The following is a 54,438-nucleotide window of genomic DNA, read 5'->3' as shown; positions in this document are numbered from 1 at the left end:
GACGATCAGGCGGCGGAAGGGCTGACGGACAGCCTGCTGTTCTAGGATCCGCATGATCATTGACAATGAAGGTGTTTCATTGACATCGGATTGGCAAATCCGCGGTTCCTTTGACAATGGCTACGTTCAGTAGCGGTCCTCTCTGGGCCTCTTTCGATCTCCGCTGAGTCTGCAACGCCCGCTCTCCGTACCGTCTCAAGCATGGCAGTACGGAGAGCGGGCGGTACCCGTCGTACACGAAAAGTCCCTTCGACCTCGATCCGGTACGTCGATGGATCGGTACGCGAAGTCCCGATCCGACAACTCAGGTTGACCGATTTTGCGGAGTCCCAGCCGTGGCGGGCTGTTCGCTCCGTCCACGGGATGGCCCACTACTCGGGCAAGTACTCGTCTGCAACGACGGGTGGGCACGTGGTGTACGAAAGCCGCCTGGAGCTCGCCCGATTGCTGCTGGCGGACTTCGATCCGGAAGTGCGGGGGATCTTTGCTCAGCCGTGCCGCCTGGCGGCCCGGGTCGGCGACCGGACTCGCCACCACGTGCCGGACTTTCTGCTGGTCATGCGTTCGGGGACCGTGCGGGTGGTGAATGTCAAGCCAGCGAGCCGCTTGAAGGATCCGAAGATCGTGGAGGCTCTTGCGTGGCCTGGCGAGCTGTTCCGGCAGCATGGCTGGGACTACGAAATCTGGTCCGGAGCGGATCGGGTGCTGCTGGAGAACGTGCGGTTCCTCGCTGCCTACCGGCGTCCCGGTGTGGTGTCCGCAACGGAAACAGAGCAGGCATGGCAGCAGGTGACCGACGGCGAAAAACTGGCCTTGGCTGAGCGCCAGTTGGCCAATGGGCGGCCCGCCGAGGAGGCGAGGCCAGCGTTCATGGCTCTGTTGTGGTCGGGACGGTTGACGACGGACCTGTCGCGTCCGTTGTCGGGTGAGTCGGTGCTGCGCAGGTGCGTATGAGCACGTGGACGACGCCCTTGAGGCCAGGGTTGCCGATCAGCTTCGACGGTGAACAATTCACGGTCGCCGAAATTGAGGGTCGCCGGATTCTTCTCCAGCCGGCAGTCTCTGTCGTCGGTGTCCCGCAGTGGCGGCAGGTTGATATCTCTGTGCTGTTGGCGCATCCCACCACCGAGATCCTCACTCCGGCCCCGCAAGGTGAATCAGCTGATGCGGCTGCCCTGAGCGGTCTCAGCGACAAAGAGGACGATGAGCTGACCCGGCAGTTTCGCCATGTCCAGGAGGTCCGCACCGGCTATCAACTCGGCAGCGAGGAACTGGCTCTGGCGGGCGAGCCACGACCCGACTACGCGCCCGGAACACCGAAAATGCACCGGTACGCGGCCAAGGCGGCAGAACTGGGAGTTTCCGAAACCACGATCCGCAACTGGGTACGGCAAGTGAATAGCTCCGGCCCGGCCGGCCTGGTTCGCGACCGCCCTCAAAAGAGCGTGCTTGACAAGGTCGACCCTCGGTGGCTGGAGATGACCCGGTCAGTTTTGAAAGGCCACGAGAAGTCATCCCGGCCGGTGCGGAGTCTGATCCTGATCGAGATCGAAGAGCGTCTGGCCAAGAAGTATGGGGATGGCACGGTCCCGTTTCCGGCCCGCACGACGGGCTATGAGGCACTTCGAGTGCTTACCAAGGGAACGAACGCCTTCGAGGGCAGCACGAAGGGGAAGAGGTCGATCGCGGACGCCCCGAAGGGGACCTACGGTCGGCTGCGCGCGACACGACCGGGCGAGTATGTGGTGCTGGACACCAACTGCCTGGACGTCTTCGCGATGGAACCGGTGACCTGCCGGTGGGTGCGGTGTGAGCTCACGGTCGCGATGGATCTCTATAGCCGGTGCATCACCGGGCTCCGCCTCACCCCGGTGTCGACGAAGTCAACGGACGTGGCTGGGGTGTTGTTCGAGACGGTCCGGCCACAAGACGTTCCGGGGGACGGGAGCGAGCCGCTGCCGTATTGCGGAGTGCCGTCCACCGTCGTGGTCGATGCGGACAAGCTCGTCGACCGGGACGGGCAGCCGCTGCTGCCCACGGTCGCGGCCGAGACGATCATCTATGACCACGGCAAGGTCTACCTGTCGAACCACATCGAGAGCGTCTGCGCGAAGCTGGACATCTCTCTGCAGCCGGCCCGGCCGAAGACACCGACCGACAAGCCGGTCGAACGCTGGTTCCGAACCCTCAACCAGGGAGTGCTGGCCGCGCTGCCCGGCTACAAGGGCTCGGACGTGCACAGCCGCGGCGAGAAGGTCGAGGACGAGGCATTCTTCTTCATCGACGAACTCGAAGCGATCATCCGTGAATGGATCACTCTGATCTATCACCGGCGCCGCCACCGCGGCCTGCGGATTCCGGAGGTCCCTGGGCTTCAGCTCAGTCCGCTGGACATGTTCGAGCACGGAGTCACCCGGGCGGGACCACTGCGGATCCCGGCCCGCCCCAATATGGCTCTGGAGTTCCTGGAGGAGGAACGCGTCCCGATCCACCACTACGGCGTCGAGATCGAAGGGATGCGCTACAACGGGGATGCGCTGAACAACTACCGCAACCAGCCCAGCCCCTATCGCGGAGTGGACGCGGGCAAGTGGCCGATCGCGGTGGACCGCGGCGATATGCGCAAGGTGTATTTCCAGGACCCAGACCTTCGGACATGGCATACGCTCGACTGGGAACACGCGGCCGCCCTGAATGGACCGTTCAGCAGAGAGGCGCTGGTCTACGCTCGCCGGATTGCGAAGAAGACGCACCGGTTCCCCGACACCAAACGCGCGTTGGTCGAACTCCTCGAACGGTGGGGCGCCGGATTGGCCGCGGATCGCACTGAGCGACGCATGGCCCTCCGTCTCTCCCAGGAACGGCTACAGCTGGTGGGAGAGGCCGACGAACCACGGGAGGCAGAGGACGAGGTCGCCTCGCTGCCATCGGTCCGACGCATTGCCGCCCTGAGTCCATCCGAACAAGACCCAGCAGAAGCCGAGCCCGCCGAGCCCGGCCTTGTCATCGTCGGAACTGAGGACAACGAACTCGGCGGGGACGACGACGAGGATGAGGAATGCGAGGCAGCCTTCCCGGGCGACGAATCCGCTCTCATCGATGAGGACGACTACTACGCCGATATCTGGGACAGCCGTTGAAAGCGCCGGACGGCGTCGAGCCGTTCGAAGGCGACGACCGCCAGTACAGTCCCACCCGGCTTCCGGGCTGGCTTCAGGAGGTCAACGGGCCGGACCGGATCCGACCGGAACAGCACACCAGAGCGCAACTGGCTGACCTCTCGCCGCGAGCGCTCTTAATGCATAACGACAGCCGGGCGGTCTGGCATGCCAACATCGGCCCGATTGAAACCCCGCAACTCCTCCAACTACACGATGAGCTGGACGAGATTGTCGATTCGAACCGGCAGGACGGGGATAAGACGAAACCGGCAGCACTGCTGGATTCCTACCCAGGACTCGGAAAGAGCACCGCAGTCCGCGCCTACGGCCGGAAGCTATTCCGTGAACAGATCACCTTGCGCGGGGAAACCACCCCTAGCGGAGACCGCAGGGTCCCCATCATCTACATCGCACTGAGTGGGAACACACAGATCCGCGGCCTGAACGCCGCGATCTGCCGCTTCTACGGACTGCCGGTCACGGGGGACGCCGACACCCTGGCCGAGCGGGCTGTGGACGCGGTGTTGTCCATGAGAACCGCCGTTTTCATCATCGACGACATCCACTTCCTGGCCGGAGCGAAAACCAACTCGGTTCGCATGTCCAACCAGTTGAAGTACCTGGCAAACGTCTTCCCTGTCACCCTCATCTATGTCGGCGTCGGGGTCCAGCAGCGCGGCATCCTCAGCGAGGGATTCTCCGGCAAGAAGAACGAACTCGCCCAGTTCGGACGCCGCACCACTCCACTGACATTGCTCCCTTTCCAGATCGAGAACGAGGAGGGACGTCGGCAGTGGCAGGTCCTGCTGAAGACGATCGAGAAGAAGCTCGTCCTGGCGGAGAAATACCCAGGGATGCTCGCCCAGGAACTTTCCGACTATCTCTACTCTCGCTCCACCGGCCACTTTGCCTCCCTCATGGCACTGATCAACCGCGGCTGCCTCCGCGCCATCCGCTGCGGCCATGAGCGCCTCGACAAGGACCTCATGGACCAGGTGAAGAACGACGTCGCTGCCGAGGAAGCCCGTGAGGAACTCGAAGCCGCCATCGAGGCCGGCCTGCTGACCAGTCATCCCGCATCACCCGGCAGGAAATCGGCATGACGGAATGGACGGATGACCGCATTCCTCTCTGGGTTCCCCCGGTTGAGGGGGAGTCCCTCGACAGCTGGCTGGCGGCATACGCCCGCCGCCTGCGGACGGGCGTGCCGCAGTTCCTGAGCTTCATTGGTCTGCACAGAGCCCGTCCCAACCACATGGTCCGGTATCTGACAGACCGCGAACGGCAGGTACTTTCCGAACGCACGGGGCTCGCCTCGGAGGAACTGACGCCGATGACGCTCGAACCCTGGGACGGAGTGGCGGTGAACATCGACCGTCCGACGCGCCGTCTGAGCCGCCCACCGAACTGGCGGCACACCGGCAATACCAGCCGCTTCTGCCCCGGTTGTCTCGACGAAAGCGCCGGACGTTGGCAGATTTCATGGCGACTGCCGTGGTCATTTGCCTGCACCCGGCACGGAATGCTGTTGCTCGATTGCTGCCCAGAATGCGGACAACCGCCCGTGGTTCATGGGCGACAGCACCTGCGGAACTCTCCTGCGGGAGTCTGCCTCTACGGAACGGGCACTGCCGGCGCCGCCCCCTGCGAGTTCTTCCTGCCGCACGCGGCTACCCCTGTCCTCTCTGCAGACTCATTGGTCCTCAATGCCCAGCAAGACGCCACCTCCAAATTCTTGCAAATCGGTGATTCTCTGGACGACTCCTTGCTGCATGGTCGCGAACTGGCCGTCCTCGGCCGGTCGGCATTGCGCGGGATCAACGACAGGCTGTCCACAGCGCCTTCCGTTGTCCATGAAGTCCTCGCGGAACTCGGTGGTGATCTGCCTAAACTAGCGAATCGAGAGAGCGGAGTGAACGCTCACGGCGTGGCAGTTGGCACCACCATCGCCAGGATTGCAGTGCTCCAGGACCGGGATGACAGTGATGCAGTCTTTGCTTGGTTGATGGAGGCCCAACGTTCGAGGCGGAAGAATACTTATCCGACATCCTGGCTCGTTGACTGGGTTCCAGCCGGACCCCGCGTGATGTCTCGTGCTCTGACCGCCGTGTCCAACGAACTGACCTGGACTGCGCGCCTGCGTTTCGGCACGACCACGAGTGGTCCGACCTGGCCGACCCTCGCCGACGAAGACGTACGACGTCGAGCGGCCCGACTGCCGGCGATGCTCTGGCCCTCTTGGACAATCCGGATGTTGCCTCGCCTGCCCGAACCCCTATTCAGGTTGTCCGGACTCCGCCGAGCATGCGCGACTCTGCTCCTTACGCCTGGAACATTCTGGGACTATCCTAGAGCCGCTGAACTTCTGGGCAATCCGCACACATCCGACAACAGGAATGCTCTCGACGCAGCACTCGAAAAGCAGCGCCCCGATGAACTTGCCGCACTCTTGGCCGAGTTAGCTCGCGCTATTGACGCTCATCCAGTTCCCATCGACTATCGCCGTCGGCGGACCATCTTCTCCGAGGCCACTATCAGATTCGACCTGGACGCCTTCCATGGGTACTGCCGCCGTCGCGGCCTTCGGAGCGGACCGACGCAGATCAAGAGACTCCGGTGGCACCTTCTCAAGATTCTCCTCGGAGCAGACCCTGGCAGCTCATCCCGGACCCCGACCTGGAACACGAACCTCTCGCACCAGATCACCACAGAGCTCAAAGGATTCCTCTTCCAGCAGGCAGTAAAGAACCTCCAGGCTCACCAAATTGAAGAACCCGTGCTTTGGCAACCGCCGGCCACCTGGCTCGAAAGAATTGCATGGCCCGGAGAAGATCCCGAAAAGATCGACCACTCCGCACTCGCCGAGATGCTGATCGCGGGCCGCCCGCTGGCGGAGGTTGCGAGACACCTGGACATCAGCGAGGACCACGTCCTCTTGCACCTTGAAATGGCTGATATCGGTGGGACAGCGCCCGATCCCCCGCCGCGTCCCAGCGTTCCGGGCCGCAACATTCCGCGCCAAGACGTTCTCTCGCCACGAGAACTGCAACGGCTCTACCAGGAACAGCGACTCTCTGTCGTCGATATCGCGCAGCTCGCGGGGTGCAGCTCTCGCACCGTTCGTCGAGCACTCGTCGAGGCCAAGATCCCTAGCTCAGGGCGCGGAGTTCCTCCCCTCCTGCCGGGCATGGTTACCAGAGATTGGCTGGAAGGGGAGTACGCCATGAAAGGACGCGGCTGTCTTGATATCGCGCACGAACTCGGCCTCCATCAAGACACCGTGTCGCGCTTCCTGCGGATTTGGGACATCCCGCGACGTTCCAACGGACTCGGTTCGAACCCCTTCGCCCACCTCGGTGTCGCGCTCTCGCCAGAAATGCGACGCCTCAGTAATAGGAGGAGCTGCCTGCCGTGGCTACGCAACCTCCTCCAAATACCCGGACACCCCGGCCTGTCGGCTGCCGCACCGGCAATCAGCGTCCCCGAGGTCACCCTCCGCCGGCAGCTCAGGATCATTGAAAGCGTCGTGGGGTTCAGCGTGATCGAGCGAACCGACCCGCTGTCTCCCACTCCGACGGGCGTGAGATTCCTGACCGAAGCTCGCGATCTCCTTGATCGTTTCGACAGCGCCGCAACGCTGGTCGCAACCGGCTCGAGCAGGACCTCAGACCACTCACGGTGATTGCCGGAGCGGTGCTCAACGCCAAGATTGAGAAGCCTGGGCTGACAACGGCGTTGCCAATCTGACCCGGATTTCGGCGTTTCTGCAGGAAACAGTGTCAATGATCATGAGGAACCTACAGCTGTTCCGGCTGGGGCTCTACGGCCCTACCCCTGAACGGCTGGACGATCTGTGTGGGGCGATGTTCTTCGACGCTGATCCGGAGGACGGCGGCTGGGTGCAGTGCGGCAAGACGCCGGGGCACATCCGCCGTGGCGACCCGCTGCACGAGGGCCGCTGGAGCGGACGGCGTTGGCGCGACGACCACCGGCAGGCCGTGGTCGCTAACGGCGAGGAGAGCTGACGCGGCGGCGGCCGGAACAGTCGGCTCCGGCCGCCGCGCCAGCGCTGTGCCAGCACCGTGCCGACGGCTCACCGGCGGCTGTGCTGATCTCGCTCCGCCGACGTTCCCTGGCTGCGCTGCGGTGCTCGCCGACGGGCTTCGGCAAGGGGCACAGACAGGCTTTTCGGCCCCATGACACAGCAATGAAACAGCGTCTCCCTCGTGTCTCAGAGGTGCCCCATCGGGACACGCACGAGACGTGACTGGGACACACATAGGACGCCGACCGATGCCGATATACCTCTTGGATTTCTGCGCACGTCCTCACGGTGTCTCGCACGTGCCCCGACAGTGCCGCACTGGCGTCGCACACAGAGCCTTCGGAGGACTCACCTGTGCAGGGATGCCGGGTGGTGTCTCTCAGGAGACACGACCGGGACACCAATGGGGCCTCATCCGTACTCCAATGCGGCTCCTCGGGATCAGTGCTGTGACCGCGGGTGTCTCGCAGGTGCCCCGCGTGAGCACTTGCCGCGTCGCAGGTGGGACACAAAGGCGCACGGTGCCCGCGGCCTGCGTGCGGTCGCCCCTGTTGGAGGCAGGGGGTGTTTCACAAGCGTCCCCGCCGGTACTCGATAGGGGCTCGAACAGCGTCTCTCTTGCGTATCGAATGGGACTTGCATGGGACTCAATAGGGGCACTAGAGTGAGCTCGCTTTGATTCGCATTCGAGAGGAAACGTGAAGGGCGGTGAGTCCATATGGCAGAGCGAGAGGCATCCGGCGAACGACCAGATGAAGCGCAGGTGCGAGTGGCGGGGCGAGGTGAGTGCAATGGCGAATCAGCCGGGTGAACCTCGCAAGGTCCGCTGGACCGTGCCCGCTGCCGACACCTCGGTGATCGAGTGGCTCGATCAGCAGGAGAACATCTCGCAGTCGCTGCGACTGCTCATTCGGGAGTCCATTCAGCGCGACGGATACATCGACGTCTTCTACAAGCCCGTCGATCAGCTGCCGCGTCGCGGCCGGCCGCCCCTGGAGTGCATCGAGCAGCGCGAGGACGACGAGGCGGTCACCGAGCGCCGTCCGGCCGTCAGGCCGGTTCAGCCACAGCCCGCAGTCGCCGACGAGGCCGAGGTCGACCCGGACGCCGTCGTCGAGAAGACAGCGCCGGTAGCCCAGCCCGAGCCGGTTCCCGCACCGGTTGAGACGGCCGAGGAGCCCGCGGCAAGCGCCCCCAGCGCACCGCCGGAGCCGCCGAAGCAGGCATCCATCGACGAAATCATGGCGAGTACTCGGCGCTGAGTGACGCGGTGAATTTCATTTTCCAGGCAGACAACACAGACACCGAGGGACTGAATTCATGAGCGCCAACAGCAACGACATCATCACTCTCACCGGCGGCATCGACGTCGGCAACGGCTACGTCAAGGGCGTCATCCAGAACACGAAGCAGGGGACTTTCGACGAGATCGATCTACCCAGCGCGGTCGTCTCGACCTCTCGCACCTCGCCGAAGGTGCCACTCCCCGACTCGGATGCAGCCTCCGTGCTGGCCGGCGACTTCTACAACCAGATTGACTGCTCGCTCACCACTTCCCTGGTGGCGGCGTCCGACCGCCGGATCTTCGGCCGCGCGGCGCTGAGCGTGCGCGGCTCGAAGTTCACCGAGTTCGAGGTGCTGGGCAAGCACTCCAAGGCCGATCAGGAGCTGAGCAAGGTTCTGGTCCTGGGTGTCTTCGCCGCGAAGACCCTGCGCGACTACGTCCGCGAGAACGGCGCGCTGCCCGATCACGAGCTGCGCGTGCAGGTGCGTGCCGGCCTGGCGCTGCCGATCTCCGAGTTCGTCGCGCGCCGCCACGCCTACGCCGCCGAGTTCATCGGTCTGCTGGGCAGCTCCGACCCCGCGGTGCACCTGGTGACGATCAAGAACTTCAGCACCCCGGTCTCGGTGCGCCTGGAGTTCGTCGACGTCCAGGTGATGGCCGAGGGTGCCTCCGCGCAGTTCGCCATCACCGACAAGGGCGAGCCGCTCGCACAGGCCCTGCTCGATGATCTGCGCACCCGTGACGCGTCCCTCGTGGAGGGCGTCTCGGCGTCTGACCTGGTGGCGGTGCACAACACCATCGGCGTCGACGTCGGCGAGGGCACTGTGAACTTCCCGGTCTTCACCGACGGGCGGTTCAACCCCGAGGCGGCCGACACCCTCGACGAGGGCTACGGCACCGCGCTGATGAACGCCATGGAGCGCATGAGCGAGTCGGACGCCACGCTGCAGTTCTCCTCGCGCAAGCAGCTGGCCGACTTCCTCCACGCGGAGCCGTCGGTGCTGGTGAAGAACCGTCACCAGCGCGCCGCCGGCTTCGTCGAGGACGAGGCCGGCTACCTGGTCGACGAGATCGTCTCCTCCTTCGGTGATGTTCTCTCGCAGGCCGGCGCGACGACCGAGGTCGTCTACGTCTACGGCGGTGGCTCGGGTCCGATCAAGCACCTGCTGCACCCGGCGCTGCTGAAGGCCGCAGGCGACGTGCCCGTGCTCTACCTCGACTCGAGCTACTCGCGGCACCTGAACCGCGAGGGGCTGTACATCGCGGCGCGCCACGTCGAGCAGCAGGCCCTCGCCGCGAAGCCCGCGGGCAAGCGCAGTAAAGAGGTGGCCTGATGGGTGAGGCACTGGAGGACTCCTACGGCCGACGGCCCGTTGTACGTGATGCCGACACGTCGGCCACGTCTACGGCCACGGTCAGGGCTCCGCCCCCGCGATGGCCTCGGCCAGTTCGGGTCTTCTCGCCCGCGGCCCGCGCCGGGTTCCCTTCGTCCCCACACAGCACAGCCGCGGACAGGCACCACGACTGTTCCGCTGCCCAACTGACCTTCCCCTTCAGCGATGCTGCGCCGCGCCATCACACCGCCGCTCCATCACACCGCCGCTCCATCACCCGACTCCGGAAGCGTCCACACCATGACCACCGACCGCCCTCACGTCGCCTACCTGGCCCCTTCCGCCCCCGCCCGCCCCCAGCCCGGCCGGGCCAACGACGAGGAGGCCGACCGCTCGGAGAACGCGGTCCTGACCGCCTACCTCTTCTACCTGACGGCCAAGGGACACCGTGTCCTGCAGCACCGCGTCGTCACGGATCCCGTCCTGGCATCCACCGACCTCTTCGACGCGACAGCCGGAGAAATGGTGATGGCCTGTCACCGTTCCCACTACGCCGCGCTCATCGCCGCGTACGGAGTGATCAGCGACTGCGCGCGGCTCTTTCCCCCGTCCCGCCACGCACTGCTGTTCACCGATGAGCCGGGCCCGATCGCACGGGAGTTCCTGTCCCACCACAAGATCATCGCGATCTGGCCCGAGGGCGAGTCTTTCGTCCGCGCGAACCCGGCAGCCCAGACAGGCAGGGCGTGAACCGCCAGAGCTTCGGGCCTCCGACGAGGAGAGCCGAGGAATGCGCCTGGCGCGCGGCCGGTCTCCTCGTCGACGTCGCCGGGCGCGTTCTGCCGGCCACGGTCCAGCCCTGCACCTTCTGCGACGGCGAGAACCTCGGAGACACCTGCCCTGCGTCCCTGACCTGCCCCACGTGCAAAGCCGCGCCCCGACAGCGGTGCCGCCGACCGAGCGGCCACACCACTGAGCAGTGGCACCGCAGACGCGTCTGCGCCGCCGACCTGGAAAATCCGCGCCGCGAGGAAGACGGCGACACCACCCTGCCCGCCCGCTGGGCGACACCCAACCGGCGCCGCCCCCATCACGAGGAACACGATGACCGCCGATCACCCCCGCAACAGCGCCGCGGGCACGTCCCATTCGCCCGGCGCCCCGGACCGGCCGCGTCAGGCCGGAGCCTCCAGACTCCTCATCACCCCCGCTCAGCGCCGCGCTGCTTCTGCCGTCCGTCCAGCACCTGCACGCGTCGTTGACCGGCGGCATGGGCGACCAGCGCGGCCAGTGCGCGCGAGCCCGCGATGAAGTCGACGTGCACGAGGCCCGGTGGAAGAAGGCCGCCACCCTCGACAACGAGCACGCCGCGCGGTGAACGCTCCCCGGGGAGCCGCCGAGCCCCTCCAGAGCACCACTGTCCGCTCCGAGTCCTTAGGAACGTCATGAGCAATCCGTTCGCCCCGCCCATCGACCTCAGTCATCTGCCGAACTACCGGCAGGCCGACGCGCGTCCACGCCGCGCGGTGTTCCTCGGCCGTGTCTCCACCAAGGACCGGCAGCTTCCCGCCTCGTCCATCCCGCGGCAGGTTGTCCTCGCTGCCGAACGCCTCGACCCGGGTGAAGAGTTCATAGCGCACTTCTGGGATGTGGAGTCCGGGATGTTGCCCGCGCATTTAAGGGGCCTGGGACCGCAGGAGATGTACGACGGGCTCGGCGTGCCGACGCCCCGGGACGGCGGCCTCCAGGACCTCGTGGACCACGCCGAGCAGATGGGCATCACGCACGTCCTGGCCGAGCGTTCCGACCGCGTGGCACGCGCCATGCTGACCAGCCTCACCGTGGAGCACGAGCTGGAGCGCCTCGGGGCAGAGGTGATCTACGCCAACGAGCCGACGGGCGGCACCGAGTCCGGCCGGCTGCGTACCCGCAGGTACGGGCAGGCCGAGGCGGAGATCTACCGCGCGACGATGATCGAGATGTCGATGGGGGGCCAGTTCCAGCATGCAATCGGCGGATGGAACCACGGCTACCCGCCCTACCCCTATGTTGCGGTGGTCGACGACGATGCCCCGGTTCGGGGGCAGGGCCGGTTCGGGGAGTTGCGGCCGAAGAAGAAGCTCGTCCCGCACCCCGACGAGCACCGGTTCGACGCCGCCCGGGAGCTGTGCCGTCTACGGTGCGAGGAACATTTGAAGGCCGCGGACATCATCACCATCTTGGAGTCGGATCCCGACCGGTATCCGATCGAGGGCCGATGGACGCACAACCGTGTGGAGGGGTTGATCGCGAACCCGAAGCTCAGCGGCTATCAGGTGTACAACCGCAAGTCGAGCAGGACGGGCCGCGCCGGGTTCTCGCGGCGCAACCCCATTTCCCAGTGGGTGTGGTCGCCGAAGGTCGTGCACAAGCCGGTGGTGAAAGTGTTCTCCACCGTTTCGCTGTCTCATGAGACATCCGGAGAGGGGTTGGCCTGGGCTGATGGGATGCCGTCGCGAGTGGGGTTGATCCGCGAGGGTTCGGCTGCGGCTGAGACAGTCAGCAGGGGCCGATGACGTCGGTTCGGGACGCCCGGTGTTCGTCGAGGGCGACGACGGCTCCGCGGCCGCCGAGTTCTTCGCGGAGGGCTGCGTTGTCGTGATGCAGGGCCGCGATGACGGTGGCGGAAGCGTCGAGCCGGCCTTGCAGCTGGGTGCGCTCGCGTTTGATCGTCTTCAACTCGGCACGTAGTTGCCGGAGTTCGTCATCACGCCTGACTTCACCAGGGGTGCGAGCGTCCGTGGCGGCTGTGCGCCGGTCCCATTCGGCGAGGATTTTGTGTGCCCGGTTCATGGTGGCCCGGCTGACGTCGGCTTCCCGGTAGAGGTTCTCCTTGGTCAGCCGTCCGTCGGTCCGGGAGGGACGGCCGGTGAGGAGTCGTTCCATCGCGGCTCGCAGGGCCTTCGCGGTCTCGGCTGAGACGTGGTCCGTGATCGTCTGGCAGGTGGTTGTCGAGGTCAAGTCTGGGCCCTTCGGATCACTGAGCGGACGTCGTCGAGCTGGTGGTTGAGCTGTTCGCGGCGGCAGGGGGCGATCTTGGGGGTGTCCAGCAGGGTCAGGAGGCTGGTCTCCTCGCTCTGCCAGATTTTGAGGTGGTCGGGGGTGATGATGCTGTTGGGACAGCGGCCGGGCTGACAACGGTCGATCAGCGGGCCGGTGTGGCCAGGTGGAATGATCGCCTTTTCGATGCACTTCGCGCCGGCGGGGTGGTTCTGGTCGAAGGTGCAGTGGTTGAGCTTGCCGAAGCGGAGCGAGATCCGGGTCTTGCGCAGCAGGTCGTATTCGGTCCGCTTGTCGCCGGTCTTCGCAGTGCGGGTCACCTCGATGGCAGTCTTCTTGACGGTGTCGAAGGTCTCGGTGAGTCTGTCGGCGCCGGGGCCGTAGCCGATCGTCCGGCCTGCGTGGTGCTGGTCGTAGAGGTCACGCAGTCGGATGAAGCGGGCGTCCTCGATCGCAGTGTCCAGGAGCCGAGCCCAGTTCGCGTCGGAGGCGGCATAGCCCTGGGTGGACCGGTTGGCCAGTGCCCTGGTGGCCGCGTGCTTGAGTTGCAGTCCGAGCGCGATCTCGGAGCCGGGCTCGGTGCCGACCAGCATGGACATCGTCTTGCGGAACATGTGAGGTGCGACCCGGTCCGCCGGGATCTCGTCCAGGCCGGTGCGGTCGGTGTGCTCGTTGACGTGCTCGATGAACTTCTCGATCAGCTTGCGGCTGATGCTGTGCTCGTAGCGGTTGGCCTGGGTTGTGCTGCCGGGCAGGCCGGGGTCGGCGAAGACGAGTTCGGGGTGGGCGGAGAGTTCTTCGGCGACGAGGATCGCGCGGGCGACCGGCTCGATGATCCACCAGTGTTCCAGGGGCCGGCCGGGGTCCTGCTTGCGTTTGCGGGAGACGACGGCCGGGGCTCCGTAGAACTCGGTGACGACGCTGCCGCGTACGATCTCGCGGATTTCGCTGTCGCGCATCATCGAGGTCGCCGCGACGAGGATGTAGCAGGCAGCCCGCAGTGCCCGGCATTCGTGCCCGAGGGCCCGGGGGTCCAGGCCCGGATGCCAGGGGCCAGTGGTGCCGTCGGGGCGGGTCACTTCGCGGATGTCGTCGTGGTCGATGAGACTGCCCGGCCGGCCCTGGAGAGGTACTGCGTTGAAGACGATCCTCCTGGCCATGCTGAGCTTCGGCCCCTGGCTGCCGCCGGAGGTGAAGTAGTTGCCGCTGCCGCGACCCATCAGCTCGCCCAGCAGGCTCCAGTTCGGCTGGCCGACCGGGCCGGAACCGCCGTGGTGGAGGGGAACAGGGTGGGCGGGATCGGCTAGCCAGCGCCGGGTGTGGTCGGGCAGCGGCTCCAGCGAGCCAGTCGGCCGGGGCGAGAGCCTCAGGTGAGTATCGCGGGCCTGGAGGATGTTCGCGGAGAAAGTGTCGATGTAGGTCCAGGCGGCTTTGATCAGCGGAAACCACATTTCGGGTCGGATGTTCGGGGTGGAGATTTCATCGGTTCCGGGGTTGTTGGCGACGGTGCGGGCCGAGCGTCCCGGCCAGGGATCGGCCGCCAGGCCGCCTCCGGTCAGCGCCGGGGAGAGTTCGTGCAGCAGTCGGACGGAGCCGACGTAGTTGCGGACCATCCCTGCCGACCGGATCTCGGACTTCTCGGCGATGTAGCGGTGCATGTCGCTGCTGGTCCAGCGGGCGGGGTGCAGACTCAGGCCCGCTTCACGGGCCCAGTCGATCAGGATCCGCAGCTCGGACAGCAGTCCGATCAGCGTGCCGGGCTGGTAGGGCTCGCGGTCCAGGCAGACACCGGCCGCGATCAGAGCCGGGTGCTGTGGGTTGAGCACGGCCATGCTGATTTCACGGACCCGCAGGTTCCACTGTTTGGGGAAGTTGTCGAACACGGCGCCCCAGCTGGACGGGACGATGTTCGCTGGCCGCCGCTGTGCCGTGAAGGCCCACCGGTCCGTGCGGCCGAAGCAGGGAACCTCTGCTTCGGGCAGCAGCGGCCGACCTTGCAGGACCGGTTCGTCCTGGCGGAACAGGGCCGACAGGCCCAGCGGAGCGGTGAGGAATCCGCGTACTTCTTCCGAAGCGGAGACGTGTACGGCCTCGTGCCCGAAGCCGGCTGGTGAGGTCATGAGTCGAACTCCGTGAACGAGGACAGGGGAAGTTGCAGCCGCAGGCCCTGGTCGGCGATCTGCCGGCGGGCCCGCTCCATGTCGGCGGGCAGGACGTCGGCCAGCACTGCCCGCAGGTTGGTGCGGCTCTGCCCCCAACTCTGGTGGAAGACCCGCGGGTCGAGCCGGGCCGCCAGATTCTCCAAGTGCTCTGCGAACAGAAGGAGTTGGGGAAGGTTGGAGGGCAGAATGAACGCGTTGCGGCATTCCAGGCAGCGCAACGGGGCGACCGCGCAGAGCTCGCCGGCCGGGCTGTAGGGCGACTGGTAGGGATCGCGGCAACTGCTGACGCCCATGTCGAGCTCTCCCTGGACGATCGATTCGGCTTGCTGCGTGTCCAGGCCGAGACCGTCGAGGACCTCCGGCTCGCCGAGGTGGACGGCGGCCTTCTCGTCCAGGACCACCGGCCCGGCCAGGGCCCGCTCCAGCCAGTCCTGTTGCGCGCGGGTGATGGTGTGTCCGGCCATGGTCCGCAGCGTGGTGCCGTGCGCGTAGTGGCCCCAGAAGACCTGTTCCGTGTGGTCGTCGGCGGCGTCGCTGACCAGGCCGCGGAACGCGATGGTCTTCTCGACCTTGGCCGACTTCCGCAACCGGCGGATGTCCATCTTCCCGGCGACCACCACGCCGGTCCGTTCCACCCATTCATCCAGGCCGCCGCCCCGGCCGACCGGTTCGAAGGGCCTGAAGGACAGTTCCCCGCGCTGGTGGGAGCCGTGCGTGTTCGGGATGACGTTGGCGCGGATGAACAGGTAGGGCTTCTTGACGGTGCTGCGGCGCCGGGCCCCGGCCGTGACCTCGAACAAGGTCCGCAGGATCTCGCTGGTCCTGAGCCCGGCCCGGTCCGGGTGCATGATCCGGGTCTCGTCGCCCATCTCCTTGAACTCGCGGTAGCGGATCTTGTGAGCGCGTCGTTTCACCAGCCGCAGCCGTACTCCGCCAGGAACGAACTCCACGTCGTCCTCGGTCAGGTAGGCGACCTCCTCCGGGGCATGGCCGGTCGCGGCGACCAGCAGCACCCGGAACGACTGCAAGTCGATGTTGCGCGGATAAAGCAGCGAGGCGAGCGCAATGGTCAGCAGGTAGCGGCCCTGGTTCGGGTTGAACCGCACTCCCGCGACCTCGAAGATGTCCTTCAGCTCGGACGGCCAGGCGGTGTGCGTCGGCAGCGCCGACCAGATGTCGAGCGGACAGACCAGCCCATGGGCCAGCCCGAAGGCCAGATTCGCCGGGTCGGTCCAGCCTACCGTGCGCGGATCGGCGCCCGCCGCCACCAACTCCCGGCCCCGCGCATGCCGTTCCTTGAGCCCGCGGATGTCCTTCCAAGCGGCCCTGACCAGCTGGCGCTTCTCCGCCCGGGTGAACTCCTCCAGCTCCCGCGTCCCGCCGCGGTTGACAGGGACGGCGGTCGTCAGCACCCGCTGGACCGCCGGCGCCAGGGCCCGCTCCGGGTGCTGACCACGGAAACGGATCAGCGACAGGACATCGGCGGCCAGGAAGTAGGGCCTGGTCGAGCTCTCCTCGAACTGGCCGGGCAGGGCCCTGATCCACTCCCGGATGTAGAAGCTGACGTCCGGCTCGTCCAGTGCCAGCGAACACGCCGCCGCCTGATCACCCGCCTCGCGGTCCACGAACGAGCACAGCTCCAGCAGTCCGCGCCGGTAGGTGAACACCCCGGTCGGGTGCGGCCTCTTCAGCTCGACGTAATCGGCGAGTTCGGCCGCGAGCTCGTCCGCCAGCCGGCGGCAGGCGAACCCGGTCGTGTCCACCCTCACCGTGGCCTTCCGTCCGTGCGCGGTGGACGCCTCCAGTTCCCAGAGCCCGCCCAGCCGTGGCGGACGCATCTCCTCTGCGGGTTCGGTGAAGTCCCGCGTGCGTTCACCCCTGCGCGGCATGCCGCTCCGCCTCCAGGAGTCGGATGGCGATCTCCGCGTAGGAGGCGCCGTCGCTGTCCGCCCAGGCACTGAATGCCTGGTCCACGTAGGTCATCGGGTCCTCCAGGTAGGCGAGGTACTCGTAGGTGGTGCGTGGACTGGCGTGTCCCAAGGCCCGCTGGACGACCAGCAGGGGGTTCATCGAGATGTGTTCGGCCAAAGTCACCAGCGGTCGCTGGTCGGCCCGCCGCAGCTCAGTCTCGATGAGCATCTCGGTGAGGTGCTTGAGGAGCCGCAGGGCGTAGGTGTGGCGAAGATCGTGGTAGCGGTAGGGCTTGCGCGGCAGCACCGGCGCCGGACCCCGCTCGGCGGAGGCGGTCATCCTCTCCCAGGCATGGCGCCGGATCCGGTCCCAGGACGAGGCGCCCAGCATCAGCCCGCCCTGGCCGAGGAAGACGGCCATCGCCTCCAGCCCTCCGGGACACTCGCGGACCGTGATCCGCCGCAGTCCGGCGGGCATCTGGGCCATGGCGAACACCCGGCGTCGGCCGCCCAGCACCCCCGACAGACGGCCGCGGGCCTCGTCGACGGAGTCGACGACGAACAGTTCGCGGTGACGGTGGGCGAGCCGGGCCGCCGCCCGCTCGACGATCTCCGCCCGCTCCAGCAGCTGGTAGGTGTCGACCAGGTCGAGCGGCGCGGCCGGGACATACGGGCGTTTCCCCTTGAGCGTGGACACCCTGATCATTGGATCGTGATGATCCATAGGACAGGAGTTCCCGTTGGGGACGTCGAAGTACTCGCCTGAGTTCCGGGCCGATGCCGTCGCGCTGTATCACTCGAGCCCGGGTGGGACGTACGCGTCGGTGGCCAAGGACCTGGGCGTCAACCACGAGACGCTCCGCACGTGGGTGCGGGATGCCGAGCAGGCCGCCCGGCCCGGGGCGGTGGAGGCCACCGCGATGGAGAAGGAGAACCGGCAGCTGAGGGCGCGGGTGAAGGAACTCGAGCTCGAGCGGGAGATCCTGCGGAGGGCCGCGAAGTATTTTGCGGCGGAGACCAGTTGGTGAGCAGCCGCTTCCAGTTCGTCGAGGATCACCGTGGCGCCTTCGGCGTCAAGCGGCTGTGCCGGATACTCGCGGTCTCGCGTTCCGGCTTCTACCGGTGGCTGGCCGGCGCATCCGCGCGGGCCAGCCGGGCGAGGGCGGATGCCGAGCTCGCCGAGCGCATCAACCGGATCCATCAGGAATCGGACGGCACCTATGGGGTTCCGCGCGTCACCGCCGAGCTGAAGGAGGCCGGGAAGCCGGTCAATCACAAGCGGGTCGAGCGCGTCATGCGCAAGTTCCACATCGTCGGGCTGCACCTGCGCAAGAAGGTCCGCACCACCATTCCCGAGCCGTCGGCGACACCGGTGCCGGACCTGCTCCAGCGGGACTTTGCTGCCCCGGTGCCGAACACCAAGTACGTGGGCGACATCACCTATCTCCCGATCGGCAACGGCCAATTCCTTTATCTGGCAACGGTGTTGGACCTGTGCTCGAAACGCCTGACGGGCTGGTCGATCGCCGACCACATGCGGACCTCGCTGGTCACCGACGCGCTCAGGGCCGCAGCGAGGGCCCGCGGCGGGGACGGCCTGCGCGGGGCGATATTTCACAGCGACAACGGGGCGCAATATGTGTCGAAGGAGTTCGCCCAGGTCTGCTCGGAGCTGGGCGTGACCAGATCGCGAGGCACGGTCGGCACAAGTGCGGACAACGCCGCCGCGGAGAGTCTGAACGCGACCATGAAGCGCGAAACGCTCCAGGGCCGCAAGCGGTGGAACGGGGCCAGTGAGGCCCGCCCCGCGGTCTTCCGCTGGGCGACCCGCTACAACACCCGCCGACGGCACTCCCGCCTCGGCCAGATCAGCCCGATCACCTACGAACAGCGATCAACTACGCTGGCCACCGCCGCATGACAACCGGTGTCCACGATCACGGGGAAGGCCCCTACATCTCCCGGCGCCGCCTGTACTTCGCGCACGCCTGCAACGTGAACCCCGCCTCCCCTCCGGGGCGACGGGCCAGCTCGGGCAGCAGCACCGTCGACCACTCCCGCTTGCGCATCCCCGTCATCAGCGCGAGTTCGGCCGCCGCCCGGTTGCGGTGCGGGAACCCGCCCCGGAAGCCACCGTCGACCTCGCCGCCCGGGCACTGTCCGCCCAGCCCGACATCACGGAAGAACAGGTACTGCTCCAGCGTGAGGTGCCGCACCTGCATGCCGTGCGCCATCCCCGAGCCGTATGCCTTCGGCATCCGCAGCGGCCCGTGCCGCCGGTGCCCGACCTCGGTCATCCACGCGAACAGACCGTTGACCGTCGCCGCCTCCCGGTCCCACGTCACCGGATCGATCGGGACCGCCTGGACGTCGAGCCGCTGCCGGCGATAGGCAAGCAGGTCGACCTCGCCCGCCGCGAGCAGATCGGTCCCCCGCGACACGAGGTACTCGGCCAGCCTCAGCACGACGTACGCGTACGAACGCATCGTCTCCGGATCCCGCCCCAGATAGGCGAGATGCCGGAACCACGAGCACAACGGCTCCGTCGGCCGCATGTCCGGCCCCAGCACGACCGGGGTGCCGTCCGGGATCACCCGGCGGTCCAGCAGAGCCACCGCCGTACCGCCCGGGAGCCCATCGCCGTACCGGTCCACCAACGGCCGCTTCACGAAGAACAGGTCCATCTTCCCTCCCCTGAGATACCACCCAGAACAGAGAAGAACAGGACAGAAGTGAATGATCTAGAGATAGTTGATCAAACCACTCATTGCGGTGAGACAGATCAGAACTATGCGGAGAAAGCCTGGAGGAGTGGATGCAGGCCCAGGAGGTCACCGCGGGACTGCGCGCGGGTGTCGAAGGCGGCCCGCTGCTGCGGATCCGTACCGCGGCCTCCCGGCTCGGGCTCACCGTCACCGCGGTCAGCAGCAGCACCACGCACACGCTGTACCTGATCGGGAACCGGCAGATCGTCCTACCCGCGCCGGTGCCGGACACGCTCGTCCAGCAGGTCATCGAGGACATGGGGAGCGCGGCGTGAGCGAAATCATCATGGGCCAGGCCCACCGGCGCGGCCGGACCTGGGTGACGCACCTTGCCGAGCACGGTGTCTATGCACACGGGCGGACGCTGAGGGCGACGGAGGCGAACGCCGTGGAGGGGCTCGAACTCGTCGGCGTGAGGGCAGAGGTCACGCTCACCCCGGTGACACCGGAGCTGGAGACGCTCCGGGCCGCCGACGACGCCCGCGAACAGGCCTTGCGTGCCGCGGTGCACTCCCTGGCCCTGCGCCGTACCACGCGGCACGACATCGCCCTGGCAACACGGGCACCGGCCTGGCTGGTGAAACAGATCCTCGCCGAGCAGACGAAGAAGGACGACTCACAGTCTCCTGCGGAATCAGCCACAACAGCCGAGGGCACCGTATGACTCACGGACGCCCGTACGGGTTCCTGCGGCCCGCCGCTCAGGGTTCCTGGAACCTGCGCGTCTTTCCTTTCGATCCGGAGGTCCACCGTGTCGTCAGGACCTCCGAGGCTCCGGCCATTGTGGTGCCGGGCGCATGAACGGCTACCGCGAGAAATCGTGAAGTTGCTGGCGGCGCACCGGCGCGAACCGGATAAGCGAAGTCTTCGACGACTTCGTCGAGATGGCGGCGCTGGCTCTGCGCAACGCCGTGGACGTCCGCGGGAGCGAGGCCTGGGAAGCGCGCGAAGGGCGGTACCTCCAGATCGCCGGCCGCTACAGCAGAACAGAGCTGGACCGCTTCGGGCACGCCCTGGCGCTGGTGACCGCGGAGATGGAGCGCGAGCCCTGCGACGTACTCGGCCGCCTCTACATGGAGTTGGAGCTCGGCAACGAGCGGCTCGGCCAGTACTACACGCCCTACGACATCGCCCAGCTGATGGCCGAGATGCAGATCGACTCGGTGGTCGAGCAGGTGCAGAGGGACGGCTTCGCCAATGTGTATGAACCCAGCTGCGGCGCGGGCGCGTTCATGGTTGCTCTGTCGCAGGCGATGCTCGAGCACGGCCTAAATCCGCAGACGCAGCTGCATGTGACGGCAGAGGAAAAGCACCGCAGGCCATGCACATGATCTACGTCCAACTGACGCTGCTGCACATCCCCGCGGTGGTACGCCGCCGCGATGTCCTCACGCTGGAGACCTTCGAGTCGTGGCCCGCTCTCGCTCATGTCCTGGGCGGTTGGGGCCGGAAGCTCAGGGAGGTCCGGGCGATCAATGGATCACGGCGGTTGATCATCGCCCCGCCTCAGGAGACCACCGAAAAACCCGCTGATGCTCTGGAGGTGCAGCGATGACGATCATGCAAGAACGAACCGATCTCTCTGACGTCGAGAGCGACGACGCGCCGGCCTGACGCGTGCACTCGCGATGCATCGGCGAGGACCGAGGGGCTGTCGTCGATGACGTCATGATGGCCGTTGCCGAGTACGAGCGCCTGGAAGCTGGAGAAGTAGGCACACCGCCGGTCGCAAGCGAGAAAAGAAGATCCCCGTGGAGCACACGTCTCCACGGGGATCTTCGTCATTCGTACTGTTGGCGCTGATGCTCATTCACGGCGCCGCGCTCCTTGCGTCGCCGTGCCCTGGTTGATTCCGCCGCGGGTCTGCGCCGTCGCGGCGTGGACGGTTTCACGCGCTCCGGCCCGCGTCGGTGATCGCGTAGCCGTGCCCGTCTTCGGTGTGCGTGGCGAGCCCGAACTGCTCGTTCCACGCTCATGGTTGGTGTCCTCACTTCTCGTCGTCGCGGTTGGCGCCTGAGGGAACCTGAACCAGGTGAGCGAACCGCTCGTCGGGGCCAGGGCCGATCTGGACGCCCTCGGGGTACTCCATCTCAGCCGTGGCGTGGCAGATGACGTAGGTCTCGTCACCGTCCCGGTGTATTGCCACGTACTGGCCAGCGAACCCGACGATCCGGCCCGGAATCCCCTCGTGCTTCACTTCCAGGCCGACACGAAGGTTCAGGCCGTAGTAGTTCCGGATGTGGGTGATGCTGTTCTCGACACGGGTTTGGATGCTCCGGGCGTCCTCACGCAGTTCCTCGACCTGGTCCTCGATCTGGAGGCGGCGCTCCCACGGCGCGGCCAGGTCCATGGTGTCGAGCAGTTCGCGAGCCTTGCGCTCGAAGACTTCGGCGTCGGCGTAGATGGCGGCAGCGCTCATAGTTGGTGTCCTCACTTCTCGGTGGTGCGCTCGGCGGCTTCGTGTTCGCGGCGCGCCTGCTGCCGCTGGCTGCAACGGTGGTCGGGCAGGGTCTCCAGCGTCTCGGTGCGGACTATCGTTCCCCAGTCGGAGCAGCGGATCCGGCCGGTGCGCTGCCACTCCCGTTCCTCCTGCAGGTCGGCCTCGTCGCGGAGGGCGGCGGCCTTCTCCAGCCACATCCGCTCGTCGTCGGTACGGGGCCCGGCGATGGCCGGCGGCACACGCTGCTCCAGTTCGGCGGCGCGGGCCCGGAGTTCGGTCGGGGTGCTCATGGTCGCTTTCCTTACTTCCCGGTGGTGCGTGACAGTCGGCGGAGGAGGCTTCGTGCTTGGTCGATGTCGCCTCTGTCGATGAGGTTGACAGCCCGGCTGATGTCCTGGCGGAGTTGCCGGTTCTTGTCGGCCTGGTCCTGAAGGGCGGCGGCCAACGATGCGATGTTGGTACTCATGCTCGGTGTCCTCCCTTCTCGCTGTCGCGGCCAGTGGAGGTCACGGTTCGGGCGACCAGCAGCGCGTCCTTTACCGTGATGGGCTCGTCCCCGACCGCCCTGGCGTACACGGCCGAGGACCGCAACAGCTTCGCGCCCGCCTCGCGGAGGTCGGGGGCGATGGTCTTGTCGTTGGGTCGGAGGACAGCAGCAGCGCCGTCAATCAACTCCTGTGCTACCTGTTCCTTGTGGCTCCTGGCCTGCATGTCACTGTCCTCACTTCTCGGTGGCGCGGTCGGCGGCAGCCTGCGCCGCCCGAATCTCGTCGGCGGTGACGGTTTCGAACCACCACCAACGTCCGCCCTCCCAGTGGTCGATCTTCGCGCTGGTGGTCGGGCTGTCGGCTCCGAGTGTGGCGAGGACGAAGGCGTAGGTCTTCGCCTCGCTCGTGAACGACGTCACCTCCACCTCCACCTCCACCCCCGGCCCGGTCAGGGTGACCCGCCACGGCTTCGACGGCTTCCTGGTGGTCACGGTTGGTGTCCTTACTTCTCGGTGGCGCCGCAGCGGTGGCAGCGCGCGAGGCCAGTAGCCGGGTAGTCGTGTGCGGGCGCGCCGCACCTCGACGGTGTGCTGCTTGATGTGGACCAGGTCGCCGACCCGGAACTCGTCGGCGGGGACACGAAGCTCGGTCATGCGGGGAACGCCTCCGGGTGGGCGGCCTTCCAGTCCAGCCAGTGCTGCATCGGCTCGTCAACGATGGTGTGGCGGAGGTCCATGACCTGCTTAGGGGTGAGCCTGCCAGGGTGCTTCGCATGGGCGTAATCGGTGCCGCTTACGGTGGGCGGAGTCGGTACGAACGTTGGCCCGTAGATCCACGAGCAGCGACGGTAGCCCCAGCAAGAGAAGGACCCCGACCTGGTGCTCTGGCACCAGGTCGGGGTCCTTGTAGAGGTTTGGCGTCAGTGAGTCCTCTGAGACAGTCGCAGCCCGTCCATGCCCAGAGCATCCGAGTGGAAGCTGACTTCCATGGCACCCAGCCCGTCGACGACCTGCTGGGCCGCTTCGCCGAGCTCACGCACGGCGTCGCGGTTGTTCTTCCCGAGGATCTGCTCTACGCCATGCGACTGCGTGATCTGCAGGTTCAGACGCACGCGGCCGTCCGCTTCGCAGACCGCGGCGAACACATCCAGCTCCAACTCGCCGGCGTACCCTCCGATGCAGTTGTTGAGCATCGCACCCCAGCGCGAGAGCGTCTCGGCATCTCGGGCGACGACGAGGCTCAGACCGGGGGCTGCTTCCCGACCATCCAGCAGTGCGGCCGTCTGCAGTGCCCATTGATGGCGCTGGGCCTGCCTCGCGATCCGCTCAAGGCGGCGAGCTTCCTCGCGTTCGTAGCGCTCACGATCGCGGGCAGCCATCAGCTCGCGCCGACGGTCCTCGATCAGACCCAACGCCTGCACGCGGAACGCCTCGTCCTTCCAGAGGCCCCAGTCAGCGACCTGGGCCGCGCCCTCGGGAAGCAGCCGGATCTCGCGGTTGTAGTGCTCCATCTCGCGAAGGGCGTAGATCTCCTCCTGTATGACGCGCTGGGCCGCGCGGCCCCGGGGGTCGTGCCAGCGCTCGATTGCGGGCAGGTCCCGGACCAGGTGCTCGAGGTCACGGGAGCCGCGGACCCGACGCTGCCCGCGGGCAGCGATGATCTCCGGAAGGAGGTCGAGGTCACGGGTGACGGCCAAACGGTGAGCCGTGCAGTCGGCTGCATCGGCCAGCGTGCGCCGCGCCTGGTGGACGGGTTCCTTGAGGATCCGCCGCAGCACCGGCTGCGGAGTCCGGCGCAGGATCGAGCGGATGCCTCGCTGCTGTAGGGATGTGAGCGACGGCTGGCGCATCAGGTCGCGGCCGCTGGCCGTCTTCGTGGTGCGCATTGCGTCGATGAGCCAGTCCACCGGCACCAGCCCGCGGAACATGGCGAACCAACACAGGGTGCTGGTGTCCAGACGCTCCACCTCGCGGGCCAGCGGCCGACGGTAGGCGCGCACGCCGAAGAGGTTCTTCGCGACCTGCGCATGGTCGTGGGCATCGAGATAGGGCAGGTAGGCGGCGGCCGGACGATCCTGCCGGTCGTCCTTGAGCAGCGGGAAGCGGTCGTTCCAGTTCGGCAGCTCGCCGATGTGTTCGCGGATCGCGGCGATCGCCTGGTCCACGGCGTTGTCGACTCCGCCGGGCTCCGGTCCTTCGAGCCGGCGGGCCTTTGGGTTGCTGCGCATCCACAGCTGCAGTGTCCTGGACAGCCCGTGGGTCCAGGATTCGACCACGGTCTCGGAGAAGACATGGCGGGTGGTGGATTTGCCGGTGCGGCGGTCGATCTCGCGCAGGACGACGAGGTCCTTCTTCGTGCGAGCCATCGACGTGAGCTTCTCGGAGGTCCAGTAGTGGAATACCTTGCCCGAGGCGCGCATGCGGTGCACGCGCTTGTAGAGCGAGACGGCGACGGACGTCCGGCCGTCAGGTAGAGCCCGCGCCAGGATCCTCAGGCTGATGCCGGAGATCGCGCCTTCGACTGCGGCGACACCCTGCTCGGCAAGGGCGTCGTCGACATACTTGATGTAGAGCAGGGCGTGCTCGGTGCGCTCGTGCATGGCGGTCTCCCCCGGAAAGATGTGATGGATTCGGCAGTGAGACCCCCGGCGCTGCCTTGCAGCGCACTGCCCGCGTCTCATCCGATTGCCTCTTCCTCCCCAACTCGCCCCCCTGTCAGGGCATTCGGGACCACCCGCCAATGAAAGGCCATGTCATTTGAAAGGTCTTTCGACAGGGATTGCACAGCCCGACTGACTCGGAGTGAGAAGCCGGGGCTGAGCGTGCAAAAAAGGAAGACCCCCGGCCGACGGTCCCTGCGGGGGTCTTGGCTGTGCTGTTCGTCAGGCACACCGTTCCTTACGGGGCTTCGTCTACATGCTCAACTCTCCTTCGCACGGTTGGTGTGGTACGACGACCACAACCTTTCGCACGTCTCCGGGTTGTCGGCGCCGGTGCGCCGCGAGAAGTCCTGGCCGCAGCGGACGAGGTACTCGTAGTCGCCGCGATGGTCCGGGCCCTCGACCCGCAGCACCTCACCGGTGCCGCCAGGCAGACTCCGAGCCCAGATCTGACTGCCGTGATACACGCGGTCGCCGGGCTGTAGGGGATGGCTCATCAGCCCTCCTTGATGCTGGCGGCGAGCGCCCGGAGGTCGCCCATGGTGAGGCCGGTGCGCACGCCCTGGCCGTAGATGTTGTTCGTGGCCTCGATCATCAGGCAGCCGTCGGGCTCGTCGGCGTACACGGCGAGCACGTGGGCCAGCGCCTCGACCGGGGTGGCGGGCGCGTCGCCGTACTGCTCCATCGCCTCGCGGCGGATCTGATTCATGGTTCGCATGGCTCAACTCTCCTTGCTCGGATAGTGCTTGCGGATGTGGTTGGTGACGCTGGCGGGGGCTCAGGTCTCGGCTGCGGCGCGCTGCACGAGCTTGGCCAGAGCGTCCTTCGTGTTATGCGCCAAGCCGACGAAGCCGCCGCCCTGACCGTAAATGCCCGGGATCCGGCCTGCCTGCGTCGGGATCTCGATCGAGCCGACGAACGCTTTGTCGGTGGGCTGGTCGCCCTTGAACAGTCACAGCCAGGTGGATCCCAGGCTGTCGGTGCCGACCGCAGTGCTGTAGCCGGGCCGGGTGTCGTCATCGACGCCGTGCCAGCGGATCGTGGCATCGGCGGCACGGAAACGAGCGGGCATCTCAGTCCTCCTTGTTCTTGCATCGTCGGTTGAGGTGGTTGCGGACGCTGGCGGGGGGCCGATCGTCAGCGTCACCTCTCGTTGGGCGTCGGCCGATTGACGCCGAGCCAGTTGCTGTACTCGTCAGCCGGATCGCACAGCACGTTGACGCGCGGTTCCTCGTCGGGGCGCAGGTCCCACTGGATATTCGTGACGAGCCAGTTGTCCTCGTCGCCCGGTCAGGCGGGTGGCGGGGCGTCCGTGGGCGCCTGCCAGCACCGGCTTGCGCCAGTCGTAGACGGTGGCGCGCAGCCAGTGGCGGCCGTTAACCCTGTGGCGGAAGCCTGCCGGGTGCTGCCGCATCAGGCGGCTACGGGTGGTCGTGGCAGTCATGGTGCCGCCCCTCAGTAACCCTTGCGGGCCGCCGCGCGGGACTGGGCTTCGGCGTCACGGTCGGGGATGGTGGCGATGATGCCGCCCGGGTTGTCGGCCCTGGCGAGGGACTTGGTACGGGCCGGGTCGGCGTACAGGGTCCACACGTCGCCGCCCATACGGGGCCAGTAGGAGAGCTGCCAGAACCGGCGGTTGGCGTAGCTGATCTGCCAGGAACGCGGCCCGGACGGGTGCGCGCTCACACCGGCCGGAAGGTCCGGCAGTTCCGGCGCGGGACCGTACGCGCGGTCTATGTAGGCGAGGTGTTCGGCCGTCGCCGTGATGGCGACGCGCACCGTGTGCGGCCACCGGTGCCCCTCGGGCAGCATCGGCGCCCACTCCTTCCACTGCGCCTCGCTGCTCGCGCTGCCGGTGTACGGCGCCCAGGCCGCGCCGCGCGCGTAGTTGAATCCAAGCCGCATCAGGTGCCATCCGGCGGCGGTCTTCAGCCCTTCCGTGTTCGCGCCGTCGGTGATGGCGTCCAGGTAGATACCGGCGGGGTCGTTCTCCCGACCGGCCGCGCCCCGCTCCGTGAGCAGGATCATGTGGCGTTCCGCCGTACTGCCCTCGGCGGTCATCAGCCGCAGCGTGGCGCCCCCGCCGGCGAGCGGGTACGCCATCCGGATTTCCGCGACGGTCGGCAGGGCGGCGAGTTGGCCCGCACGCATCCGCTCTAGCCGCTCGATCATGGTGGCCGACACCTGGGAACGCTCGTCGCCCTCGGCGGCCATACGCCACGCGGCGCCGTGTGCACGGGTGCCCTGGTCGCGAGTTGCCGGCGCGGCGGCCTTCTCCCGTTGCTGGGCAACCGTGGTCACCGCGAGCGCGAGCGCGCCCTTACGCGTCGTGCTGTCGGATCCGGCCTGCCTGCGCTCGCCCCCCACCTCCCGCACCCTCCAGAACAGCGCGCCGCGCTCGCTCACCTGAAAGGCGGCGTACATGGCCTGCGGGAACCGGCGCCCGTTGAGCGTCTCGCCGGGCAGCGCGAACAGCCAGCCGTCAACGCCGAAGCCGGCGCCGTCAGGCTTCTTGCCGTTGGTCGGCGTGTACCGGGTGTATTCGGGCTTGACAGTCTCCCGGACGATGCTGCGGGCCTGCGTGGTCATGCTGGGTTTCCTCTCGGGTTGCTGCCGTGGTCGGGTGTGTGCTGAGTGCCCCCGGCCGGTCTCGAACCGGCCGACCCGCCCGCACTCGTCGCAGGGTCGGGGGGCGCCATGAGGGCTAGAACGGGGGGCAGCACAGGGGGCCGGTGCACTCGTGCGCGGCGGCCTGCGCCTGCGCGGCCTGGCGCTCGCGCTCGGCCTGATCGCTGCGCATAATGCGTCGGGCGACACAGGGCGCGTTGTCGCACGTGGTGTGCCCCTTCAGGGCGTCGGTGGAGTCGTCGAAGACCTCGATCAACCCGTAGTCCTCGCACCAGCCGCACAGCGGCTCCGGGGCGTGCAGGCTTTCGCCGTCCACGCACCCGATCCAGTTGGACGAGTCGTACCAAGCGCCCTGCCCGTCGGCCTCGATCCACTCGATAGCGCGCGCGCAGTGCAGACAGGTGTACTCAGGCTCCGGCACCGTCAGCCCGAAGTGCTCGGCCACGGCGGCAGCACACTGCCCGGCCTGCATGCCAGCGCTCGCCGTGGGCTTGTGCTCGTCGCCAAACCCGTTGAACACGAACCGGGTTGACTCGTCGTCGGTGACCATGGCGGCCACGGCCCACAGTGCGACCGTGGGCAGGTCGTAGTGATCGGCGAACCGGCGGCCCTCCGGGGTGCGGGCGGACGGGTCGGCTACACAGTGGATCCACACCCGCGCACGCCCCGGCACGCTGCACACCAGGTACTCCGTAGGCAGCCCGCGCCACGGCTGGTCCACGTGGTGCACCATCCCGAGTACTTCGAGCGCGTCACGGAGCATGGCGCCGGTGTGGCCGTCGTACGCGGGGCGCGTCTTGGTGAGACTGGGGCGTGCGGTGAGCGTGGACATTCGGGGTTCTCCTCGGGTTGGTTCGGGTTCCGTGGCCGTGGGCGCCCCGCCCAGGTGCAGGGCGCCGTAAGGGGGTTGGGGTGTCAGGCGCCCTGGCCGGTCAGGCCGCGTGCGGTGCAGTAGGCGGGGATCAGGTCCCAGGTGGAGCCGAGCCGGTACCACCAGAAGAGTTCGTCACGGTCGCGGCCGGTCGTGGTCTTGCGGGTGCCGCCGTCGGTGTAGTGGTCGGCGATAACCAGGGCGACGGCGGTGTGCTCGGCGTGGGACAAGCCGGGGCCGGTCACGTGCCGTTCGGCGGCGATGCGGTCCAGGCGAGCGAGGATTTCGGGGGCGGGAGTGATCTCGGGGGCGGCGTGCTGGCCCATGTCGGGGGGCCTCTCGCGTGTGGAGGGTGGGGTTCGTGCTGAGTGCGACCGGCCCGACTCGAACGGGGGCTGCCTGGGCATTCAGGGTGGCGCCGGGTGATCAGATGCCGTCGAGCCGTAGCAGGTCACGCAGTACGGCCGGTCCGTCGTCCCCCGCCGGTCGGCGCCGCGCCTGACGCCGTGCGGGAGTCTTGGAGCCCTTCGGCGGACGCGGGTCGGGACGCTGCGGCGTCCTGCGTCACCTGCGTGCGCGCCGTGGGGGCCGTCTCCTGCGCCTGGGTGGCCTCCACCTCGACCAGCGCGGCCTCCGTCTGCCCGAGAGTGCCACCCGCGCCGTTGCGGTACTCCGCCGGAGCCGGAGCCTCAGGGCGTTGCCGTCGTGCAGCTCGGCGACCGCCGCGACGCGGGCCGCCTTGCCGCGCGCCGTGCATGGGCCCTCATGCCCTGAAGACCAGACCGGATCAGCTCCGCTGATCAGGCAGACAAAGAGAGACCCCCGCCCGGCGAGCATCATGCTCAGCCGACGGGGGCTCCGCGGAATTCACCTGCCGACGCCCAGAGGTGAGCCCCAGTCGGCTACGGCTGGATGCTGCCGTCCGGCACGAGGATCGTGATCCGGTCCTGGCACAGCTGCTGGCCGCCGTTCGAGAAGAGATCACTCAGGCTTCCTGCGTCCATGCCTTCCTGGTCGGGCCCGATCTTCAGCCGCCTCCTGTCGTGCGGGTCGCCGGTGTAGCTCGGCTTCGACGCATCGACGGGCTCGACCGTGCAGCGCAGCCGCTCGACGCGCGGCGTCTGGTCTGCTTCGTGTGGATCGATGACTCGGACCGTGATGTCGTTGATGAACGTCGAGCGGTGCCACAGGAACGACGGCTGAGCTCTGCGCTCCTCTACCGACACGCTTCTGGGCACGACGACGTCGTGGTCATCGATGGTCGTGTAGTCGTATGCGCCGGTGTACGGAGTCTCCGCCTCGGGGGTTGCCTTGTAGTAGGAGCCGTCAGTGCGCTTGACGAGCTTCTGCACGGGATCCGGGACGTAGACGATCTTCGTGTTCGCCATGGCAGCGCGATCCTGTGCGTCTTGCTCCTTGATGTGGTTGAGCCACAGGAGCACGCCTGCGACCAGGGCGGCAACTATCGCGATCGAGATCGCCCAGTCACGCAGGCGTTGGCGTAAGGGGGTGTTGTACATGGTGCTAGGTCTCTCTCGTTCTGGGCGTGGTCAGGTGGTTTCGACGTCGCTGCGCACGCGCAGCCGTTTGGCGAAGAAGCCGGCCTGGACGGTGAAGTAGCCCTGGTGCAGCTCGTAGAGCTCAGGGCAGACGGGTTCGGAGGCCAGGGCTGGATCGCTTCCGGGAAGAGGGCTCTTCCCTCCCAGGCGAGGTGTCAGACATCTCAGTAGTAGACGAGCTTCTGGAGCTTCATCGCGGTCATCGCCGACCGATCGGGCTCGGCCGCGGCGTGCTTCTGCAGGATGTACTCGGCGACGTCGAAGACGGATGTCTGAGACTGAGCGATGGTTCCAACCTTCATTCCGCTGCGATCACCACCAGTGCCGGAACAGGTAGTCGCCGCGCGGCAGTTCGCCGCAGCGGATCAGATCGGCCAGGACCAGCCGCAGCGACGGCGAGAAGGCGCGATCGGCGAAGAACCGGTCCTCGAACACGGCATTCTCAAGGTCTTGCGTCGCCGGCGGGTTTGCCTCGACGGTGGCTGTTGTGTTTCCGTCGGAGACGCGGATGCTCAGCCAGTAGTCCAGCTCCGTCATGCCGGTCTTGAAGGCGCTCTCGCCGGTGCGGGAGTCCCAGCCCAGGTAGATCTCGGCGTCGTCGAGGTCGCCGAGTGCCTGCAGGTAGTCCCCGTCGGAGGTGAGCTCGTAGAGCTTCGCGCTGTCATTGCCGATGTGCTCGTCGTCCCGCTGGCATCCGCGCAGCGAGCTGTACGGCTTGCCGTAGACGCGCTCGGCGATGGCCTCGATCGCAATGTATCCACCCTCGGCGGTCACGAGATCAGCGTGCGGTTCCAGCGTGTAGACGCTGCGGGGCGTGTATTCGGGTGCATCGGGCATGACGGGGCCTCCTATGTGCGGTTCGGTGATAATTGCGGGGACGAGCCAGTGCGGCTCAGTGCTCGCCTCGCAGGAGGTCCGCCAAGGCCTGAGCGTGGGCGTTCTTGGCTTGTTCGACGGCGGCCTGCTCCTGGAGAGAGTGGATTTCTTCCCCCGCCTGGATGCGCTCGTCGACGGCGTTCATGGCGAGAATGACGGCAGCGAGTTCGAGCCGGGCGTCCGCCACGCGGCGCTTCAGCTCGGGGTGCCGCTCGGACATCACGCCCAGCCGGTGGACGGCGTCGATCTTCTACTCTTCACTGACGGTGGCCTCTGCTGGGTGGTGTTGAGGGCATGCGGTCAGGGAACAGAGCCCAGCGCCACGAGGACGAGGAGGACGAGGAGGACGGGAGAGGTTCTGGTGCGGGACATGGCGTCTGCTTTCCGCTTCCGTCGAGTGGGGGCGAGAACGAGGAGCCCCCGCACGGCGTGATCCCTGCGGGGGCTGATGGAGCGAATGCGTTGCGCTCGTCGGGTCAGGCCTGGGCCGGCACCCCAGCGAGGTCGACCTTCCGGCCTCGGGCAATCTCGGCGGCCGGGACGTCGATACGGAAGCCGCCGACCGGGTAGCTTGGGTGATCGGAGAACACCACGGCACACATCCAGGAGCCGGAGTGGCGCTTGCGCGGCAGCGGCTCCTCCTCGACGCCCTCAGGCAGAGCGTCCTTCCGGAACTCGATCGGCACCACAACGACGCGGTAGGACTGACTCGTGAGCGGCGGCTCCCAGGGCAGCTCGACGAGCAGGTCCTTGGGCCACTCGTCGATGGTCACGGGCAGGGTGGACAGGTAGTGGTTCAGCGAGCCTTCGGGGGCCTGGGCCAGCCGGGCCCGCTCCTGTTCTTCGGTCTCGATGAAGCCGATGCGGCTGAGGAAGCTCATGGTGATCAGTGCTCCTGAGTCAGTTCTTGGTCCGGGCAGCCGGCATGGGTTCGAAGAAGGCGAGCTCGTCGAGCTCGCAGCGCACGCCGTAGATATGTGCGGCCGCCAGGGCGGCGAGGTCCTGGTGTACGAGGTCGTCCGGCTTCGTCAGCCAGTGGACGAACACCCCGGTGTCGTCATGGCCGTTCTTGGAATGCCGGACGATGACGCCGATGCTGCTGCCGGGGACTGCACCGAACTCGTACTCGAGGTAGCCGCTGCTCAGCGCGTCTCCCTGTAGCCGCACTCGGAGCACGTGTGCGTGACCTTCTTGGCCTTCTTGCCGCCGCGGACGCCATAGGCGTTCGACTCCATGTCGACGGTGCAGTTCGGGCAGTTCATGGCGCATCTCCTGGCATGACGATGGTGTCCTTCGACGCCAGATCCGGATCAGCTCCGCTGATCCCTTGTGCTCACTGCCTTCACGGGACGAGCAAGGCGAGCCACGAAGAAGAAACACAGCACCCCGGCGCAGCTGCTGCCCGAAGGCAGAGCGCGCACCGGGGTGCTGGGCAAGCCGGAGCCGCGGAGATCTCCAGGGACGCGCCGCAGGGATCAGCTGCAGCGCTCAGGAATCGAACCTGTTCCGCGGTCGGTCTGCACGGTGTGCCCACTGGCGTACGCCGAGGAATCAGTCGACGCACTACGGGTTCGAACCGCTCCGTGCAGAAGTCGTGACGGTCTGTCATAGGACGCCCGAAGGCGGCCGTCCGCTGTGAGTGGGCTGGTTGCAGTCAGTCGCCCTGGTCGATGTCGAGCGCGGCAGAGAGCTTGTCGAAAGCAGACTGCAACTCGCCGCTACGCACCTTGTCGGTGCCCCACAGAGTGCCGGGGACGAGTTGCTCGATGATGAACAGCTCCCGAGCCATGGCCGCGTCGATGAGCGCACGCACCTCGTCCGGGGTCAGATCTACAACGGCCATACAGGTCCCTTTCCTTGGATGGGTTCGGCGGGAGGAATGCCAGCCCTCCAGCCCGATGTCACGGCCCTTGGGTTGCGTGTCGCTCGCACGTCAGGCACGCTCCGGCCAGAATGGCTGCTGCTGGCGGGCGCCCGCCGTTGAGCCAGATGTTCACGGCCTGCCCAGGGGCAGACGAGGGTGCCTGCGGAGTGCGGCTCGGTTGGCCGGTCGCTCACAGCGCACGACGGGGGTTTCCGTGGCGATGCCATCGGCGGCAGGGGCACCGCTGTCCCGGGCTCGTGTCCGCACTCTGGCGCGGCGGCCGGCAGGGTGCGCAACCGCCGTGATGGGCGGACACGGGTGCCTGTCTCCGACGCCTCGCAGGGATAGGTGCGGTCAGCGGCGTAGCCGACGCGCTTTCATGAGGCGGCCCCCGGCTCCGTATGGGGAGGAGCCAGGGCCGAGGCAGGCGGGTGAGCGTCAGGCACGATGCTCCATGACGGCGTCGACGCGAGGCTGGGCGGCGGTCTACTCGCCAGCGTCGCGGCGGTCCAGGTGCTCCAGGCGAGCGATTCGGCGGCGCCTGACCTCCTCCATCACGGGCTCCCAGTCGCCCCCGGCGAGGTTGACCGCGCGGTTCTCGATCTCGAGATCGGCGGGCAGGACTCCGTTGGTGACGAGGACGGTGCCGGTGCGCTTCCAGGTGTCGAGGCCGATGGCCGCCTCAGCGGGGACATCACGGGCGGCCAACCACCGAGCGATCTCGGGGAGCTGGGCGACGGACCGCTGGGTGGAGATGTGCACCATGTGGCCAGCGTCGAGCAGGGCCCGCAGCGCCTCGGGGGCGCCGGCGACAGCCTCCTGGAGGCGCCCTTCTTGCCAGCCCTGGCGGTCGTGGATGACCCCGTCGTAGCGAGAGAGAATCTGGCGGGACTTGTCGTCGGCGTAGGCGGCGAGCTGGCGGAGTGTTTGCTGCCAGTCGCCCTGGTAGAGGGCGATGCCGCGTCCGATGCGGACGTCGCCCTGGACGACGCTGTCGGTCACCAGCACCGCGGCGGTCTCGTTCCAGAACTGCCGATCGGGGTCGGTGTTGGCCTCGGCGGGGATGCCGTGGGTGGTGAGGAGAGCGAGGACGTCGTCGATCTGGGTGCGGGGGGTGAGGACGTGCACGGCGTACTCGGGGTGCTCGACGAGGTGGCGTATGGCTTCAAGCGACGGGCCAGGCGGGTCGGTGATGGTGTTGGCGCGCAGACCGATGGTCAGGGCACGGGGCATGGGCAACTCCTCATCCTCGTCGGGTCAGTAGCGGCGTAGCGACCAAGTCCGCTTGACGTTCCGTCCCCGCGACTTCGTTTTGGTTGAAAAACGGTTGTCTCTCGCATCCAGGCAGGGAGGGCTGGCCCGGGGGGACGTACGCCGACACCCACACGTCGGCCTCCAGGGGCCCACGCTCGTCGGGCTGGTGAGACGCTGCTGGATGTCGGCGCGGGTGACGACGGGCGTGCTCATGCCAGGGACCTTTCACGCTGCGAGTGGTTCATGTATCGCCGTCATGCGAGGCATCCCCGCGTGCGGGGAAGCCGGGACCTTGCCCGTCGAGAACCCGCCAGTGCGGGGACAATCGGCCCGCTGGTTGAGGCCGCGCGCCGTACTACTCAAAATAGCGGGCTGGAACAGCCGTTGGTGAAGACTGTGCCGCGATGGCCTCGTGGATCGTCTCCATGTCCGCGGGTCAGGACCTTGAACGTACCAACAAGTTGGCTTGTGGCCGGCTGCAGGCCCTGCTTGCTGGGCCGAGCACACGCCGGGGGTGTTAGTCGAGGCCGACGGTGACGGCGTTGGCGTGCAATGCGGTCTCGAGGGTGGCCCGGTCAGCAGGGCTCGGCGAGCATGCTGGCCAGCGCGCGGTCCAGGTTCGTGAGGAACCCGGGAGATTCCGCCTCGCGGCCGTAGGAGACGGCCTTCGCGGTCCGTCGGAGAAAGTCGCCGAGCGCCTGACCAGGCAGACTCAACTCGGCGGTCCCGTGCGGGGAATGCAGGCGGAGGCGCAGTGTGCGCGAAGGCAGATCGGTTGGTTCGATCTGCACATCACCCATTCCCGCGGGCCCGCTCAGTCCGTCCCTCAGCAGCTCCCGCCCGAGGGTCCACATCACTGGGGCCTGGTCACCGCCCCGGTCGAAGGTGACCTCAATGCAGTGGGGGGTGTCCGGCGAGTAGGACAGGCGGGCCAGGACACACGCGGCTGCCGGGAAGCCGAGGTGCACGTAGAACTGCGTTTCCATTCGGTGCTCCATTGGAATGTTGACCCAGGCGGGCCGGTGCGTTGCCGCAGAGGCGCTCAGAGCCTCAGGCGCGGCGCTCTGCAGCGCCAAGCCAGCCGGGGAAGCGGGCGGGCGGGGGTCTGGGTACCGGGCCGGGCGAGGCAGGTACGCGCAGGCCCACCCGGCCTGGGAGAGCGGCGGGGTGAGCCTGCGTAAGGGGGGAGCTGCAAGGGGGCACGGATGCGGCGCCGGAACGAAGTCGCGGCGAACCGCGGGGCGTGCCCCGGAAGGTGGCTGCCGGGACGCTTCGTCTTCTTGCGGGGGCTGCGGTTACAGGTGGGGGTTGCGGGAAGCCTCGTCGGCCCAGTCGGCGGCCTCGCGGTCCTCGATTCCCGCCGCGAACGTTCCCCATCCGCCCATCGCGTTCGCGGCGCTGAGGTAGCCGTGTGCCCACATCGCGACGGCGGTTGTGTCTTCGGGGAAGGCGACTGGTTCGGGTGCGCTGTACCCGGTGAGGTAGAACCTGTGGTGTTCGGCCTCGCTGGGGAACCAAGCGAGGTCGGCGATGACGAACTCAGCCTCGGGGTAGCGTGCGACGACATCCGCGGTGGTCATTCCGCGGTCCCGGTCGTGCTGCGTCCGAATCGTGCCACACGATGAGGAGGTCCGGGTCGTCGGAGCCCTGGCTACGCCAGACTTCCTCGACCCTGGCGGCCGGAGGGGCGCCGCACTGGGCAGAGGGAACAGTGAGGGTCGGGGCACGGGGAACTGGAGAGGTCATGACACTCCTGGTGAGTTGACGGGGTCCTGGGCTGGCCGTCTGGGATGGTGGGTGCACCTGGCCATCGGCGGTGCAGTACACGCAACAGGCCCCGCCATGAGTGCAGTTGACGTTGCACGGCGGGTCTGGTCTTGAGGTAGGCCAGCGCCGGCCCCGTACGGATGCGGGGCCGGCGCTGCTTGCTTGCTCGGGTGTTCCTAGTCGGTGTCGGGGAGGTCGGCGGGGCGAATCACGGGCGTTTCGGTAATGCTCCAACCGGTGCCCGTGCCCTGGTAGCTCCCGGGAATCGAGTCGTCCATCAGCTCCCCGTCCTCGTCCCAGCGCAGGACGGCGGGGTCGTCGGGGTGCTCGTCCTGGCGGTACCGCTCCTCGGCGTACGCGCGGGCGGTTGCTTCGTCTTCGCACGGGATCGCGCCGGGGTCCTCGCCCCGGGTGACGAGCCAGGTGGTCGGCGGCGGCTCCGAAGCGGGCTCGTGCGGGTACTTGGCCTGGTTGACCTCGCGGACGAGCGCGGTGATCTCGTCCTGCAGGCGGCCTAGGCCGCGTATTTGGTCGTGATCAAGGAGTGGTCTGGGTGAGGTCCTTGATCCAGATCATTGAGGCTCGAAGGTGGAGGCCGGCGAGGTAGCTCTCGGGCGTTTTGTCGAAGCGTGTGGCGATGCCTCGCCAGGCCTTCAGCTTGTTGATCAGGCGCTCGACGGTGTTCCGCTCCTTGTAGAGATCAGTGTCGTGACTGACGGGCCGGCCGCCCCTGCGGCCCTTCCTCTTGCGGTTGGCGGCCTGGTCCCTCTTCTCCGGGATGACTGCCCTGATGCGGCGTTTACGCAGATGGGAACGGTTGCCGCGGGATGAATAGGCCTTGTCCCCGGCGACTGCACCGGGCCTGATGCGGGGGCGACCGACGGGCCCACGGACCCGTACCTTCTCGAGCACGGGGATGAACTGCGGGCTGTCCGCAGCCTGCCCCGCGGTCAGGATGAACGCCAGCGGGCGGCACCCGCGGTCGGCGGCGAGGTGGATCTTGCTGGTCTGCCCGCCCCTGGAGCGTCCGAGCAGAGCGGCTTTCAGGCGGAGTTTGTGTCGGCGTCGGATTCGGCGCCGCTCTGCCTGCCCCGGGTCGTATTCGGCTTCCCGCCCGTCTTGTCCTTCCGGGCCGCCCCCTTTTGCCGGGCCTTCTCCTCCTCGACGGCCGCCTTCTCCAGGGCGGTGATGACGTCCGGGCCGAGGTGCATCCCGGCAGCGTCATGGTGGGCCCGCACGGTGGTGGAGTCCACGCTGACCAGGGACAAGTCCACCCCGCCCCGTTTGGCGGCTTCCGTGATCAGACCCTCCAGCAGGGCTTCGAAGACACCTGCATCACGCCACTGGCGGAAGCGGTTGTGGACGGTCGGCCAGGCGCCGAACTCCTGCGGCATCTCCCGCCACTGCCCGCCCGTCCGGAACCGCCAGATCACACCCTCGAACTGCTGCCGCAGCCGTTCCGGGTACGGCCCGTACTCGCCGATCGGCAGGTACGGGCCGATGAACTCCCATTCCCTATCCGTCAGTTGCATCCGCGTCATACAAGACGATCTACCGGATCAGGCCCAGCCACGAGGACCAATCCCACAAATTGATCACAACCCAATACGCCCCCTAGTAGTCCGGCAGCGCCCATGAGCCGGTTGGCCTCGTACGCGGCGGAGGTCAGCGCTTCTTCGGAGCGGTGCGGGTCCTCAATCGCGGCCCGGGTCGCGTCGTCCATGTCAGCTCGCCTTTCGGGTGCGGCGGGTGGGCTTCTTCACGGAGGTCACTGTCGGTCCGGGGCCCCAGGGATGTCGACTCCGTGGGGTCGGGCGACTGCGTGGGTGCCGGACCAGGGCGGGCGGGGTCACGCGGTGCGCGGCCGGGGTGCTGCGCTTGGCGCGGCCCGGCTGGTGCCGGTCCCTCACAGCACACGAGAGGGGTTCGTGCGGGGTGATGCGCGGCTGAACCGACGTTGGTCGAGAACGGCCCCGGCCGGAGCGACTAGCGCGGCCCGGGACCAAAGGGCAGCTGCTCGTCCTGTACGGCGCTGGCGTGCGCGATGACCGGAGCGGCAGCAACGACGGGCGCAGCCTGCTCCTGCTTGATGGCCTGGTTCTGCGCCTCGACGGCCTGCACGCGCTCGTTCAAGCGCGCCTGGGTCACCGAGCGCGGCTCGAGGAAGGTGATGTCCTCGGAGATCACCTTGAGGTCGAAGACCCGCTCGCCGTTCTTGGAGTAGCGGTCCATCCGGAGCGTGTAGCCGACGGCGACGAGGTCACCCTTGTGGATGTTCGAGTACGGACCCAGACCCTGGGTCTGTGCGCGGACGAAGGCCTCGACCGGCACGGCGTCCGAGTCGCGCTGGTTCTGTGCGTTGGTGTAGGCGCGGTCGGTGAAGACCGTAAAGAGGACCTTCTTGGAACCGTCCTTGTTCTCGAAGACCTTGGGGTCGTTCGCGAGGCGGCCGATGAGCTGTCCGTTGTTGCGGGGGTTCGACATGAGTTCTTCTCCTCGAATGCAGCACAGCGCCCGGATCGATGTCGTCGTCCGCGCGCAGGTGGGTGGGTTGAGCTGAGATGTTCAGTTGTCTGTCATGCCACCATCCGGATCAGCTTCGCTGATCAGATGATGTTTTCTTTCAATGCTTCTTCCGAATCAGCTGTGCTGATCGAATGCTTTGTCATTCCGAGGCCCGAATCGGCTTCGCCGATCAGACTCGTGTTTCTCGCTGGTTTACCGGCCACTTCCCCGACCAGACCCCCGACGTGATGTCCGGATGTCCCACAGGTCGGCTTCTGCCTGGCCTGCTCTGGCGGTGTCGCCGACCTTGCAGGCAAGCCGGTAGGAGTGTTCGAGATCCGCGATCTTGGCCCGGTGGAGCGTTGCGGTGGTGAACCAGAACACCAGGACCATTGCGAAGATGATGAGGGCCCCTACGAGGAACGGCCCGAGGAACTCAGAGGCGGGAGTCCTTACAGCGTCACCTGAACTTCGTAGGCCGTCGAGCGGTAAGGCCCAACGGTGAGTGCGTGCATGGGCTTCACCAGACCCGCCTGAGCCAGGCGAGCCGTCAAGCCCGAGTGTTCAGACCAGTCCTTGATGAAGACGTTCCCGGGCTCGGGCGTGAGACCGTAACCCTGCAGGCTGATCGAGATGGGCTCGGCGGGGCCCTCTGCGTTTTCGAGTTCCAGCACACGGTTCCCGTCGTCGTGCACGAGCGCTCCGGTCAGCTCGATGCAGCCGAAGTCGACGGTGACGTCGTGCTTCACGGCGGTCGTGGACTCAGCCATGATGGCCTCTCTCTTCTCGTGATGTGGATTAGGGACGCCCACGGGAGCGATCAGCTGATGCCTCCGCTTTCGCATGTTCCGTGGGCCTGAAGCACGAGTGATAAGGCGGGGGCGGCAGACTGGTGGCGGTTCGCGGTCACGGCTGGTCTCCCTGGAGTACGGCGCGCAGCCGGGGGGCCAGGTCGGTGTCCTGACCCTCCAGCAGCGCCAGGGCCCGCTCGATGCGCTGCTCGGTCGTCAGGCGCCAGCGTCGCTCGGACTCAGCACGGTCGTGCAGCTCCTGGATCGCGGTGTTGAGCTGACCGGTTGGTGCGGGTGCGAATGACCGGGAACATGACGTGCTCCTGGTTCAGAAGGTGATCTGTCCGATGGGGTGAGCGACTGCGGCGGCGCCGGCGTTGAGCTCATAGCGGCAGGAAGACAACCGACCTCATGGCTCCGGCACAGCGGTGGGATTCGAACCCACGAAGCGATCGCGCCCGTGGGCGAGGGGGAATGCCGATGCCTCTGCAGATCTACTTCCGGATCGACCGCGTCGATCCAGATCAGTCACCGACCGGAACCTGTTCGCGATACAGCTCGCTGATCCGGGCAACGGCTTCAGCTGGAGGCTCATAGACCGGCGGCAGCTCGCTGACTGCGATGTCGAGGTCTCGGGCATCCGGCAACGGTTGAGGTCGGACCATCGCTGCTCCGTCGGCAGTGCTCAGGTAGAGCTCGATCGCGCGCTCGATACGCCTGTTGCGGGTCAGCACTCTGCTGATGCCGTTGACCTCGTCGAGGTCCAGGTTGAAGGTCACCGCCCGGTTGAGTGCCCGGCGCATGCGGTGCTCGATGGTGCAGTGCGCGTTCAGATCGACGGTGGTGTCCTTGTATCCGAGCAGCACCGCGTCGAAGACGCCCTCGATGCTGTCCGGGAGCTGCCAGCCGGGGAGATGCCCTAACCTCGCCTGTCGGTTGGGGCGATGAGGTGTCGTTGAGGGGTAACTGTCGGGTGGCCGACGCGATTTCGGTGTTCGGACATGGCGGAGACCCGGCGCGGTGGTCGGGTTCTCCAGGGTCCTTCGGTCGTGGTCGGTCAGGGGTTTGCCGGTCAGCCGGCGGGACGGGGCAGTGCTGCAAGGCGATGGAAGGCCGTGGCCAGTTCGTTTCTCCAGGGCCAGGTCGCCGATATCCGCAAGCGCAGGCGTCGGCCGTCGCGGGTGAGGCGGGCGGCAACGTGCAGCAGCCGGTAGCGGAGCTTCTTCGGCTCGGCAGTGGCCAGCTCCCCGTCCAGCAGCAGGACGCGCGTCCAGGCCAGCAGATCGATCGCCGCGAGGCTGAGTTCGAGCCAGACGGCGTTGACGTTGAAGTCGCGGGAGGGGAAGCGGCCGAAGCCGGTGGTCTTGCCGCACCGGACGTGGTCTTCGACGGTGGCATGCCCGCGGTGGCGGACCTCCAGGAACTGGACGGATCCGCCCCCGGAGTACGGGGTGTCGGTGAGGAACACCTGATGCCGCAGCCCTCGTCCTGGTCGAACAGAGACAGCTGGGCGCCGGGGTGCGGCCGCTCGCGGCGCACGATGATGCGGGTGCCGGCCGGGTAGCCGTGCAGATCGACCATGCCAGTCAGTTCGGCGACCTCGGCGCCATCACGCAGCGTTCCGTCCTGGTCCAGGGCGGGATGCCACAGGCGGTCGGGCATGGCCCGGACAGCTCGGCGGACCGGCTCGGTGATTGCGTATCCGACCGAGAAGAAGGTACGAATTCCTCGTTTCCGCAGGTCGCGGACGTGGGCGAGGAAGGCTTTCGCGGATCCGGCACTGTCGGCGCGGATGAGGATGTCGGTGCCGTGCCGGTGAGCGTCGGGGATCTGCGCGAGCGCCTGGTCGAGCACCGCAATGTGATCGGCGGCAGTGTTGGCTCCGGAGTTTCCGGGCCGCAGCCGCCCCGACACGGCTTCGCCGGTGTTCGCGAGGAAACACAGCAGCGGGTGGAAGCCGAAGCCGCCCTTGTAGGTGGGTGCGGCCTGCTCTTTCTCGGAGTGGCAGGTGACCAGCGTGGCGTCGAGGTCCAGAACCAGGCCGGGAAGTTCTCGTCCGCCGGCCCGAGCAGCAGGTATGCCCTCGCCGGTCTCGGCGGACTGCATCCAGGCGACTTCCCGGGCTGAACCGCGGGCCGCTCACAGCGAAGCGAGTGCAGCCTCGTCGGTGTCGGCGAGCAACCGCCAAGCCGTGGGCGTGGAGGCGACCGGGCCGAACACCCCTGCCTGGTCCCGCAGCACGGCCAGATCCGCGATCGCCTCACCACCCTCGGCGAGCATCACCGCCAGGTCGGTGGCGACCCGGCCCGGATCATGCCCGCTCCCGCGCGGCCGAAGCGGCCTGAGAGCGGCGGAGTACGCGGCGGTCAGCCCGGTGGCATCAGCGAGATCTGCCAGCAACCGTGTCCCGGCATGCCCGACCACCCCCGAACCATCGGCACTGACATGGACCTTGGGACGCAACCCGATAGCCTGCACGTAGAAAGTGCCCTCCGCCTGGACCGACAGAACCCCTCAGCAAGGTTCATCGTCCCAGGTCAGGAAGGCACTTTCGCGTTTCCACCCCAAAGCCAGCCGTACCCAAGTGAAACGGCGAGGCTAGGCACTGTTTCTCGGATCATGTTCGGGGTCAGATCATGAGGGTCGCGACCGTGACGGTTCCGAGATAGACGTATCCGCGCTGACGTCACCTGCCCGCACCAGGACGGATCCCCGCAGTCGGACGAAGTGGCCGAGCCGGCCCCGGCACAGCCCCTCTCCGCCGGGCCGGCGCTGGCCAGCAACCTGCGGGGTGCTTCGGCCAACCGCACCTGGAGCAGCGGCTCCTGCCGGTGGCTCGGCGGAGCGGCGTGTCGCCGGGCGTTCCCCTTGCGGGGGGGGCGAGGTCGGTCGACGTCAAGGGCTATGGCTCTTCCTTGGCCGGTGCCGCGCAGCTGGCAGGCCGCCCGTGCATGGTCGGATGGGCCGGGTCGACGCCGTTGGCGATGGCCATCTCGGCGTAGGAGTCGTACAGCTCGACACCGTAGGGGAGTTCGGGATGGGCGAGACGGCCGCTGGCCAGGAGGTCCTGAATCTGCTCGTTGCCGTCGGCGCCACGCAGCAGCCATCCCGCGCACATCTGGGGGCGGGCCGGGGTGGAGGAGTGACAGCCGAACCTGCGGGTGGAGCCGGGCTGGCTGGTGGGGGCGCTGAGCTCGAACGCTGCGGCGGGGAACTGGCCGCGCGGCGCGTCGCGCCGCCAGGGGCACGGCTCCGCCCCGCCGCACGGCCGCCGCGGCGCGGTGGGCACGTCTTCGTACACGCTGATCACCTCCCACACGTCGTCGGCGGGCCGTCGGGCCAGCACGGCCGTGGGGCGCGGGGCCGGGAGGGGCAGGGCCTCGGACACCGGGGGCGTCCGATCGGCGGGGAGCAGGCTCTGGCCGGCCTTCAGGCTGGCGTTGAGCTCGGCCAGTAGTTCCTCGGCGGTCAGGCCCCGCTCGGCCGCGAGTTCGGCCAGCCGGGTGCGGACTCGCAGGTCGTGTTCGGTGTCGTCGCTGTAGGGGAGGTTCGCGGCCGCGCTCATTAGAGGACGTCCTTCGCCTCGTCGGTGGGGCGCACGGCTCCTCGCGTTTCGCTCATGCCGTCTGCCGCCTGCCGGTCAGGCAGACGGCACACCATCGCTGCCCGGGCTCCTTCAGGTCTTCCGGTACGTCGCGGATGCCGCCTGGCACGCTGATGCCTGGATCCCCGCACGCGACGGTGTGGTGGTCGCAGTTGCCGTCGCACGAGTCGGGGTCGGTCGGCGTGTGCCAGACGATCTCCACGGGCCCGAGGGCTCCGGCCGGGTGTACGCGTTCGGCTGTGGCAAGCATCGTCACGTCTCCTCATGGATCTGCAGGGCATCGTGGGGCTTCGGTATCAGGGCGCCGGGGGGCAGGCCTTCGCGCAGCACCTCGTTGAGCTGGGCTCGGAAAGGGTGGGTGCCGTAGGTGAGGACGGCGTCGTCCCCCCGGACCCTGCGGTGGGCGGTACGGAAAGGTTCGGTCAGCGGCAGGCCGCAGTAGAGGGCGGCGTAGCCGTCCACCAGCGCGGGGTCGGCGACCTGGCCGTCCGTCGTCAGGCACCAGGCGTGCTCGACGGCGCCGTAGGGCGTGTGGTCGGCGGCGGAGGGGACGAGGACGTAGCCCTCGCAGTAGGTCCAGCCCTCGCGGTCGGCCCAGGCGTGGGCCGCCGCGAAGCACTCCCCCGGATACTGAGGGCCGCCGGGCCAGGGTGTCGGGGCGTACAGCCGCCCGTGCGCGAGCACGAGAGCCGCGAACGTGGGGTACGCCCAGTCGCGGCAGTGGTCGAGTGCCAGCGGGAGGTAGAAGTCGATGCCGGCGCGCAGCTGGTTCACCGGGTCGTCGACCGCGGCTCTCTCGGCCGGTTGGCCGGTGCTCATGCCCGCTCCCCCGGGCTGCCGGGGTGGCGCGCGACGAGGTAGACGCCCTCGTGGCACTCGGCGCTGTCGGCAACGGTCCACTCGGCCCGTTCACGGGAGATGCAGCCCAGGTTCTCGATGTCGGGGGCCTGGGTGGAGGCGATGCCGTACTCGATCGGCACGTCGGGGGCGGGCGTTGTGGTCGTCATCGGTCCGCCCCAGTCTGTGGGGTGGCGTCGAGATCGAGGGCGTCGTAGGCGGCGCGGGTGTAGTCGCGAGGGGTGGCCGCGGTACTGTGCACGGCTGCCATGGCGGTGAGCAGCAGGGTGTAGCGCGGATCGGCGGTGACCCCGGCGGGTTCGGTCAGCAGCTCGAACTTGCGGGGGTTGGCCAGGTTGCGGACGTGGATGCGGGCGGAGTTGCCGGCGGTGCCGCCCAGGTCGTGCTCGACGAGGCAGACCGCGCGGTCGCCGAGCTCGATCCCGGTGACACGCAGCTGGCGGTCCCGGCCGGCCATGTACGGGTCGAGGTCGCGGTAGAGCTGGTCGCGCTCTACTCTGCGGCCGGTGCTCGCTGGGATCTCCCCCGCCATCTGCTCCCCCGCTCCCCGGGCCGTCCGGGCAATGTCGGTGCGGACGCCGGACGGCGCCCGTTCATTGTCGTGTGCCCGGCGGTTTCGGATTCCGGGCAAGGAGAGCGTATCCAGGGTATCGGCCAGTACGGTTACCAGCTTGCGAAGCGCTCAACTGTCCAGCCCTGCGGGCGCCGTTGATCATGTGGCCGGCCCGTGGAGCGGCTGCGGTATTCCTGCCGCCTGAGGGGTTCGGTCGTCTGCCGACGATCCGCAGCATCTTCGCCAAGTGCTCCTGCACGTCGCTCACCGGTGCCCCTCCTGCTCGGTGATCGCGGCCAGCGTCAGCTCGGCCCACCGCTTCTTGACGTTCCCTACTCCGAGCTTGGAATTCGGGTAGCCCTCGCGCGGGTTCGGCACGTTCTCGCGGATCGTCATGCCGCCGATACGCGAGCCGTCGCTGAGGCTGAACCGGCGGCCGTCGAACTTGGCGTACTCGCACGCCTCGGTCGACTCGCAGTTGCAGACGCTCGTGATGCTGTCGGCGAAGATGTTGTTGCCCTTGAGGCTCTCTCCGAAGTACGTCACGGCCAGGGAGCGACGGACCTCGCCGAACACGTCCAGTGACATGTTGTGCTCGTCGGCGTACTTCTCCAGCAGGACCACGTCCGTCTTGCGCTCCGCGGTCTCGTCCTGTTCCAGGCTGCCGCGCGGGTCCCGGTAGTACCAGACCACTTCAACCGTTCGAGCCAGGCTCACTTCTCCGCTTCCTTCCAGTAGATACGGAACTTCGGCTCCGGCATGCTCAGTCCTTCCGGCCGGACGGCTCCGGCTTGTTGTAGCGGTAGACGAAATAGGCGGCCATCTTGCGGCTCGCGAATCCGGGGATTCCGCCGCCGTTGCAAAGGGTGGGGAGGTACTCGGCGACCCAGTTCGAGCCGCTGATGTGCTCCCACACGAAGCCGTAGGAGATCAGCGGATCGGCCCGGTGCTGGATCTCGTAGCCGCTGACAGACCTGATCGTGCGGCGCACGAACCTGAAGGGAAGCTGCGGCTCGGTCATATGCTCGGGTACTGCCGCATCGAGAACTGGACGGTGGAGAGGTTGCCCCACTTGTCGATGATCGCGGCCAACAGGTCGTCGAATTGGATGCCCTCCGCCACGTCGAGGGTGCCCCGGTCGAATCCGTTGGCCTCGTACAACGCGACGGTCGTAGCGCCCCGGTGCCAGATCGCGAAGTCGGGGCTGCTGTACTTGTTCACCCGCTGCGGGCCAGCGAAGTGGCAGGAGATTTGCCGGTAGTTCTCGCGGTACTCCCGGTCGACGAACATGGGAATCCAGCAGTCGTGCTTGCGGAATTCGGCGAGGCGTGCCACGCGCTTGCAGTCGACGCACCTGAACAAATACGCCCCGCTGCGCAGGTTCTTGTACGAGCGGCCAGTGTTCGAGAGCCGGTGGCCGGACTCGTGCACGTAGCGGACACGGACCGGGATGTCAGCCTCCACGTCCACCTTGACGAGCTGGCGGTACAGGGCGAGCAGCCTGATCAGTCCATCGCGGCCGAAGAGATGCTCGGCGTAGGTGACGTAATGATTCTCGGGCCTCTTGTAGTGCAAGCTCATAATTCCTTCCTGAAATCGAGCATCGCTTGCGACGTGGCCGCCGTTGCTGCTGCATCCTGGATTACTGTGCGCGTTCCATCGCTGTGCACGGCAAATGTCTGCCGGAATTCACGGCTGAGATATTCCCGAACCTTGACGCGGAACGGGCCGCCCTTGCGGCTGTTCATGTGACGGACCGCCCACGCTGCGACCGGGTCCAACTCACCAGAACTTCGGCGGGGCTTGAGCTGCACGTACCGGGTCGCGGTATCGGTCCACGCGCCCTGGCCCTCGTACTGCTGGAGCATGAAGAAATACTGCTCCACGTCAGTTGTCCGGCACGACCCTGCCGTCCGGGTACACCGTGTGCGGTCGGCCGGCGAACTCGCTCACCCAGAACGGCAGCAGCCACGCAGTGGAAGTAGCGGTTTTCGAGGCGGGCACGGGTCAGGGTCATGGTGGTTCTCTCTTTCAAGGGCGGCCCCAGGCGCGGGAGTTGAGGGCGGTAAGACGAATGGAGTGCTGGTCTTCAGAGACCGTGCTTCTCGTGGTCGTAGGGCTCGTTCGGCCCGTGGACCGCGATGCGCACGATGGGTGTGGACCCGTCGGTCTCCGGGCGCTGCGCGGCCGGTGCCGGCGTCCGGGTCTGGGTGCTGATCTCACGGGCGATCCAGAGGATGCAGGCGAAGATGGCCAGCACGATGAAGAGGAGCGCCAGGCTCTGTAATGGCGTCAGGGGATACATGGGGAAGGTCCTCGGTGAGTGGAGCATGAAGCCGCCGACTCGCAAAGCTCGGCGAGGGTGTGGCCGCAGGAGAGGTAGGTGACCTCGTACAGCGGGCCCTGACCCCAGCCCGGGTCCCAGTCCTCGGGCGGCAGGGCTGGTTCGACGGTGCATTTGACGATGTCGCGGGGCACGCCCGGCTCGCTGGTCTCGTCGTAGGAGCAGAAGGGGCACCACTCCAGCTCGGGCGGCTGCGCGGCGACACCGAGCAGTTCAGGTGCGGTGACTGTACGGACCATCTCGGCCGACGCGGCGTCGGTCAGGAGGAGGTCAGCGATCGGTGCGGCGATGAAAGTCATGGGGTCCTCGGCTCGGTCGTAGTGGGATTTGCGCAGGGCTGGACAGCGCACAGCGCGAAAAGAGGGGTCTTCAAAGTTGAGCGGTGCGGAGGTGTCCGCGGGCTCGGCGGGCGGTGACACAGCGTGTCCGTAGTCGCTGGTTCTTGGCGTTGCGGAAGGTCCGCACCAAGGGGCCGGACATTTTCCTGCCCGGCTGGCACTACAACGTTCTGGTCGGCATCGGCTGGGGCGGCGGCGCCTCCTGGGTGTAGCCGCTGGAGGCGCGGCGGATGCGCCCCACCGAGCAGGCTGGTCGCCCTGCCATGGCTCGGATGCCCGACCGGATCGGGAGAGAGGCTGCGAGCTCCTAGAAGTGGCGATTCAGTCCTTTGTGCGGGCGACGCTAACGATCAGCGCCATGTCGTCGGCGTCTCGCCATTCGCCGATCACTCGCCACCCGGCATCGCTCAGAAGCAGCTCAGCCTCGCGCCTGCCGTCCTCGGGGTCTCCGCCTTTGGCGGCGATCGTGGTGCGCTCGCTGAACGTAGCAGGCATGTCATAGTCGGGCGACCATGCCCGCTCGTCCCCCGGGTGCTCGCCGGTCAGCTTGTCCTGCCATACCGAAACATCCATGTGTGGCTGAGAGAGGTGACCGGTGCCGTAGGTCATCCAGGCACTGAAGTGTGGGTGGCTCGACCATTCGGCCTCACGCTCGTTCTCCAGGTCCCAACGCTTGAACAGCTCGCCGAGCTGAGCGTAGATATCGCGGGCCTGCGCCTCGCTCAGGGTGAGTGTGCCGCCCCGGAGCCTTCCGTCTTCGGTGGGGGCAATCGGTGCGTAGTACTCAATGCCTGCGCGGTACCGGGTGATGCCGCCGATGATCAGTTCATGGCGACCGTGCAACGACTGCTCCACCGGCAGCAGATGGTTGAGGTCGGCCTTGTAGTAGGGCGGAAGCTTGCGGACGTCGATGATGTCGCGTTCGGACACAAGGTTCCCCTTTGAGGTCTTCTCGGTCCAGCACACCTGAGCCGTACTCGGTTCAGGCTCCGGCACGCCATCCGGATTGTCGTGGTACGGAGGCTCGTCGTGCAGGGAGCCAAGCTGCTGCCTGCCCCACTCTTCGAGAACTTCCTCGGACATGTTCCTCCCCTTTCCAATCGCCCCCGGAAATCGAGGGATTGAGTTCCCTAGCCGGACTCGCACCGAACTAGGAGACCTTGATGTCTCTCCAGGACTGTTGGTTAGCGCGGTGCTTCGAACCGCAGCGTCAGCGTGGACGCTCGACCGCCGGTGTACGCATGGTCAGCCTTGTACTTGGTGATGGCGGTACCCTCGATGGTGAAATCGTCACCTTCCAGTGGCCATGTGTACCGGCTCGGCGCTCCCTTGGTCGGATTCACCCTCACTTCGGATGCACTGACTTCGGCAACGCTCAGTTGCCCCCGGAACTCGTTGGCCTCGTGACTGGTCCAGTGCACGGTCCAGCCCGATTGGACAAGCGCGATCAGTTCCCGGAGGCTTTCCATGTTTCCGGGGAAGATAACGTTTGCACCAGAGACTCTGGCGGATGTCTCCTTGACTCCCGACTCAGCAAACAGCGGGCGATAGGCCACACGACGATCCGGAAATTCCACCCCAGGCGGAATCTGATCGGCGTTCGGCCCCGGTTCGGCATCCCCGAACGGAACCAGAATCGGGGGAGCCGAGACACGCTCCACCTCGTAATGGCCAGCGTGCTTGTGACCGTCGCTGTAGCGGACCCTGGCGAGCCCATACACGGTTTCACCCTTCACATGGACTCGTACGCGAAGACCCGTGAGAGGCCGCTTTCCGGTTGGCATAACAGTTCCCTTTTCCAGATCCTTGTGGTTCAGCGCCCCATTCGGGGACCGAACGGTGTCGCAGATGTCGATGGATCTCAGCCGCAAGCCAGCCCTGTGGCCCGCGACCAACTGCCCATCCGGAAGCGGATGGTGGTGGCCGGCGGGACATCACCCTTCAGGTCAGCCGGATCCGTGCGCCAGGCCTCGTAGGCCGCTAGCGTCGTGAATCCCGTCTCCCGCAGGCACTGCCGGATCGCGGCAATGAGCTGCTCCTGGGTCCACTTCGTCGTCGCAGTCTGGAGCTGCTGGGGTTGTTCGGTCACGGCGAGACCCGCGAGCTCCACCGCGCGGTTCCAGCTGCCGAAGCGGCGCTCGTAGAGCGGAGCTGATGGGTCGGTGCCCCTGCGGCGCTGCTCGAAGGTGCGACGTCCCAGGGTGTTCTCTCCCTGCGCCAGGCGGATGAGCACATGCAGGAGCTGCTGGTCGGCGTAGACGACCGGCCCGGACTTCATGGGCGCAGGGACCTGCACAGCAGACAAAGTCATGGTCGGTCCTCTCGTTCTGAAAGCCGGATGCGCGTCAGAGCGTCTGCACCTGCACGAGCTGCCGGTCGCGGGCGACGGACGCGAGCATCTCGTTGAAGGTTCTGGGGAACTCGCCGTAGCAGGTCGAATCGTCGATCTCGACGGCGAGGTCCGGCCGTTCCTTGAGCCAGGCGGCGGCCTGCTTGTCGACATAGGCCGGTCTCTCGCCGTCGAAGGCGATCGGGTGCCAGGTCTTCTGGTCATCGCTCACGTGCAGCGTGAGCGTCACCAGGTCGGCGTCGACGGTGGCCGGGGCAGGAGCAAGAGCAGTCATGGCGAGCGATCCTTCGTGGGATGAGATGAGAAGCCGACGAGCACCTCCCGGCAGGGGGGCACCCGCAGCCGAGACGCACATGACGTGCCACAGAGTCCTCCGGATCAACTCCGTTGATCCCCCAGCGCCAAACAGACCCGCAGGCGCCTTACGCGCCCGAGCCCCGCTTGGCGCGCCCTCTCCACCCCCTATCTCGCGGCATTCTGACTCATTGCAGGCTGTCATTCAATAGGCGTTTAGATAGGATGCCCTCGAAGGCCAGTCGATCCGATCTGACTGGATGGCTACAGGAGGGGCGGGGCGAGAGGCGATGAAGACCTGGAGGACGAGAAAGGCTGGGATCTCTGCTGTGACGCTGGCTGTGGCCGCGGGCGTTGGGCTCGTTGGATGTTCCGGCGGCGGCACACCCCAGGCACAGCCGTCATCCACCCCGAGTCCGACTGTGAGCACCGCCAAGGTCACCGACAAGGCCCTCGACGAGGCGCTGGACAAGCTCGCCTTCCAGGGCACCGGGAGTTCCAGCAAGGACGGAGGAGCCTGCTTGGCCGCCGCCGTGCGGAAGGCCGGCATGTCGGAACAAGCGCTGGCCTACCTGGTCAAGACCGGCGGTGACGACACCGGTTCAGCCATCGACGGACTGAACAAGGTGAGCAAGGACGACGCTGCACTCCTGGCCTCGCGGTCGCTGCGTGGGGACTTCGACGCATGCATCGACAAGGCTGTACTTTCGAACAGCGGCAGCCCCAAGGCTCAGAGCTACATGCCGCCGAAGGCAGCCGCGAAGCCTGCGGCTGGCAAGCTGAACCTGAAGCCGGCCTACCCGGTCCGCGCAGATCAGCCGGTCAACTCGTCCATCGAGCTCACCAAGGGCCTGGTCTCGATGTTCTCCTCCTACGCCCGGGACGAGAGCCAGAAGAAGGCCTACGCGGCGGCCGGCCAGTGCCTGTCGACTCTGGTCTACGACGCGGGCTTCAGTCAGGAGGCGCTGCACTTCTTCGCCAGCGGCGCACCCCTCGGCACCGGGTCGATCATCGAACACCTGCCGAACGACAAGGACAAGGCGATCTGGCAGTCGCCGAGGTTCACCCAGGGGCTTGCCGACTGCACGACGAACGCGACGCCGAGTCCCGCGCCCGGCTCCTGAGCGGGAGTCCATCAGATAGACGAAGGACCCGGTGCGACATGTCGCACCGGGTCCATTCCCTTCTCGCCGTCACGCGAAGGTGGATGTGGTCCACAGCAGCTGACCCCGCCCGCAGGAAGGGAATCGAGCAGGGCCACCTGCTGCGGCGATGCGCCACCAGGGGGACTGACTGAGACTGACTGAGCGCGGCTGTGTCTCTACTGGCATTTAAGCCGAAGCACAAAGAGCACAGATGACTTATAGAGTCACATTGACAAGATGGCTTCATAGATCAGTTGAACAAGTCAGGAAGTGGTCGCGCATGACCGTCACACAGGAGTTGGAGAAGACGACACAGCCCGTGCCCGGCACGAAGAAGAAGCGGCCGGGCGCGACGCAGAGCAGCAGTAATGGCCGCCAGGGCATGTTCGTCCGGCTGAGCTCGGACGACAAGCAGCGCGCGGAGTACTGGGCTGGCAAGCGCGGGTTCTCCTCGGTGAACGAATACGTGGCCGAGGCGGTGGTCGAGAAGATCCGGCGTGAGAACCTCGACTATGACCTGCCGACCCTGGAGATCGCGCGCCTCAACGAGCTCGTCGACCAGGTCGCGGCACTGGCAAAGAACTCGGCGAACCTCGAACGCGTCGTCACCACGGGCTTCGACTCGCTGATCGGACTCACCCGCGGCGACAACTACCTCTTGGACGACGAGGACGGTGAGCCCGGATGAGCCGGGACTTCGCAGAGATGCTGGAAGCGGCCACGCCCACCGACGAGGTGATGGAGGTGGACACGTCCTTCCTCGACGCCTACCGGCGCGGCGGGAGCGAGGAGCTCAAGCGCGTCCAGGCCCAGGCGGCACAGTCTGAGCCTGAGGTGGCAACGCCTGATCCGGAGGAGCAGCTTGATGAGGCCGGCGACGTCGACTCTCAACCTGGGTTTGAAAGTCTGCAGGCTGATCTCGATGAGGACGCCGAAGAGGATCGCCTGGACCTGGAGCCGGACTACGAGCCTGACGCCGGCGACTCCGAGCGGGCCGGCGGATCCAGTCAGCGTGGTGGTGCCGGCGGCGGACAGAACGCCGCCGAAGGGGTGCTCCCGGGCGGTGCGCCAGCGGGCCCTGCGGCCGATGCTGTTCCGGCTCCCGGGGCACAGCCGGACGTCGAGGACGCCGCTACAGCCGAAGTCGCTGCTCATGACGTCGCCGCCGCACCGGATGAACCCAAGCATGTATCGCCCGGATCGCTGCAGCTCACCGACCATCAGGACGCCGTGCAGAGCGCGGCCTCGAAGGGGGGCTCGGGCAGCACAGCCGAGACCTCCACGCTCCCCCAGTCGGGCTTCCGGCTCGCCGGCGTGCAGAGCCAGCCGCACATCAAGGCACTGCCCGAGAGCATCATGAACGCGCTGCGGGAGCAGCTGCGAGCAGCCGCAGTCCGTGAGCTGGGCGTGAGCGACAGCACTGCTCGGGAGTTCAGCCAGCGGCTGAGCCAGGGCACGCTGGTGACGGCGTTCCTGCTGGCACAGCTCGACCTGCACCTTGATGCCGATCCTGCCACCGAGCGTGCCGTCGAGCTGTTCCGCTCCCGCGACCCGCTGCTGGGCAGCGTGGTGGCACGCCTGGCGAACATCGAGGCCGCTGAACGCGAGCGGGACGGGTTGCTGCGCAAGCTGCGCGACGAGTTGAGCGAGGTGCGCCAGACCAGCGCGGTGGTCGAGCAGGCGCTGGCGTACTCCATCGCCGACCGTACGGAGAACTTCCTGCGGGGCTCGCACAACCTCCACGACGCACCGATCACGCACAAGGAGGCGATCTACCTCCGGGACAAGGCCCGGGAGGCGACCAGGAAGCAGCTGAAGCTTGAACGCGAGCGGGAAGGACGGCCGATTCGATGACCACGACGAGCAAGGAGAAGCTCTCCCCCGCCCGGCAGCGCTGCAAGACGTGCGGCAAGGGTCTGGGCCTCCGCGCCCAGGACCCGGTGTACTTCGGCCTGTACTGCACTCCGCGGTGTGGACCATTCACTAGTCAAGCCCTCTGTCGGAACGGTCGTTGTCGGATTCCAGAACGAGGCGCCGCGAGCCCATCTCGGCACGCTATCGGCTCTGAACTCGTCGAGACGCACCGGATCAGCTGACCGGCTGTGCCTGGGGATGGGCCTCATGCCAGGTGTCCCAGATGTCGCTGCGGAGTCGGCCTCGCGGTAGCACGTCCATGCCCTGGTCCTTGGCCCACCGCCGCACCTCGGCCACCGGCGGTCTCGTCGCGGTTCGTGAGGGCTCTGGTCGGCGGCGTGCGGGGACAACGGGGTGGTAGGCGGGCGGCTGGGGCAGGTTCTCGGGGGTGGTGGCGGTGAAGCCGCGGCGTTCGAGGATGCGGCGCCGCTTGTGGTGCATGCGTTCCAGCCAGGGCACGTCCGCGTCGATGTAGTCGTGCGCCTCGACGTGGGACTTCTTCGACTCGGTGTTGCGCATGATCCGGCCGACCTGCTGGATCACGCGTCCCTTGAAGGAGATCGGGCTGGTGAGGAACAGGGTGTCGAGCTTGGGGGCGTCGAAGCCCTCGCCGGCGAGCTTGTCGATGGCCAGCAGCACCAGCGGGGTAGTCGCCTCGTCGGTCAGGCGGGCGCGGACGCGGGCCCGTTCGGCCGGCGGCATGCCGCCGTGCAGGAGCAGGGGTTCGATGCCGTGTGTGGCGAGGGCGGTGGCGAGTTGGTGGAGGTGTTCGACGCGGTTGGTCAGGGCCAGGCTGCATCGTCCGCGCCGGGCGGCGTCGGCGATGTCGGCAGCGATCTGGGTGTTGCGGTCGGAGTTCGCGGCGAGTTCGGTGTAGATCGCCTGGAAGGAGGCTCCGTCGTTGCCTGGCTCGTCGGTGGTGAACGGGGTGGGGTGGACGATGAGGTGCTTGGTGAAGGTGCTGGTGTCGGCGATCTCGTGCCGGATGGGTCCGCACTGCATGGTGATCAGCGGATCCATCTGATCCGCCCGGTATGGGGTTGCCGACAGGCCGATCCAGCGTGGGGCGCGGGCCTTGCGGATCGCGGCTTCGGCGCCCTGTGCGCCCACGGCGTGGCACTCGTCGACGACCACCAGGCCGTAGCCGTTCAGCAGGCCGTCTGGGGCGTCGCGGTGGCTGAGCGTCTGGAGCATGATCAGGTCGACCACGTGGCCGCGGCGGTCCTTGCCCGCTCCCAGGGAACCGACGCGGCCCTCGTCGAGTTCGAGGAATGTGGCCAGGCGGTCCTGCCACTGGGACAGCAGCTCGGAGCGGTTGACGATGATCGCGGTGGGCGTCTCGTGGTGGGCGATCAGCGCGCAGGCCATGACCGTCTTGCCCGAGCCCGGCGGCGCTACGAGCACCCCGCTGGTGTGGTCCGTGACCGCGTCGACCGCGCGGGCCTGCACGTCGGTCAGCTCGCCGGTGAAGCGGGCGTTGATCGGCTCGACGTCCGGGAGTTCGCTGGTGACCGTGAGCGTGCCGCCGGCGACGGCGATGAGCTGGGCCGCTTCATCGCGCAGGCCGCGCGGCAGCTTGATCCAGTCCGGGTCGGTGGCGTCGAAGGAGCAGACTAGGCGCGGGGTGTCCCAGGT

General features: G+C 67.2%; 64 protein-coding genes and 2 pseudogenes (2 of these 66 cut by a window edge). 18 read left to right on the top strand and 48 right to left on the bottom strand.

Annotated features, from left to right (window positions below):
* The 10 genes from OIU81_RS39765 to OIU81_RS39720 all read left to right on the top strand — a co-directional run.
* Positions 1 to 45 carry the 3' end of a hypothetical protein gene (locus OIU81_RS39765; protein ID WP_329142852.1) on the top strand. The gene continues 120 nt to the left of window position 1, outside the view, so 45 of the gene's 165 nt are visible here — the last part of the coding sequence; the start codon falls outside the window, past its left edge; its stop codon occupies positions 43 to 45.
* A 264-nt stretch (positions 46 to 309) separates the two neighbouring features.
* A complete protein-coding gene (locus tag OIU81_RS39760; RefSeq protein WP_443073917.1) occupies positions 310 to 954 on the top strand; it encodes a TnsA-like heteromeric transposase endonuclease subunit in 645 nt (214 codons plus the stop codon).
* Positions 951 to 3,140 (top strand): integrase, encoded by a 2,190-nt coding sequence (locus tag OIU81_RS39755; RefSeq protein ID WP_329142857.1) that lies wholly within the window; start codon positions 951 to 953, stop codon positions 3,138 to 3,140. The genes OIU81_RS39760 and OIU81_RS39755 overlap by 4 nt, the downstream gene beginning before the upstream one ends.
* Positions 3,137 to 4,264, top strand: coding sequence for an ATP-binding protein (locus OIU81_RS39750; protein ID WP_329142858.1), 1,128 nt, complete (start codon positions 3,137 to 3,139; stop codon positions 4,262 to 4,264). Before OIU81_RS39755 ends, OIU81_RS39750 begins: the two co-directional genes overlap by 4 nt.
* On the top strand, positions 4,261 to 6,843 hold the full coding sequence (locus tag OIU81_RS39745; RefSeq protein ID WP_329142860.1) for a TniQ family protein: 2,583 nt from the start codon (positions 4,261 to 4,263) through the stop codon (positions 6,841 to 6,843). Before OIU81_RS39750 ends, OIU81_RS39745 begins: the two co-directional genes overlap by 4 nt.
* A 106-nt stretch (positions 6,844 to 6,949) precedes the next feature.
* Complete coding sequence (locus OIU81_RS39740; RefSeq protein WP_329142862.1) at positions 6,950 to 7,186, top strand: hypothetical protein; 237 nt, start codon at positions 6,950 to 6,952, stop codon at positions 7,184 to 7,186.
* A gap of 811 nt (positions 7,187 to 7,997) precedes the next feature.
* A complete protein-coding gene (locus OIU81_RS39735; protein ID WP_329142864.1) occupies positions 7,998 to 8,468 on the top strand; it encodes a hypothetical protein in 471 nt (156 codons plus the stop codon).
* Between the two features lie 58 nt (positions 8,469 to 8,526).
* Complete coding sequence (locus OIU81_RS39730) at positions 8,527 to 9,825, top strand: ParM/StbA family protein (protein WP_329142866.1); 1,299 nt, start codon at positions 8,527 to 8,529, stop codon at positions 9,823 to 9,825.
* A 300-nt stretch (positions 9,826 to 10,125) separates the two neighbouring features.
* Positions 10,126 to 10,575, top strand: a complete 450-nt coding sequence (locus OIU81_RS39725) for a hypothetical protein (RefSeq protein ID WP_329142868.1) — start codon at positions 10,126 to 10,128, stop codon at positions 10,573 to 10,575.
* 695 nt (positions 10,576 to 11,270) lie between these two features.
* Entirely contained in the window at positions 11,271 to 12,380 is a 1,110-nt protein-coding gene (locus OIU81_RS39720) for a hypothetical protein (protein WP_329142870.1), read from the top strand.
* Here OIU81_RS39720 and OIU81_RS39715 read toward each other — a convergent pair.
* From OIU81_RS39715 to OIU81_RS39700, 4 genes are read right to left on the bottom strand one after another with little or no spacing between them, the layout of a single operon-like run.
* Positions 12,364 to 12,825 carry a hypothetical protein gene (locus OIU81_RS39715; RefSeq protein WP_329142872.1) on the bottom strand — a complete coding sequence of 154 codons (462 nt, stop codon included), beginning with the start codon at positions 12,823 to 12,825 and terminating at the stop codon, positions 12,364 to 12,366. The genes OIU81_RS39720 and OIU81_RS39715 overlap by 17 nt on opposite strands.
* Positions 12,822 to 14,984 carry an integrase gene (locus OIU81_RS39710; protein WP_329142874.1) on the bottom strand — a complete coding sequence of 721 codons (2,163 nt, stop codon included), beginning with the start codon at positions 14,982 to 14,984 and terminating at the stop codon, positions 12,822 to 12,824. The genes OIU81_RS39715 and OIU81_RS39710 overlap by 4 nt, the downstream gene beginning before the upstream one ends.
* Positions 14,981 to 16,915 carry a hypothetical protein gene (locus tag OIU81_RS39705; RefSeq protein ID WP_329142876.1) on the bottom strand — a complete coding sequence of 645 codons (1,935 nt, stop codon included), beginning with the start codon at positions 16,913 to 16,915 and terminating at the stop codon, positions 14,981 to 14,983. The genes OIU81_RS39710 and OIU81_RS39705 overlap by 4 nt, the downstream gene beginning before the upstream one ends.
* Positions 16,899 to 17,633, bottom strand: coding sequence for a hypothetical protein (locus OIU81_RS39700; protein ID WP_329142878.1), 735 nt, complete (start codon positions 17,631 to 17,633; stop codon positions 16,899 to 16,901). The genes OIU81_RS39705 and OIU81_RS39700 overlap by 17 nt, the downstream gene beginning before the upstream one ends.
* 43 nt (positions 17,634 to 17,676) lie before the next feature.
* Here OIU81_RS39700 and OIU81_RS39695 point away from each other — a divergent pair.
* A protein-coding gene (locus OIU81_RS39695) for an IS3 family transposase (RefSeq protein WP_329142510.1) occupies positions 17,677 to 18,857 on the top strand; the annotation gives its coding sequence in 2 pieces (ribosomal slippage) (positions 17,677 to 17,944 and positions 17,944 to 18,857; 1,182 coding nt in all).
* 31 nt (positions 18,858 to 18,888) lie between these two features.
* Here OIU81_RS39695 and OIU81_RS39690 read toward each other — a convergent pair.
* Entirely contained in the window at positions 18,889 to 19,620 is a 732-nt protein-coding gene (locus OIU81_RS39690) for a hypothetical protein (protein ID WP_329142880.1), read from the bottom strand.
* Positions 19,621 to 19,751: 131 nt separating this feature from the next.
* On the opposite strand from OIU81_RS39690, the gene OIU81_RS39685 reads away from it, so the two are divergent.
* The 4 genes from OIU81_RS39685 (at position 19,752) to OIU81_RS39670 (ending at position 21,256) form a co-directional block, all read left to right on the top strand.
* Positions 19,752 to 19,976, top strand: a complete 225-nt coding sequence (locus OIU81_RS39685; RefSeq protein ID WP_329142882.1) for a hypothetical protein — start codon at positions 19,752 to 19,754, stop codon at positions 19,974 to 19,976.
* Positions 19,973 to 20,365 carry a hypothetical protein gene (locus tag OIU81_RS39680; RefSeq protein WP_329142884.1) on the top strand — a complete coding sequence of 131 codons (393 nt, stop codon included), beginning with the start codon at positions 19,973 to 19,975 and terminating at the stop codon, positions 20,363 to 20,365. Before OIU81_RS39685 ends, OIU81_RS39680 begins: the two co-directional genes overlap by 4 nt.
* Before the next feature lie 220 nt (positions 20,366 to 20,585).
* Positions 20,586 to 21,032 (top strand): N-6 DNA methylase, encoded by a 447-nt coding sequence (locus OIU81_RS39675; protein ID WP_329142886.1) that lies wholly within the window; start codon positions 20,586 to 20,588, stop codon positions 21,030 to 21,032.
* Entirely contained in the window at positions 21,023 to 21,256 is a 234-nt protein-coding gene (locus OIU81_RS39670; RefSeq protein ID WP_329142888.1) for a hypothetical protein, read from the top strand. The genes OIU81_RS39675 and OIU81_RS39670 overlap by 10 nt, the downstream gene beginning before the upstream one ends.
* A gap of 432 nt (positions 21,257 to 21,688) precedes the next feature.
* Here OIU81_RS39670 and OIU81_RS39665 read toward each other — a convergent pair whose 3' ends face one another.
* The 42 genes and pseudogenes from OIU81_RS39665 to OIU81_RS39460 form a co-directional block, all read right to left on the bottom strand.
* Positions 21,689 to 22,120 (bottom strand): hypothetical protein, encoded by a 432-nt coding sequence (locus tag OIU81_RS39665; RefSeq protein ID WP_329142890.1) that lies wholly within the window; start codon positions 22,118 to 22,120, stop codon positions 21,689 to 21,691.
* 11 nt (positions 22,121 to 22,131) lie between these two features.
* On the bottom strand, positions 22,132 to 22,431 hold the full coding sequence (locus OIU81_RS39660; protein WP_329142892.1) for a hypothetical protein: 300 nt from the start codon (positions 22,429 to 22,431) through the stop codon (positions 22,132 to 22,134).
* An 11-nt stretch (positions 22,432 to 22,442) separates the two neighbouring features.
* A complete protein-coding gene (locus OIU81_RS39655; protein WP_329142894.1) occupies positions 22,443 to 22,607 on the bottom strand; it encodes a hypothetical protein in 165 nt (54 codons plus the stop codon).
* A complete protein-coding gene (locus tag OIU81_RS39650) occupies positions 22,604 to 22,852 on the bottom strand; it encodes a hypothetical protein (protein ID WP_329142896.1) in 249 nt (82 codons plus the stop codon). The genes OIU81_RS39655 and OIU81_RS39650 overlap by 4 nt, the downstream gene beginning before the upstream one ends.
* Before the next feature lie 10 nt (positions 22,853 to 22,862).
* On the bottom strand, positions 22,863 to 23,282 hold the full coding sequence (locus tag OIU81_RS39645; protein WP_329142898.1) for a hypothetical protein: 420 nt from the start codon (positions 23,280 to 23,282) through the stop codon (positions 22,863 to 22,865).
* Between the two features lie 266 nt (positions 23,283 to 23,548).
* Entirely contained in the window at positions 23,549 to 25,228 is a 1,680-nt protein-coding gene (locus OIU81_RS39640; protein ID WP_329142900.1) for a hypothetical protein, read from the bottom strand.
* Between the two features lie 320 nt (positions 25,229 to 25,548).
* Positions 25,549 to 25,785, bottom strand: a complete 237-nt coding sequence (locus OIU81_RS39635) for a hypothetical protein (RefSeq protein WP_329142902.1) — start codon at positions 25,783 to 25,785, stop codon at positions 25,549 to 25,551.
* Positions 25,785 to 26,006 carry a hypothetical protein gene (locus tag OIU81_RS39630; protein ID WP_329142904.1) on the bottom strand — a complete coding sequence of 74 codons (222 nt, stop codon included), beginning with the start codon at positions 26,004 to 26,006 and terminating at the stop codon, positions 25,785 to 25,787. Before OIU81_RS39630 ends, OIU81_RS39635 begins: the two co-directional genes overlap by 1 nt.
* A 737-nt stretch (positions 26,007 to 26,743) precedes the next feature.
* Positions 26,744 to 27,877, bottom strand: a complete 1,134-nt coding sequence (locus tag OIU81_RS39625) for a hypothetical protein (protein ID WP_329142906.1) — start codon at positions 27,875 to 27,877, stop codon at positions 26,744 to 26,746.
* A 115-nt stretch (positions 27,878 to 27,992) separates the two neighbouring features.
* Complete coding sequence (locus OIU81_RS39620) at positions 27,993 to 28,748, bottom strand: hypothetical protein (RefSeq protein WP_329142907.1); 756 nt, start codon at positions 28,746 to 28,748, stop codon at positions 27,993 to 27,995.
* 83 nt (positions 28,749 to 28,831) lie between these two features.
* On the bottom strand, positions 28,832 to 29,113 hold the full coding sequence (locus OIU81_RS39615) for a hypothetical protein (RefSeq protein WP_329142909.1): 282 nt from the start codon (positions 29,111 to 29,113) through the stop codon (positions 28,832 to 28,834).
* 576 nt (positions 29,114 to 29,689) lie between these two features.
* Complete coding sequence (locus OIU81_RS39610; RefSeq protein ID WP_329142911.1) at positions 29,690 to 30,307, bottom strand: hypothetical protein; 618 nt, start codon at positions 30,305 to 30,307, stop codon at positions 29,690 to 29,692.
* 203 nt (positions 30,308 to 30,510) lie between these two features.
* Positions 30,511 to 30,648 (bottom strand): hypothetical protein, encoded by a 138-nt coding sequence (locus OIU81_RS39605; RefSeq protein ID WP_329142913.1) that lies wholly within the window; start codon positions 30,646 to 30,648, stop codon positions 30,511 to 30,513.
* Positions 30,649 to 30,658: 10 nt separating this feature from the next.
* Entirely contained in the window at positions 30,659 to 31,183 is a 525-nt protein-coding gene (locus OIU81_RS39600) for a hypothetical protein (RefSeq protein ID WP_329142914.1), read from the bottom strand.
* A 55-nt stretch (positions 31,184 to 31,238) separates the two neighbouring features.
* Positions 31,239 to 31,442, bottom strand: a complete 204-nt coding sequence (locus tag OIU81_RS39595; RefSeq protein ID WP_329142916.1) for a hypothetical protein — start codon at positions 31,440 to 31,442, stop codon at positions 31,239 to 31,241.
* A 256-nt stretch (positions 31,443 to 31,698) separates the two neighbouring features.
* Positions 31,699 to 32,103: a hypothetical protein gene (locus OIU81_RS39590; RefSeq protein ID WP_329142919.1), complete on the bottom strand. Its 405-nt coding sequence runs from the start codon at positions 32,101 to 32,103 to the stop codon at positions 31,699 to 31,701.
* Positions 32,104 to 32,122: 19 nt separating this feature from the next.
* The gene (locus OIU81_RS39585; RefSeq protein ID WP_329142921.1) at positions 32,123 to 32,389 is read right to left on the bottom strand and encodes a hypothetical protein; all 267 of its coding nucleotides are present in this window, start codon (positions 32,387 to 32,389) and stop codon (positions 32,123 to 32,125) included.
* Between the two features lie 487 nt (positions 32,390 to 32,876).
* Positions 32,877 to 33,065, bottom strand: a complete 189-nt coding sequence (locus OIU81_RS39580) for a hypothetical protein (RefSeq protein WP_329142923.1) — start codon at positions 33,063 to 33,065, stop codon at positions 32,877 to 32,879.
* A 507-nt stretch (positions 33,066 to 33,572) separates the two neighbouring features.
* Positions 33,573 to 34,319, bottom strand: a complete 747-nt coding sequence (locus OIU81_RS39575) for a hypothetical protein (RefSeq protein ID WP_329142925.1) — start codon at positions 34,317 to 34,319, stop codon at positions 33,573 to 33,575.
* 596 nt (positions 34,320 to 34,915) lie between these two features.
* Complete coding sequence (locus OIU81_RS39570) at positions 34,916 to 35,326, bottom strand: SsgA family sporulation/cell division regulator (RefSeq protein WP_329142927.1); 411 nt, start codon at positions 35,324 to 35,326, stop codon at positions 34,916 to 34,918.
* Between the two features lie 309 nt (positions 35,327 to 35,635).
* Positions 35,636 to 35,920, bottom strand: a complete 285-nt coding sequence (locus OIU81_RS39565) for a hypothetical protein (RefSeq protein ID WP_329142929.1) — start codon at positions 35,918 to 35,920, stop codon at positions 35,636 to 35,638.
* A gap of 724 nt (positions 35,921 to 36,644) precedes the next feature.
* Positions 36,645 to 37,648: pseudogene (locus tag OIU81_RS39560) on the bottom strand (IS5 family transposase).
* Positions 37,645 to 37,830, bottom strand: coding sequence for a hypothetical protein (locus OIU81_RS39555; RefSeq protein ID WP_329142931.1), 186 nt, complete (start codon positions 37,828 to 37,830; stop codon positions 37,645 to 37,647). The pseudogene OIU81_RS39560 and the gene OIU81_RS39555 overlap by 4 nt, the downstream one beginning before the upstream one ends.
* A 263-nt stretch (positions 37,831 to 38,093) precedes the next feature.
* Positions 38,094 to 38,591, bottom strand: coding sequence for a single-stranded DNA-binding protein (locus tag OIU81_RS39550; RefSeq protein WP_329142932.1), 498 nt, complete (start codon positions 38,589 to 38,591; stop codon positions 38,094 to 38,096).
* Positions 38,592 to 39,064: 473 nt separating this feature from the next.
* Positions 39,065 to 39,382, bottom strand: a complete 318-nt coding sequence (locus tag OIU81_RS39545; RefSeq protein ID WP_329142934.1) for a hypothetical protein — start codon at positions 39,380 to 39,382, stop codon at positions 39,065 to 39,067.
* 545 nt (positions 39,383 to 39,927) lie between these two features.
* Entirely contained in the window at positions 39,928 to 40,269 is a 342-nt protein-coding gene (locus OIU81_RS39540) for a hypothetical protein (RefSeq protein WP_329142936.1), read from the bottom strand.
* 206 nt (positions 40,270 to 40,475) lie between these two features.
* Positions 40,476 to 41,881, bottom strand: a pseudogene (locus OIU81_RS39535) (IS1380 family transposase).
* A gap of 424 nt (positions 41,882 to 42,305) precedes the next feature.
* Entirely contained in the window at positions 42,306 to 42,968 is a 663-nt protein-coding gene (locus OIU81_RS39530) for a DUF6283 family protein (RefSeq protein WP_329142938.1), read from the bottom strand.
* A 52-nt stretch (positions 42,969 to 43,020) separates the two neighbouring features.
* The gene (locus OIU81_RS39525) at positions 43,021 to 43,257 is read right to left on the bottom strand and encodes a hypothetical protein (RefSeq protein ID WP_329142940.1); all 237 of its coding nucleotides are present in this window, start codon (positions 43,255 to 43,257) and stop codon (positions 43,021 to 43,023) included.
* Positions 43,258 to 43,259: 2 nt separating this feature from the next.
* A complete protein-coding gene (locus OIU81_RS39520; protein WP_329142942.1) occupies positions 43,260 to 43,826 on the bottom strand; it encodes a hypothetical protein in 567 nt (188 codons plus the stop codon).
* On the bottom strand, positions 43,823 to 44,014 hold the full coding sequence (locus OIU81_RS39515) for a hypothetical protein (RefSeq protein WP_329142943.1): 192 nt from the start codon (positions 44,012 to 44,014) through the stop codon (positions 43,823 to 43,825). The genes OIU81_RS39520 and OIU81_RS39515 overlap by 4 nt, the downstream gene beginning before the upstream one ends.
* Positions 44,011 to 44,496, bottom strand: a complete 486-nt coding sequence (locus OIU81_RS39510; RefSeq protein ID WP_329142946.1) for a DUF6354 family protein — start codon at positions 44,494 to 44,496, stop codon at positions 44,011 to 44,013. The genes OIU81_RS39515 and OIU81_RS39510 overlap by 4 nt, the downstream gene beginning before the upstream one ends.
* 186 nt (positions 44,497 to 44,682) lie before the next feature.
* Complete coding sequence (locus OIU81_RS39505) at positions 44,683 to 45,135, bottom strand: hypothetical protein (protein WP_329142948.1); 453 nt, start codon at positions 45,133 to 45,135, stop codon at positions 44,683 to 44,685.
* A 46-nt stretch (positions 45,136 to 45,181) separates the two neighbouring features.
* Positions 45,182 to 45,409, bottom strand: a complete 228-nt coding sequence (locus OIU81_RS39500) for a hypothetical protein (protein WP_329142950.1) — start codon at positions 45,407 to 45,409, stop codon at positions 45,182 to 45,184.
* A gap of 26 nt (positions 45,410 to 45,435) precedes the next feature.
* Positions 45,436 to 45,993, bottom strand: coding sequence for a hypothetical protein (locus OIU81_RS39495; protein WP_329142952.1), 558 nt, complete (start codon positions 45,991 to 45,993; stop codon positions 45,436 to 45,438).
* A 2-nt stretch (positions 45,994 to 45,995) separates the two neighbouring features.
* Positions 45,996 to 46,304, bottom strand: a complete 309-nt coding sequence (locus tag OIU81_RS39490; RefSeq protein ID WP_329142954.1) for a hypothetical protein — start codon at positions 46,302 to 46,304, stop codon at positions 45,996 to 45,998.
* A 203-nt stretch (positions 46,305 to 46,507) separates the two neighbouring features.
* Positions 46,508 to 46,723, bottom strand: a complete 216-nt coding sequence (locus OIU81_RS39485; protein ID WP_329142956.1) for a hypothetical protein — start codon at positions 46,721 to 46,723, stop codon at positions 46,508 to 46,510.
* The gene (locus tag OIU81_RS39480; RefSeq protein WP_329142959.1) at positions 46,711 to 47,061 is read right to left on the bottom strand and encodes a hypothetical protein; all 351 of its coding nucleotides are present in this window, start codon (positions 47,059 to 47,061) and stop codon (positions 46,711 to 46,713) included. Before OIU81_RS39480 ends, OIU81_RS39485 begins: the two co-directional genes overlap by 13 nt.
* Before the next feature lie 360 nt (positions 47,062 to 47,421).
* The gene (locus OIU81_RS39475) at positions 47,422 to 48,183 is read right to left on the bottom strand and encodes a hypothetical protein (protein ID WP_329142961.1); all 762 of its coding nucleotides are present in this window, start codon (positions 48,181 to 48,183) and stop codon (positions 47,422 to 47,424) included.
* A gap of 101 nt (positions 48,184 to 48,284) precedes the next feature.
* Positions 48,285 to 48,836: a hypothetical protein gene (locus OIU81_RS39470; protein WP_329142963.1), complete on the bottom strand. Its 552-nt coding sequence runs from the start codon at positions 48,834 to 48,836 to the stop codon at positions 48,285 to 48,287.
* Positions 48,837 to 48,961: 125 nt separating this feature from the next.
* Entirely contained in the window at positions 48,962 to 49,411 is a 450-nt protein-coding gene (locus OIU81_RS39465; RefSeq protein WP_329142965.1) for a homing endonuclease associated repeat-containing protein, read from the bottom strand.
* Positions 49,412 to 49,445: 34 nt separating this feature from the next.
* On the bottom strand, positions 49,446 to 49,724 hold the full coding sequence (locus OIU81_RS39460; protein ID WP_329142966.1) for a hypothetical protein: 279 nt from the start codon (positions 49,722 to 49,724) through the stop codon (positions 49,446 to 49,448).
* Between the two features lie 442 nt (positions 49,725 to 50,166).
* Between OIU81_RS39460 and OIU81_RS39455 the strand changes: the two genes are divergently transcribed.
* From OIU81_RS39455 to OIU81_RS39445, 3 genes are all read left to right on the top strand, one after another.
* Positions 50,167 to 50,868: a hypothetical protein gene (locus tag OIU81_RS39455; RefSeq protein WP_329142968.1), complete on the top strand. Its 702-nt coding sequence runs from the start codon at positions 50,167 to 50,169 to the stop codon at positions 50,866 to 50,868.
* Between the two features lie 301 nt (positions 50,869 to 51,169).
* A complete protein-coding gene (locus OIU81_RS39450; protein WP_329142971.1) occupies positions 51,170 to 51,577 on the top strand; it encodes a hypothetical protein in 408 nt (135 codons plus the stop codon).
* Positions 51,574 to 52,743 carry a hypothetical protein gene (locus OIU81_RS39445; RefSeq protein ID WP_329331933.1) on the top strand — a complete coding sequence of 390 codons (1,170 nt, stop codon included), beginning with the start codon at positions 51,574 to 51,576 and terminating at the stop codon, positions 52,741 to 52,743. The genes OIU81_RS39450 and OIU81_RS39445 overlap by 4 nt, the downstream gene beginning before the upstream one ends.
* A 234-nt stretch (positions 52,744 to 52,977) precedes the next feature.
* Here the strand turns inward: OIU81_RS39445 and OIU81_RS39440 are convergent, their stop codons facing one another.
* Positions 52,978 to 54,438, bottom strand: partial view of a TOTE conflict system archaeo-eukaryotic primase domain-containing protein gene (locus tag OIU81_RS39440; RefSeq protein WP_329154842.1) — the 3' portion only. Its footprint extends 1,194 nt past the window's final position; the window shows 1,461 of its 2,655 coding nt (coding positions 1,195-2,655); its start codon lies off the right edge, out of view — the gene reads right to left on this strand; the stop codon is at positions 52,978 to 52,980.

Source organism: Streptomyces sp. NBC_01454, from assembly GCF_036227565.1.
Lineage (GTDB): Bacteria > Actinomycetota > Actinomycetes > Streptomycetales > Streptomycetaceae > Streptomyces.
The sequence above is the reverse complement of the archived record's forward strand: the minus strand, read 5'-3'. Positions and strand labels throughout refer to the sequence as shown.

Excerpts from the sequence above, each read along its gene's own strand:
- OIU81_RS39755 (WP_329142857.1), top strand. The coding sequence starts at position 951 with ATGAGCACGTGGACGACGCCCTTGAGGCCAGGGTTGCCGATCAGCTTC.
- OIU81_RS39745 (WP_329142860.1), top strand. The coding sequence starts at position 4,261 with ATGACGGAATGGACGGATGACCGCATTCCTCTCTGGGTTCCCCCGGTT.
- OIU81_RS39740 (WP_329142862.1), top strand. The coding sequence starts at position 6,950 with ATGAGGAACCTACAGCTGTTCCGGCTGGGGCTCTACGGCCCTACCCCT.
- OIU81_RS39735 (WP_329142864.1), top strand. The coding sequence starts at position 7,998 with ATGGCGAATCAGCCGGGTGAACCTCGCAAGGTCCGCTGGACCGTGCCC.
- OIU81_RS39730 (WP_329142866.1), top strand. The coding sequence starts at position 8,527 with ATGAGCGCCAACAGCAACGACATCATCACTCTCACCGGCGGCATCGAC.
- OIU81_RS39725 (WP_329142868.1), top strand. The coding sequence starts at position 10,126 with ATGACCACCGACCGCCCTCACGTCGCCTACCTGGCCCCTTCCGCCCCC.
- OIU81_RS39720 (WP_329142870.1), top strand. The coding sequence starts at position 11,271 with ATGAGCAATCCGTTCGCCCCGCCCATCGACCTCAGTCATCTGCCGAAC.
- OIU81_RS39710 (WP_329142874.1), bottom strand. The coding sequence starts at position 14,984 with ATGACCTCACCAGCCGGCTTCGGGCACGAGGCCGTACACGTCTCCGCT.
- OIU81_RS39705 (WP_329142876.1), bottom strand. The coding sequence starts at position 16,915 with ATGCCGCGCAGGGGTGAACGCACGCGGGACTTCACCGAACCCGCAGAG.
- OIU81_RS39690 (WP_329142880.1), bottom strand. The coding sequence starts at position 19,620 with ATGGACCTGTTCTTCGTGAAGCGGCCGTTGGTGGACCGGTACGGCGAT.
- OIU81_RS39685 (WP_329142882.1), top strand. The coding sequence starts at position 19,752 with ATGCAGGCCCAGGAGGTCACCGCGGGACTGCGCGCGGGTGTCGAAGGC.
- OIU81_RS39675 (WP_329142886.1), top strand. The coding sequence starts at position 20,586 with ATGGCGGCGCTGGCTCTGCGCAACGCCGTGGACGTCCGCGGGAGCGAG.
- OIU81_RS39670 (WP_329142888.1), top strand. The coding sequence starts at position 21,023 with ATGCACATGATCTACGTCCAACTGACGCTGCTGCACATCCCCGCGGTG.
- OIU81_RS39665 (WP_329142890.1), bottom strand. The coding sequence starts at position 22,120 with ATGAGCGCTGCCGCCATCTACGCCGACGCCGAAGTCTTCGAGCGCAAG.
- OIU81_RS39660 (WP_329142892.1), bottom strand. The coding sequence starts at position 22,431 with ATGAGCACCCCGACCGAACTCCGGGCCCGCGCCGCCGAACTGGAGCAG.
- OIU81_RS39655 (WP_329142894.1), bottom strand. The coding sequence starts at position 22,607 with ATGAGTACCAACATCGCATCGTTGGCCGCCGCCCTTCAGGACCAGGCC.
- OIU81_RS39650 (WP_329142896.1), bottom strand. The coding sequence starts at position 22,852 with ATGCAGGCCAGGAGCCACAAGGAACAGGTAGCACAGGAGTTGATTGAC.
- OIU81_RS39645 (WP_329142898.1), bottom strand. The coding sequence starts at position 23,282 with ATGACCGAGCTTCGTGTCCCCGCCGACGAGTTCCGGGTCGGCGACCTG.
- OIU81_RS39640 (WP_329142900.1), bottom strand. The coding sequence starts at position 25,228 with ATGCACGAGCGCACCGAGCACGCCCTGCTCTACATCAAGTATGTCGAC.
- OIU81_RS39635 (WP_329142902.1), bottom strand. The coding sequence starts at position 25,785 with ATGAGCCATCCCCTACAGCCCGGCGACCGCGTGTATCACGGCAGTCAG.
- OIU81_RS39630 (WP_329142904.1), bottom strand. The coding sequence starts at position 26,006 with ATGCGAACCATGAATCAGATCCGCCGCGAGGCGATGGAGCAGTACGGC.
- OIU81_RS39625 (WP_329142906.1), bottom strand. The coding sequence starts at position 27,877 with ATGACCACGCAGGCCCGCAGCATCGTCCGGGAGACTGTCAAGCCCGAA.
- OIU81_RS39620 (WP_329142907.1), bottom strand. The coding sequence starts at position 28,748 with ATGTCCACGCTCACCGCACGCCCCAGTCTCACCAAGACGCGCCCCGCG.
- OIU81_RS39615 (WP_329142909.1), bottom strand. The coding sequence starts at position 29,113 with ATGGGCCAGCACGCCGCCCCCGAGATCACTCCCGCCCCCGAAATCCTC.
- OIU81_RS39610 (WP_329142911.1), bottom strand. The coding sequence starts at position 30,307 with ATGTACAACACCCCCTTACGCCAACGCCTGCGTGACTGGGCGATCTCG.
- OIU81_RS39605 (WP_329142913.1), bottom strand. The coding sequence starts at position 30,648 with ATGAAGGTTGGAACCATCGCTCAGTCTCAGACATCCGTCTTCGACGTC.
- OIU81_RS39600 (WP_329142914.1), bottom strand. The coding sequence starts at position 31,183 with ATGCCCGATGCACCCGAATACACGCCCCGCAGCGTCTACACGCTGGAA.
- OIU81_RS39595 (WP_329142916.1), bottom strand. The coding sequence starts at position 31,442 with ATGTCCGAGCGGCACCCCGAGCTGAAGCGCCGCGTGGCGGACGCCCGG.
- OIU81_RS39590 (WP_329142919.1), bottom strand. The coding sequence starts at position 32,103 with ATGAGCTTCCTCAGCCGCATCGGCTTCATCGAGACCGAAGAACAGGAG.
- OIU81_RS39580 (WP_329142923.1), bottom strand. The coding sequence starts at position 33,065 with ATGGCCGTTGTAGATCTGACCCCGGACGAGGTGCGTGCGCTCATCGAC.
- OIU81_RS39575 (WP_329142925.1), bottom strand. The coding sequence starts at position 34,319 with ATGCCCCGTGCCCTGACCATCGGTCTGCGCGCCAACACCATCACCGAC.
- OIU81_RS39570 (WP_329142927.1), bottom strand. The coding sequence starts at position 35,326 with ATGGAAACGCAGTTCTACGTGCACCTCGGCTTCCCGGCAGCCGCGTGT.
- OIU81_RS39565 (WP_329142929.1), bottom strand. The coding sequence starts at position 35,920 with ATGACCACCGCGGATGTCGTCGCACGCTACCCCGAGGCTGAGTTCGTC.
- OIU81_RS39555 (WP_329142931.1), bottom strand. The coding sequence starts at position 37,830 with ATGGACGACGCGACCCGGGCCGCGATTGAGGACCCGCACCGCTCCGAA.
- OIU81_RS39550 (WP_329142932.1), bottom strand. The coding sequence starts at position 38,591 with ATGTCGAACCCCCGCAACAACGGACAGCTCATCGGCCGCCTCGCGAAC.
- OIU81_RS39545 (WP_329142934.1), bottom strand. The coding sequence starts at position 39,382 with ATGGCTGAGTCCACGACCGCCGTGAAGCACGACGTCACCGTCGACTTC.
- OIU81_RS39530 (WP_329142938.1), bottom strand. The coding sequence starts at position 42,968 with ATGAGCGCGGCCGCGAACCTCCCCTACAGCGACGACACCGAACACGAC.
- OIU81_RS39525 (WP_329142940.1), bottom strand. The coding sequence starts at position 43,257 with ATGCTTGCCACAGCCGAACGCGTACACCCGGCCGGAGCCCTCGGGCCC.
- OIU81_RS39520 (WP_329142942.1), bottom strand. The coding sequence starts at position 43,826 with ATGAGCACCGGCCAACCGGCCGAGAGAGCCGCGGTCGACGACCCGGTG.
- OIU81_RS39515 (WP_329142943.1), bottom strand. The coding sequence starts at position 44,014 with ATGACGACCACAACGCCCGCCCCCGACGTGCCGATCGAGTACGGCATC.
- OIU81_RS39485 (WP_329142956.1), bottom strand. The coding sequence starts at position 46,723 with ATGTATCCCCTGACGCCATTACAGAGCCTGGCGCTCCTCTTCATCGTG.
- OIU81_RS39480 (WP_329142959.1), bottom strand. The coding sequence starts at position 47,061 with ATGACTTTCATCGCCGCACCGATCGCTGACCTCCTCCTGACCGACGCC.
- OIU81_RS39475 (WP_329142961.1), bottom strand. The coding sequence starts at position 48,183 with ATGTCCGAGGAAGTTCTCGAAGAGTGGGGCAGGCAGCAGCTTGGCTCC.
- OIU81_RS39465 (WP_329142965.1), bottom strand. The coding sequence starts at position 49,411 with ATGACTTTGTCTGCTGTGCAGGTCCCTGCGCCCATGAAGTCCGGGCCG.
- OIU81_RS39460 (WP_329142966.1), bottom strand. The coding sequence starts at position 49,724 with ATGACTGCTCTTGCTCCTGCCCCGGCCACCGTCGACGCCGACCTGGTG.
- OIU81_RS39450 (WP_329142971.1), top strand. The coding sequence starts at position 51,170 with ATGACCGTCACACAGGAGTTGGAGAAGACGACACAGCCCGTGCCCGGC.
- OIU81_RS39445 (WP_329331933.1), top strand. The coding sequence starts at position 51,574 with ATGAGCCGGGACTTCGCAGAGATGCTGGAAGCGGCCACGCCCACCGAC.